The following is a 50,693-nucleotide window of genomic DNA, read 5'->3' as shown; positions in this document are numbered from 1 at the left end:
GGTATGGAGGTAGTTCGTCAAATGGGATGATGATATCAGCGCCTAATTTTTTTTGAGCAAGAACTGATGATTCAGGCGTTAAAGTGATTAAATCTCCATTGCGATACGAGCGGAATACAACGCCATCTTCATTGATTTTTATAACGGCATTTCCAGTATTTTTCTGACCCTTGCTTTTAAGTTCACTTGCCACGCCACCATATGCAAGGCTAAATACTTGAAAGCCACCAGAATCGGTGATAATTGGCTTGGAGCGACCAATAAATTTGTGCAGACCACCAGCAGCAGCAACTACATCAGGACCCGGATGAAGCAACATGTGATACGTGTTACAAAACATTAATTGTTGATTTAATGTTTCAAGAACATGATTGTCGAGTGATTTTAAAGTTCCATTTGTTCCAACGGCAACAAAGCTTGGAGTTTCAATAATTCCATGAGGAGTATGAATTCTTCCGACCCGAGCTCGTGACTTGTTTGATTGGTAGATGATTTCGAAAAAAAAGTAAGATTTCATGAAATTTTTTGCTTTAAAAGGGGATTATTTTCTGATAGTATACCAAAATCTTTTACATTCGAATATCTACAAATTTATACACAAGGGGTGACTATGGATTATCGATTCTATTTATATAAAGCTAATTTTTTCATTGTTATATCGTTACTTGCGTTTGATTGTTTTTTATACAGCGCACAAAATGACATCTTGCCATTAAGGCGCCAGCGATCAGAAGAATCATTTTCAGAAGGATCGATCTCAGAAGGATCGACAGCTTTTTCAGAGGGTTCATTATCTCCTCTTGGATCGGAGTATCGAGATAATTCTCCGGGTCCTGTTAACGCTAAAAACTTTGATGATGTTTATAGCATGATTGGCAATAAAAGTTTTGTATCATCTAAGAATTATCATGTTCGAGAACTTTACGATCAACTTTTACAAGAACAGTCTGAACGAATTTTGTCAGATTTTTGTCAAATAGCTGGAATAACGGTAGGTGATTTATCTGCAGATGTTCGTGATTTAAAAAATAATTTTCCTGGAAGTCAGACAGATCCAAAAGATATTACTTGTCCTATTAAAAAATTTTTTTCAGATCACGGATATGGTCACACGTTGATCACTCTTAAGCAAGATCATCGCTGGGATAGTGTTGCGTCTTTTACGTCTTGTAAAGGTGTGACAATTTTACCAATATTTTTTACATTAAGCTCAAGTAGTCAGCAAGCAATACTTCATAAAGAGCTGCAACATTTAATCCATAGTGATAGTTTTTATAAACACACTATGAGTCAAATTGTACTAAACCCTCGTAGATACCGCAGTTCTAAAACACAAATAGATTTGCAAAATATTTTAGAACAATATGAGCAATTTCTTGTTCGACGTGCTGATCTTAAAGCTGGTATTTCTGGTGGAGATGTAATTGTTGATAGTTTAGCGCATGAGTCATATCATGCATTAAATGCTCCTGTAAGTTATATGCAAGAGTTATCGAGCATGATTGAGCAAGAAAAAAAGGCTCCTGTTGTTCAAGCTTGGCTTGATGAGTGTGCAAAGTCCCGTTCAATTCGTCATGTGATACTTAAGTCTACTGTTTGCACTCAAGAATTTTCAGATTCTGATGATGATCAATGGACTGATGCGCAGGAATTTAACAATAGACTTCAATGTACAGGTGTTGATTTTTAAAATCCGAACTCAGCATTAAACTTGATTAATAAAAAGGTTTTACTTCTTCTATAAATATTTTTTAATATTGATTTTAGTTTTCCAATAAAAAAGGGAGAAAGTATGAAGCGTTTAGTATGTATAATTATTTCTTTGATGTTGGCTACGCCTGCGCATTCAGTTGTGTTTCAAGGGTTGGACGATTCAAGCATTAAAATAAATACATTTTCATGTCCTTCAGGCTCTACAGGTTCAACAGATTGCAGCGATGCTGATACAAACGCCAAAGGACTTGTTTTATCAGATCAAATGCCGTTGCAGCTTTTTAACAATCAATCGTATTGGTTAAGGCAGCAAGCTCAGGTAGAGCAACATGCTCAAACAGTTTTGAGACGTACTGGCTCAGATTTACAAACTTATATGCAAGATCAAGGATGGGTAGCAATGGGAAGTTATTGCATTTTAATTTCTACCAATCCTATTTTAACAGACGTTGTGATGCGAGATAAAAAAGCTTCTGGCGACCAAGTTAAAGTAGTTATTCAACTTTGGTACAATGGAGAAAACTTAATTCAGTTGTGGTCGCAAGATGCTGCTGTGATGTCAAAAACGCAAGGTTTTAATGTGGTAGTTTCGTCTGCTCAGGATGATCAAATTTCTAAGTTGCCAAAATTATCCGACGCAACAACATTTTTAGATAAAATAGGTTTGCAAATAAACAATCGAACAACTCAGTACGGAAAAGCAAAAAATTCGCCGAGATCGGTAAAAATAAAGGTCGCTTAAGAGTAAGCGACCAATTATTTATAAAGGATTATTTTTAAAGCCGATGAGTTGGCATTCTGGCTGCGGTTTAATCCCAAACTGTTCAAACACTTTTTGCTGCATAATTTGAGCAACTTTAATAATGTCAGAGCTCGTAGCGTTTGGTTTGGTTACAAGCATATTTGCATGTTGATATGAAACGGTAGCGCCCCCAACGGTGAGTTCACCTTTAACGCCGATTTTATCAAGATAGTACGCAACATAAATAAGTTTTTTTTCAGTGTTTTCTACTTCGTTTGGTAAAAAATTTCTAAAAAAGCTGCCACAAGTATTTGTCTGAGGGTAGCGACGCTCTCTATGTCGAATAATTTCTTCTCTACGGCCTCGTGCTCGGGCTACTTCAAGATCAGTAGCGAGTTTTAATTGAAACGTGGCAGAGACGAGATAATAATCTTTGTTTTGAAGATTAGATGCATCGTATCCAAATTTAAACCATGCAGGATCTACGGTGATTATTTTGCCAGTTTCTTTTGCAATGATCTGTGCGTTGACGATAAATTGTTCAAGCAAGAACTCATAGTAGTGCAGGTTAATATAAACAGATCCGCCAACAGTTCCAGGAATGCCACTAAATTCTTCTAGGTTTGTTAAATTTTTATTCAGGCAGTATTCGATCAAATCATGAAAGGTTGTGCCTGCGCCAGCTTTAACGAGTGCTGTGTGGCCGTCAACCTGTTGAGCTGACATATCGACAAGTCGAGGTCGGATTACCAGGCCATCAAATCCTTCATCGCTGATTAAAATATTGGCACCTTGTCCCAGTACAAAAATTTCAAGTTTGTTGTCACGAGCAAATCCCAGAGCTTGTGCAAACTGCTCTGGAGTAGTTGGTTCGTAGTAAAACTTTGCAAGCCCGCCAGTTTTAAACCAGTTTTTATCAGCAAGAGATACGTTTTGCTCAATTTTGATATGAGGGGTTATGGCGTAAGTATGGCTTTGAGGTATTTGATTAACCATGACATCATCCTTTACTCGTTATCTACTAAATTTTTTGAAGAGGAATTCTTTCAGGCGCTTTTTTTTCATGAAGCATCAATTTGCATCGCGCGCTACATGTTTTTTGAAATGAATCAATGCATGAAGCACATGAAATAAAATGTTTGTTGCATAAAGCATTCAAACAATTGAAGTATTCATCATTTGGAGTTTTGCAATGAAGACAAGATCCCAAGATGTCACTGTTTGCCGCAACGGTAATGCGTTGATCAAAGACGTAATTTTTACCTCTGAAAAATCCATCTGGATATTTTTCTATGTAGCGGTGTATGCCACCAGCGATTTGATACACTTTTTTAGCAACTTGTTTTTGGTTGAGGTAACCAGTTGCGCGCTCACAGCGTACGCCGCCTGTGCAGTGCATTAAAACTGTTTTATCTTTGAATTGATCGATGTTTTCGTCAATGTAGCCAGGCAATTGTCTAAAGTAGCGAATGTCTGGAGTGATAGAATCTGTAAAAGTCCCAACAGCTGATTCATAGTTGTTTCGAGTGTCCAAGATAACTAAGTCGTGTGGAGGATTTGTTAGAAGTTCATGAACTTGATCCGGTGTTAAATGGTTGCCACCATCTTTAACGGTTAGTTTTGATGGGTCGATACCAAGATTTACAATCTCATTTTTTACAAAGATTTTCATTTTTGGAAATGCGTGTGAGCCGCCGGGTGCTGTTTTGAAATCGATATCACCAAATAAAGGATGTTCGTTCATTGCTTGGACGTAAGCAGCAGTTGCTTCATCTGTTCCACCAACGGTTCCGTTAATTCCTTCATGAGCAAGGATAATGCGGCCGGTCAGTCCCAGTGTAGTACAAAGTTCTCTTTGCCATTTTTGGATAGCAACTGGATATTGAATGTTGACATATTTGTAGTACAGAAGGATTGTTCCCATTATCATTTATCCTGTTTGTTAAGAGTTATAACTTTATTTTACTTTATCACGAGATACAGGTAGCTGTCTAGGCGCTATGAAATTTGTACCCGTAAGCTGTTTGACTTGTTTAAGTTGCGCAATGCAAGCGCCTCAAGTACTTTTTGACGTCTGCTTTCTGGCAATGGATGCCAAGGGTCTTGATATAAAATAATTAAATTTTTTGTAAATTCTGAAAACTGTTGATCTTTGAGCATGCATTGCTCAATGCGAGTAAGCCAATGGGCGCCAGCTTGCAAAGACCGGTCATCGCCAAATTTGTTTACAAATTCATCAGCTTGCCGTTCTTGAAATTGAACATAGCTAGCAAGTGCCGTTAAAATAGCCAAGTTTCCAAGTAGAGCTTCAATAGAACATTTTACTTTGTTAAAGCTGGTAGAGTCTTTTTTGAATGCTTTTTTAAGAATGTAACCATTTAAAGCTGCAAACGCTGCGCAAGTTAAAGCAAGCGCTACGTAGCCTTTTTGGTTGTGATCTTTTAAAACATGAGCTGCTTCATGCAAAAGAATATATTCGTCTTGCTTGAACATGTTTTCTAGATCGTTTGAATTTTGAGTTTTCATGTATGCAGTATTGATTGCACGCAGTCGGCTTTCTGGCCAATAAATAGTATTTGTTCTGGAAAGATACTGGTCGGAAATACAAAATAAAACATTATCCAGCTGAGCAACTGGATATTTTTGAGTCATTTTTTCAAACCATGCTTGAGCGCCTACATAGTGATCTTTAACGAGTCGATCTTGCTCAGGTTGGCTGTGCAGGTTTAAAAAAGACGACAAAGCAAGGCAACTAATTGCCAAAGCTTTGAAGCGAAAAATGAACATTAAATTTTATTTTTCTTCTTTGTACATGACATGTCGTCTTACAACAGGGTCATATTTTTTGATTTCAAGACGTCCAGTTGTGTTAACTTTATTTTTGAAAGTTGAATAGAAATGTGGACTTGCTGAGCTTTTGATCTTGATGATTTGGCGATTGCCTTTTTTTGCCATGATTTAAAATCCTTTGTAAAATAAGACCTGTTTTTCTTTTATTATAAGGACAATCTTTGAATTAGTCTAGACTGTTTTAGGGGTCATTGAAATTATGAATATTTTTTAAAGTAAAAAAGGGCTGGAAACAAATCCAACCCTTTGATTTTTAGATAGAGATTTTTGAATCTTTTAATCACGAGAGTCGCGACGAGCAGCCCATAAAACAATGAGTAAGCCGATTAAAGCAAATAAAATTTCGATAATTCTTAGGTTTAATCCAAAAACAATTGGGCATGATGAGCTAGATAATATGTGTAAAATTAATCCACTGAACACGAAGGAAGCTGCTACTACAGGCATTGCAAAAATTGCTCCTAAAAAAAACAAAATTATTGCGAATGTGCTATAGGTCATCAGTCTAATAAATTGGTTTACACAAACTTTATGTTCATGAATAGTAAATGTTTCTGTTTTTTTCCAGTCAGTATTTCGCTCTTTCCATTGAGCTCTTTCTTCTTCTGCGCCATAAGCTTTATAACCTTTGAAAAAAGCTGCTTCAGCTGCATAGTACGTTTTAGAATCGATATTAGGAGAAATAGCTTTCAGTCCTAGCCATACCGTTGCAGGTATTAAAATAACCAGCGTAAATGCGATTAACCATTGTTGCCATGAGCTTTTTATATTTTTTTCCATTTTATTTTCCTTGCTCTTGGCGCTGTAATCGATACAACGCATATCCAACAATTATTAACATTCCAAATGCTAATACAAATCTTAAATTATCACCTAACTCTCTTAAGTAGGGAGCAGATCCCCATAAAACACAGCTAAGTCCAGCAAGCGCTAATCCAGCCCCTAAGCCTTTTTGAAATTTAAATAATCCGAGAACTAAAAGAATTGCTCCCACTCCACCCAAGAAAAAAAATAGAGGTAGGTTTTCCAGATGAGTAAGATCAGCAATGTTTGCCATCAAGGTGCTTATGAGCCATGCTATTGAAATAGCATATGCGATTTGCAATACTTTTTCAGATCTTTGCATTAACAAGTCTCCTTTTTAAATAATAATAATTTGAACTTACTTTGTTTTTATGGTGAATTTCAAGAGATGTTTCAAATTGGGTAGTGAGGTTGTTTTCATAGTTGTGAGAAATTTGTTTTGTTTTATACTGTTTTCATTGTTCTTTCCTCTTATAAAAAAGGCTTTTCATGAAAATATTACTTTCGTGGCTTTTAGATTATCTTGATTGCTGTCTTTCTGATATTAACGTTGATACTTTGGTGCATTTGTTTAACACACGAACTGCAGAAATTGAGTCATTTGAGCGCGTACAGTGCGATCCTTCAGCAATGTTTTTGTGTAAAATTGTTTCTGTAGACTTCCAAAAAGTTTCTGTACATTGCCAAGAATTAAATAATTCGTTTGAGCTTCCAGCTAGACCAGACGCGGTGATCGGTAAAATATATCTCATTTCTAAAGATGAAAACTCTTGGCGCTGGGTAAATCTGTCTGAATTTCACCGTGAAAAAGATGGGCATTTTCCAGCGGTATCAGTGTCTGAAAAGCAGTATGTTGACGGATCTTGGAGGGAAAAAATTGCTCCAGTTGATTATGTACTAGAAGTTGATAATAAATCGATTAATCATCGTCCTGATCTGTGGGGACATTACGGCGTAGCTCGTGAAATCGCAGCTTTTTTAAATCTTAAACTTAAACCTTTAAATGCAGTTTTAGCGCAGCGACCTGTTGCTCAGTCAAGTAAATCGTCATCTTTGCAATTATCTATTCAAGATGAACAAGGATGCACTCGATTTGCAGCGCTTGCATGCAACGACGTGCACAGCAAAGACTCTCAAATATGGATGGCGATACGATTACTTCGTGTCGATGCAAAACCAATCAATGGTGTTGTTGATATCACAAACTATGTGATGTTTGACATTGGGCACCCAATGCATGCATTTGATGCACGTAGTTTTGACAAAAAAGAGATGGTGATTAGCAAAGCAAAAGTTGGAGAGACTTTACAGCTGCTTGACGGTCAAACTATAAAATTAACAACGCAAGACACGGTAGTAAGTGATGGGACTCGTCCCGTTGCTCTAGTGGGAATTATGGGTGGCAAAGATTCTGGTTTTACGCAGGGCACCAAAAACATAATTCTTGAAGCTGCTGGACTTGATCCTGCAGTAATTCGTAAAACTGCTCAACATTTTAAATTACGAACTGAAGCTTCAATTCGATTTGAAAAGCATCTTGATCCTATGCAAAATGTTACCGCAATTCAGCGCTTTTTATATCTTGCTGAGCAAGAAGGCATTCTGTCTGACGGCCAGGAAGCGATAGTGTCTGTTGGTAAGACATTTGAGCCGATTGTTTGCGAAATAACGCATGAGTTTATTGAAAAACGTATTGGAATACCCTTTACGTCTGAATTTGTTGAAACAACGTTGAAAGCACTAGGCTTTCAGGTCGCATTTGATAAAACATCGGGTGTGTACCACGTAACGGTTCCAACAAGCCGAACAACTAAAGATATTGGCATTCAAGAAGATATTTTAGAAGAAATTATTCGATCGTATGGTTTTGAAAACGTTGCACAGCAACTGCCACTAAGGTCAATGGCGCCATTTAGCTTGCAAGTTGTAAACAATGTGGCTCGCATTAAAAATCATTTAGCTTTTGCGTTGTCTATGCATGAAGTCAGGGATTATTTGCTGTACGATGCGTCATTTACTGATCGACTGACTTTAAACCTTGATAGTGCAGTTAAAGTGAGAAATCCTTTATCGCAAAATTGGACGACGCTTGTTACTTCCTTGATTCCTCATTTGCTCAAAGGTGTTGAGCTCAACGCTGCTGGTAAAGATAATATTCGTTTATTTGAGTGCAATCGCATCTGGTCAAAACAAGATACAGCTATTTCAGAGCTCAAATCAGTAGCTGGAATTATTTTTGATAAAAAAAGTGTTGATTTTTACGCTTGTAAAAATCAACTACAAAGCTTGTTCGATTTATTTAGCCTTGAAGTAATTTGGCAAAAGCCACTAGGTGCAGTTCCTGCGTGGTACGATGGGCACAAAGTGGCACAATTGTTTGTCGGCGACCAAGTCATTGGATGGGTTGGAATGATGTCGACGCAGTGGATGCATTCAATCGTTTCAGGATCAGCATTTATTTTTGAACTTGATGAAGAATTCTTGCAACTTCAGCAGCCGCAAAAGAAACTATTTAAGCCGTGGTCAAAATACCAAGATGTAACGTATGACATGAGTCTTTTGATTCCGTTAAGAGTTACGGTTGATGAACTTAAAAACGACATAGCTCGCGCTCATGAATTGATCTGCTCCGTTGAGTTGGTCGATTTCTTTGAGAAAGAAGAATGGGCGGGTCATCGCTCAGTAACGTTCCGGTATACGATAAGCAATGCTGAAAAAACTATGACTAAAAAAGAGCTAGAAGAAGTTACAGAGTCTGTGCAGAAAGTTGTAAAAAAACATGATGCTCAAATCCGTTAAAAAAGCGCACATTACATTGTTTTTGGCATGTTTTATCGTACCATTACTTCTTGATCGAATTACAAAATATTTGATCGTCAACGAAATATGGGAAACACAGACCATCACATCTTTTTTTAATATTTATTTCACCTACAATCGTGGAATTGCCTGGGGTATAGGCAGCGGGCTTGATCAGCAGTACGTCATGTTTACAACAATTGTTGTTGCCTCTGTCTTGTTTTATTTTGCATGGTACATGCGTCTGGTTGCAGACAATCATAAAATGCTGGGCTCTTGTTTGCTTATTTTATCAGGCGGCCTGTCAAACTTTTTTGATAGGTTATGGTTTGGCGGGGTTGTTGATTTTATTCAGCTCCATCTTTCGGGTTGGTATTTTCCAGTGTTTAACATTGCCGATATGAGCATTACCATTGGCGCACTGTTTTTAAGTTATTTTTTCTTGAGTGATGATAAATCGTGAACTTACTTCAACATCCTGCAGTTCACTTCGCAAAGTTGATGTACGATCTGATCGCATATGTGATCTGTCCGCCACTTTGTTATTCTTGTAGAGGGCACTGTCCTTTTCGTGTTATTTTGTGTAAGCAGTGCGAAGAGTTACTTGAGCCTATCGTTCCTAAAATGTTTCAACTTAATAATTCTTATATTTTAACGGTGTACGCAGTATCTCGGTACACTGAGCCACTTCGTCCTATGCTCTTTGCAAAATATCGCAGTGATCCTGCAGTCATTGAAAAGCTGGCAGAATTAATTTGGAAAAAATCTGTCGTGTCGCTGGTGCACGTTGATTGTTTTATTCCTATTCCACTGCATTGGACCAGGACTATGAAACGCGGATTTAATCAATCTGAATTGATAGCAGAGAGTCTTTCTTCGTACTCAAAGATCCCAGTAGTTCACGCGCTTGCGCGTGTTAAAAAAACTGAGTATCAAGTAAAGGTGGAACAAGTTGATAGACGGTGCAATGTCAAAGGGGCTTTTGAGCTTGCGCAGTTTGATTTTGATATTGCAGGCAAGCATATCATGCTTGTCGATGATTCGTGCACAACAGGTTCAACAGCAATTGAAGCAGCTAAAATTTTTATCAAATTAAAGCCTGCATCGATCAATATGGTTGTTGCCTGTAGGGCTTTGTAGGTCGGTTGAGTAGTAGTTTAAAAATACTCGCTATTTGTAAAAAAACGCTAATCTGATAGGCTTATTATAGGTTTAATAATTTTTAAATTAGGAAAAAATGCATGAAAAAACTATTTTTGTCTTTAGTGCTTTTTGGTGGTGCATATAAAAACATACAATGTTCTGAATTGTCAAAAGTGCAAATAGCTTGTATTGGTGGAAACGTAGCTATGGCTTGTCTTCATATGAAAGAGGCGATAAATACTAGTCAACGAATTGGTTCAGATCCTGATGCTGTTTTTTGTACAGCAGTTCACTTAGGTACTGCAATTGTTCAAGCAACTTCTGTGTCAATTAATTTGATTAATCCAGAAACATTTGATTTGAATAGTTCAATATGTATGACGGCTCTTAGCCTTGGTATGGTAAAACTGGGCAGAATAGCGCAAGAACAATCACTACATCGATCGTACATAGCGTTACAACAGTCACAACAACAGCGACAGCAAGCAATAAATGCATTGTTTTTGGCGGCGCAAGTGCAGCAGCAGCAGGTTAATTTACTTGCGGTGCAAGTGCAGCAGCCACAGATCAATCAGGTGTCAGCGGCGGCGCAAAGCTTATAAAATCGTAAGAGCAACTACAGGCAGTTAACACTACTTAGTCCAAAAAATTAACTAAAAATTTTATAAAAAAGCGCCATAAGAGTGGCGCTTTTTTATAATTTGATTAAAAAAGTTTAAGCTCAATTTTTAAATTATTCGACCACAATTCTAGGAACTGAATTATTAAGTCGTGCTAAAAATAAACGCACGTTTTTCTTAGCGCCAATTCGCCAGTCGTAAGCACTCAAGACATTATCCCCATCTTGGCCTAAAACCGTGACGATATCATGACGTTTGGTCTGCGGAATGTGAGTTACGTCAACGGTAAAATAGTTCATGTTTATTCTGCCAACGATTGGAGCAAACTGTCCGCGAATTAAAACTCTGCCGGTGTTTGCAAGGTCAGGATCAATTCCTTCGTAATATCCCATGCCTAAAATAGCAAGCGTGGCAGGCTTACTTGCCGTGTAGGTGCGACCGTAGCCAACAGTTTGGCCTGCAGGAATTGTTTTGAGTCCGATAACGCGAGTTTTTAAAGATAAAATTGGTTGAAGCTGTTGTTGCTTGATTGGATCAGCTTCAGGTAAATATCCATAGAGTCCAGCTCCAATGCGCGCAAAAGAGTATTTATATTTGCTCACAAGGCTACCATGAGAATTGATGGTGTGAATTTGAACATCTTCTTGCGTTAATGGACGAAGTAATTCTTCTTGCTCATGTACTGAATCTTGATTGCAAGCTTCAATTAAATGAGAGCAGATTCCTTGCAGAAAAACGTGACTAGATGATTTGATTAAGTTCATGTAGGTTTCAAATTCTTCTGGCATGATACCAAGTCGAGACAGGCCTGTATCAATTTTTAAATGAATGTTAATTTTTTTACTATTCTTTTCACCGAGCTTGTTTAAGGCTTTAATGGTTTGCACGTCTGAGACGACCATATCAAGGCTGTGCTCTGCAATATCTTGCAGTGATGTGTTGATAAAACCAAGAACTAAAATTGGTTTAGTGACTCCATGTTGTCGTAGCTCCACGCCTTCCTGCGTGTTTGCAACGCACAGTCTAGTAACGTGTGAACTTTGTTCATGAATCAGACTTACTTCTTTCAGTCCATGTCCGTAGGCGTTTGCCTTGACCACAGGAGCGATCCCAGTTTGCTTAGGAAGCCAAAGGCGATATTGATTAATATTGTGCTCAAGAGCAGATTTTTTAATTTCTATCCAAGTCGTATGATTCATGGTTTTTATTTAGCCTTAAATAGATGTTGAAACAGTTACAATTCATTGTAGTAAAACAAAAAAGACGCAATCATACAATCTAAATCTAGAAAAAAAGGGGTTGGTTTGGTAACCTATCTATATCGTTATGTATTGTTTGGGGAAAAAGTCCTATGAAAAAAAATAAATCTGGAAAATCTACTGAAAGATCTACAGAAAAATATTCTGATTATGTTTACGGAGTGCATGCTGCTCTTGAGGTTTTACAGGCAAAACGTCGTAAAGTAAGCATGGTTTATACGACCAAAATTCAAGTTAAATCATGGGGACTCATCGAATCACTTCTTCCAAAACATATTCAAATTCAATACGTAGCGCGTGAAGTTCTTGATAACATGTCGGGAACGACTGAGCATCAAGGTATTGTACTCTTTGTTTCGCCTTTTCCTTTTGAAAAGTCTATGTTTGAAGCTAAAAAGTATCCGTTCATTGTGGTGCTTGATGGTGTTCAAGACGTTAGAAATTTAGGCGCAATTATGAGATCGGCTTATTGCACAGGCGTTGACGGAATTGTTCTTTGTAGTAAAAACAGCGCTCCTTTGACAGCTGCGGCAATTAAATCTTCAGCTGGTTTGTCAGAGCATGCAAGAATTTTTGTTGCTCCATCAATGGGATTTGTAATGCAAGAGCTGAAAAATCGTGGTTATGAGATTTATTTAGCAACGCTTGGTGTAGGCGAAAATGCTGCAACACTTGAATATAAGCAACCAGCAGCACTTGTTATTGGCAGTGAAGAATCTGGGATTTCTAAAGAAGTTTTAAAAAGCGGAACTCGTATTCTTTTGCCTCAGCGTCGAGCAGACATTTCATATAATGCTTCTGTTGCTGCAGGAATTTTAATGTTTTTAATGGGAAATCAATTTCATAAAATTTCATAACCCCTTGCCCGGCGTAGCTTTTGGTTATTTTTTGTATGGAGAAAATATGAAAAAAAGATCTTGGATAATTTTATTTTTTATAAGTTTTTCGTTGACTTGTATTTTTGGTTTATTGACTTGGAAATTTTTTTGGCGGGTGCCACAAGAAATTGTAGAGCTGCAACCAAAGCAGGTTGAAACTAAAGCTGAAGAAGTTCCTGGTGAGCAACCAACACCAATGAGTACATATGAAATGATAGACTTGGATATGCCAGTTGAAATTTTTTTAGCTCGAGGTACTAGTTCTTCTCAGATTTCAATGGTGCGAAGATTGCTTTTAAAGCAGTGGATATCTTCAAATCAGAAAGATTTGCTCAAGCTTGTGGTGTATGGACAAGGTGCAACTTCATTTAATGAACTCAAGAAATTATTAGAAATGGCCGTTGAAAAAGAAGGCGGATGCAATAATGCATGCTCTGTGATTCAAGGGGCTATTAAAATTATTCATGAAAATGAAGATCTCATGCAGCACGTGGACAAATCGCTTCAAGAAGGAATGAGTTCTGATGTTCATATGCTTAGAGGTCAAATGATGAACATTGATCAAGGAAGTAAAGAATATAAAACGATGAAGGCTCAGTATCGCAAAGCTTTAGAAACATGGATGGATAAGAAGCATGGAGCTTTCATTGATAAAGTTATTACCAAAGTTTAATTGTTAAATATTTGAATATGTAAAGGCTCTTACGCTTACGGTGCGTGAGAGCCTTTCTTTTTTAGTTTTATTCTTGACTTTGAAAGTTTAAAAGAGGTACACAGGGAGTAATCAATAAAAGCTATACACGGTTATTTAGGGTTAAGGGGAAGTGATGAAGTGGATGGTTTACATTTTAGTAGCAATCCTATGTGTGATTGGATTTTTTTTAGTTAAAAAAAGAACTCCAGGCATACAACAAATCTTGCCAGAACAGTGTGTGTTTTTAATGGATGAAGGATTGTCGAAATCATTTCAAACCAATATATCGTCAACGATTACTGCAGCGTATGGAGCATCAAAAGATCCACAAGCTGTCATTGCAAAAGTTAGTCAGCAATATCCAGAAATTAGTTCTATGAAAGTTCATTTGTGTAAAACAGATAAAATTTGTTTTTTGCTTGATGGCCAAAAGCCAATGTTTTTACTCAATGGGCAGTCTGTGGTTTGCGACAATGATGCCGTCATCGAAAAAGATCATTTTAGCAGTGACATTGTTGATGGGTTGACCAGGGTAACAGCTGACGGCGAGCAAAACATACCAGGCATGGTTCGATTTTTTGAAAAACTTCCAGCAGCAATTAAAGCAAATTTTGAAACTAACTGGCTGAGCGACAGCGAAATTGTTTTGCATGAAAAAAATAAACAAGGGGAAAGTTTTTTAGTTGCCGTTACTCAAGTCCCGCAGGAAAAAGATATTGAGCTATGCAGATCGATTCAAGATCCTGTTGCTTCTAAAAATAAAAAAAAGAGTATTACGTATGATTTAAGATTTAATAATCAAATTATTGTCAGGTAGGGGAAATATTATGGCAAAAGTTTTTCATTCTTTAATTACTTCAATAGATGTGGGAACAACTAAAATTTCTGTTCTTATTGCGCAAAAAACAAGTGATGACACTGTTGAGATACTCGGCATTGGCAAATCGCCATCCGACGGTCTTGATAAAGGTGTTGTTGTTGACGTTGCTCGAACTGTTCAATCCATTAAGCGCGCTGTAAAAGAAGCTGAGCTTATGGCTGGCTGCTCAATTTCAGAAGCTTACGTAGGAATTTCTGGTAGCCATATTCATTCTTTTAACACTCATGGCGCTGTGCCTATTAAACGTTCACAAGTACTTCCTTCAGATATTCAAGCTGTTTTGACCGTTGCGCAGGCGGTACCTATTGAAGAGGGGCAAAAAATACTTCATGCATTACCGCAATATTTTATGGTTGATGGAAAAGATCGTGTGGTTAATCCGCTTGGTCTTCATGGAGTCAGGCTGGAAGCTGTGGTTCATGTTATTACTGGAGCTGTTTTTTCCATTCAAAACTTAATGAAGTGTTGCGAGCTTGCAGGTGTTACTGTTAAGGATATTGTTTTAGAACAACTAGCATCAGCGGAAGGCGTTTTAAGTCCTGATGAACGATCTTTGGGTGTCGGCGTTCTTGACATTGGTGGTGGAACATCTGATTTTGCAATTTATCAACAAAGCAGCATTCGATACACCAAAGTATTTCCACTTGCGGGAAATTATTTCACCAAAGATTTAGCAGTTGGACTGAGAGCAACGCTGCATGACGCTGAACGCTTTAAACGTGAACATGGATTTGTGGGTTATATGCTTCAAGAGCACGATGAAGAACTTGAAATTGAATCGGTGCAAGGTAACTCGGTTCATAAAGTGAGCAAACAACAAGCAGGATATATTTTGCATGCACGAGCTTTAGAGCTGTTCATGCTGCTACAAGATGACATAAAACGATCATCTCTTGCATCTATGATGACAGCTGGTTTAGTTATTACTGGAGGTGGCTCACTTTTGGTAGGAATTGATGAGCTTGCAAAAAAAATGTTGGGAATGCCTGTACGAATTGGAAGACCAAGAGTTGATTGTGGTTTTTCAGAAATTTTAAATAATCCGACACATGCGACAGGTTATGGTCTTTTAAAATATGCCTTACGAAAAGATAAACAAGTGGGCGTAAACCAGATGGAAGGACCTATGGCGCAACGTGTTTTTACAAAAATGAGATCTTGGGTAGATAAGTTTTTTTAAACCTTTTTAAGGAGTGGTAATGATAAAGTTCGATACGCTACATGATAATGAGCATGATGACTCTTTTGTAAAAATTAAAATCTTAGGAATTGGTGGTGCCGGAGGCAACACAATTAACAGCATGAAAGATTTTGGTTTAGAAGGAGTTAGTGGTTATGTTGCAGCTAACTCAGACATGCAAGCGTTGCGTCAATCAAAAGCAGACTGTAAAATTCAGCTAGGTGTTAAAGCAACTAAAGGACTTGGTTGTGGAGCAAATCCAGAAGTTGGTCGTCGTGCTACAGAAGAAGATCTCGAACAGATCATGGAGCAGCTCGGTGATGCTGATATCGTTTTTATCGTTGCAGGTATGGGTGGCGGAACTGGATCAGGAGGAGCTCCTGTTGTAGCAAAAGCTCTTAAAGATCGTGGCATTTTAACTATTGCTGTAGTTACAAAGCCCTTTGTTTTTGAAGGACGACGTCGCATGAATATTGCTCAAGAAGCTCTTGAGACGTTAAAAAAAGAAGTTGATACTTTGATCGTAGTTCCTAATGAAAAATTATTGAATCTTGTTGATCGTTCAACTTCGATGATTGAATCTTTTGAAATGATTAATCAATTATTGATGCAATCAGTAAAAAGCGTTTCTTCAATTATTTCTCGCTCTGGTCATATCAATGTAGACTTTGCAGATTTGCGTGCGATCATGAAAGGCATGGGACTTGCAATGATGGGAACTGGTAGCGCCTCAGGTGAAAATCGAGCAGTTGAAGCTGCAAAAAAAGCGATCTCTTCTCAGTTGCTTGAAAACATGGATATCAAAAGTGCACGCGGTGTACTTCTTAATATTTGTGGTGGTCCAAATTTGTCACTGCATGAAATTAATGATGCTGCAAATGTGATTTATGATGAATCAAACAAAGATGCACATATTATTTTAGGTTCAGTAATCGATCCTACTATGGGCGATGAAGTGGTTGTCTCTGTTATTGCTACAGGTTTTTCCCCGGCAGGAATTCAAGCACAAGCTGAAAAGGTTGTCGCTTCTGTTGCTCAACTGCCGCAAGAAGAAAAACGTTTGTTTACAGAGCCACAACTTGCTAGAATTATGGCAGAAGACAGTAATAAATCTCAGGATGATTCTTTTGAGGTTCCTGCTTATTTAAGACAACAGCAGGGCATTGACTCAAAATAAGGCATTAACTTTATAAGGCACTACTTTTTACATGGAAAAAATAAATCGTGATTCTTTGTTCATGTTTTTTGGCGACAAGCAGCATGAACTTTCTATCAAAGAAATCAAAGAATCACGATTTTCTTTACCTTTAAAAACACTTGTTAATGGTTTTGGCATTAATAACTTCATTGTTTTAGATCAGACACACTCAGCTCAAGGAATAATGGTTGAAGATATTACTATGCAAAAATCTGAAAGCTGGTTTGAGTATCAAGGTGATTTTTTATTAACGCAGAAAAAAGATTGCGCTCTTGTTGTTTTAACAGCTGATTGTGTACCAATAATTTTGCATGATCCCATAACTCAAACAATTGGTGTAGTTCATGCAGGATGGAGAGGTTCTGCTGCTGGCGTGGTGCAAAACGCTCTTGCGGCAATGCAAGAAAGATACGGAGCAAGGCTACCTGACATCCAATGTTTTTTTGGACCGAGCGCACAAGCTTGTTGTTATAATATTACAGAAGAATTTTTGCAGCATTTTAAAAAACTTGATTATGGACAGAAAGCTTTTATAAAAAAACAGAATACTTTTTATTTCGATAATGGTTTACTGCTGCGAGAAGGATTGAAAAAATTTGGCATACGTCCTGAGAACGTATACACTGATGCTGGGCTATGCAGTATATGCAATGTTCGGTTCTGCTCATTTAGACGAGATAGAGAGCTTGCCGGGCGTCAAGTAACAGTTGTAGCATTACGATAATATGAAACTGATTTTTAAGGGTACTTTATGATTACAAATTTTCTGGCTAAAATTTTTGGAAGCGCAAATCAACGAGCTGTCCAAAAATTACAAGTGATAGTTGATCAAATTAACGCTTTAGAGTCATCAATTGTAAATTTATCTGATGACGAGATAAAAGCTAAATCAAATGAATTTCGTAAGAGAATTTCGCAAGGCACACATTTAGATGAAATTTTACCAGAAGCTTTTGCTGTTGCTCGGGAAGCATCAAAGCGTACGCTTGGCATGAGACCGTTTGATGTACAGCTGATGGGTGCGATAGCATTGCATCAGGGCAAAGTAGCAGAAATGAAAACAGGTGAAGGAAAAACGTTAACAGCGACTCTGGCATTATATCTTAATGCGCTTGCTGGCAAGGGTGCACATTTAGTAACCGTGAACGATTACTTGGCACAACGTGACTCTGAGTGGAACAGACCTATGTATGAATTTTTAGGATTGACCGTTGGTGTCATTACCAATGACATGCATGATCATGAAAGAAAAGTTCAATATGATTGTGATGTGTTGTACGTGACGAACAATGAACTTGGTTTTGATTATTTGCGAGACAACATGAAATTCCGCCAAGAAGATTATGTGCAGCGCGAATTATACTATGCAATTATTGATGAGTGTGACTCGATTTTAATTGACGAAGCTCGAACACCGCTTATTATTTCTGGTGCGGCAGAAAGGTCTTCAAACTTATATGAAGTTGCGCAAAAAGTTGTTCATAATTTAATTCGTGGAACCGATTTTGAAGTTGATGAAAAAGCTCGCAACATTCAATTGACTGAAGAAGGTCATGACAAAGTTGAAGCTCGGCTGAATATAAGTAATTTATATGCAGTTGAAAACATTAACATTCTTCATCACATTATTCAGGCGCTAAAAGCTAATATTTTATTTAGACTTGATGTTGAATATGTGGTCAGGGATGGAGAAGTTTTAATCGTTGACGAATTTACTGGTCGAATTCTTTCTGGTCGTCGTTACAGTGATGGTTTGCATCAAGCAATTGAAGCAAAAGAAGGCGTTAAAATTGAAAAAGAAACACAAACGCTTGCATCTATTACATTACAAAACTTTTTTAGAATCTATAAAAAATTATCAGGTATGACCGGAACAGCAATGACTGAAGCTGAAGAGCTGTCTAAAATTTATAAGCTTGAAGTCGTTGCGATTCCAACCAATAGAGTTATGGTTCGTGATGATAAAAACGATCTGATTTTTTTAACAGAACAAGCAAAATTTGCAGCTATCGTGCAAGATGTTAAAGAGCGTCATGAAAAAGGACAGCCAGTTTTGGTTGGTACTATTGCAGTTGAAAAATCAGAAAGATTAAGTGATGTTTTAAGAAAAGAAGGCATTCCTCATGATGTTTTGAACGCAAAACAACATGCTCGAGAAGCTGAAATTATTGTGAGTGCTGGACAGCCAGGTCATGTGACCATTGCAACAAACATGGCTGGTCGTGGTACCGATATTAAACTACATCCAGATTCTTTACTTGCAGGTGGACTGTATGTGCTTGGGACTGAGCGACACGAAAGTCGTCGTATCGATAATCAGTTGCGTGGACGTTCTGGTCGACAAGGTGATGCTGGTGAATCTAGATTTTATATATCTTTAGAAGATGAGCTGATCAGGATTTTTGCTGGTGATTCTATGAAACATTACATGCAAAAATTTGGTATGAAAGAAGATGAGCAAATTGAATCGAAAACCGTTTCAAAATTAATTGAAAACTCTCAAGAGAAAGTTGAAAAACATAACTTTGAGACTCGCAAACATTTAATTGAATATGATGACGTATTAAACCAACACAGAAACGTTATCTATTCATTGCGCCAAGATGTGCTTAAAGATTCTGATAATATTTATGAAGTTGTTCGAGATTTTATCAATGCAACAATCAGCGATCTTATTGCTGTGCATTGCCCAGCTAGATCAATAACTCAATCTCAAGCAGACTATATTCTTGAGCAGTTATCACTTAGTATCGGACTTCCTTTAGACATGCTTAAAAAAGAAAAGTTTTCAATGACAAATACTGATGACTTTGAGCGTGATCTTGTTAACTTTGTACTTTTAAAATATGACGAATTCCGTCACCAAATTGGCGCAGAAGATATTCAAGATGCCGAAAAATGGATCATGCTTGAAACTATAGATCAAGCTTGGAAGCAGCATATGATTAACATTGATCATCTCAAAGAAGGCATTGGTCTTCGTGGAAACGCTCAAAAAAATCCATTGATTGAATATAAAAAAGAAGCATTCAGCATGTTTGAAGAAATGATGCGCGATGTTCAAGCTGATATTGTACGCCATATATTCCATATCAAACCGGAAATGTTTGATAAGCGTAAATTGATTGAACGCCGAGAAAGAGAGCTGGATGAAATGAAAATGATTTCTGGCGATAATGAAAAATCTGATAAACAACAAGAAGTTGCTAAGCGTGATGAGGATAAGGTTGGCAGAAATGAACCTTGCTCATGTGGCTCTGGCAAAAAGTTTAAAAAATGTTGCGGGCTATAAAGCCTTCGCTTGTAAAGCCTTCGCTTGTAAATCTTGCATAGAAAGTAAAAAAAATAGCATGATGAAAAAAAATTCATCATGCTATTTTTTTATAACACTTAATAAAAAAGGAACTTTTATGAAATTATTAATCTGTATTTTTGCCATGCTTACTGTGTTTAATGTTGAAGCGTATAATCCTTATCAAATTAAAGTGTTGAAACAGCAAATAGCTCAAGGAGTTAAAAAAATTAATGTTTCAGGCGCTGACTTTCGAGGATCTGGCGGGTTTGACGCAAGTAATGCACATCTTTCATTAAAAGGAATTAATCTAAGCAATGCGCAACTTTCTGGAGCTGCTTTTAACACTCCCACGAAACCTGCAAGCAGTCCTTTTTTAACTCATACAATTGGACAACAGACTGATTTGACTAAAGCTAATTTTTCAAACGCGCTGTTAGTTTCTACTAATTTTGCAGGAGCTATTTTGCAAGGTGCTAATTTTGCAGGAACCGATATCATGTTTGCTAATTTTGCAGGAGCAGATCTTACAGGGGCAAATTTAAAGGGCGTTAAAAATATGGCTACAGCTGTTTTTTGTGGAGCTACAATGCCTGATGGCACAATATGTTCAGGAGCTTCTTGTGGCTGTCCTGCTAAAAAATAATGGCGTAATCGGTGAAAAATGATTTTTGCAACTTTGGGTAATCTTGTTATAATCCTTTATTAAGAAGTAGTATTTTCATCTTAATATCCTAAAGGATCTAATTCATGAAGTTTCAAAATAAACATCTCGCAATTTCTGCATTCATCGTCGTAGCAGCACTGACTATTCCTGGTTGTGCATGGTGGCCTTTTGGCTCAGCAAATAAAGAAGTATCATCATTTTCAAGCAGTGATGCACTACTTACTATCGACGGTGTTCCAGCTTTAACAGTACAAGAATATGAAGAACAATTAGATATGGCTCGAAAAGCAAATCAACAAATTGATATGTTGCTCCAGATGATGCCAAACGCTGAAAAAGATTTTGTATTCCGTGGTATGGCAACAGCTAAGCTTATGAAAGCTTGGGCGCAAAAACAAGGCATCGACAAAACTGAAGATTTCAAAAAACAAAGAAATCAGTTGCATGAAGCTATGGACTTGCAACTTTATATGAAACACTTTGATGAAGCACATCCAATCAATATTAGCGATTCTGATCTTGCAAGATTCTACGAAGATAAAAAAGATTCTATTCCTGCATTAACGCTTTCAGCTGGTGGCGTTGAAACATCATTCGTACGTTTTGAATCAAAAGATAAAGCTGAAAAGTTTTTTGAAAAAGTAAAAGGCTTCAAAAAAGCTAGTGCTTTTAAAACTTCGGCAGAAGAAAGCAAACAAAAAGCTGGTGATTCTGTAATCAACGAAAAAAGTTCTTTTAGCCCGTCAATTAAAAGCGCTGTTTTAAGCTTTAAAAAGTTCCCATCAGTTCATATGTTAAAAGCTGAAGACGATTCATACTGGGTACTATTTGCAGCTGGAAAATCTGAAGCGAAGTATCGCGATCTTAAAACTCCAGAAATACAACATGGTTTGAGAAAAATGCTTACTGACGAGCGCAAAGAAAAACAACTTGAAGAGTTAGTAGATAAATTGAAAACAGAAATGAATGTTGTTGAAAATAACAAATATTTCGAAGAAAAAGAAAATAGAAAACGTGCTGCGTTAGAGCAATCAGAACCAGCAGCTGGTCAGTCAGAGTTTGATGAGTCAGATGATGAAGAAATGGTTCATGGAGCAATGCCGGTAAAAGTATGAAAATAACAAAACTTACTCTCATAAGTTTATTTGTAGTTCTGCCTGATTTAGTTCAGGCAGAACTCATTTTGCTTGATCAAATAGAATGTGTTGTTTGTGGCCCAGAGCGCAATACGCCATTGGTTGATACAGATGCATCTTGGAAACGCGATCTTAATGGAAAATTCATTGATATACAGCGACAAATCCAACAAGACATTGTGAACCAACAAGTAATTGCTGAAAAAATGCCTATGGAGCCTGCAGCTGCACAAAAATATATTGACGGCTTAAAGACTCAAAATAATTTAAGTGATGCTGATCTAACAACAATGTTTGCAGAAGTTGGAAGAACGACACCTGAAGGCTTATCTTTATTGCATGATCAATATGTTCAAGAATTCTTTACGCATTACAAATTCAAGTCTCAGCTTGTTGCAACCGATGATGAAATTAGTGAGTACTATAACGAGTTTCCTGAATTCATAGAAGGTTGGGTTGATATTACAATTGCTCATATTCCATATGAACAGGCGTCTCGAGAAACTGTGAAAAGTCAGATAGAATCATTTGTTTCAACTGGTAAGGCTGATAATCTTACTGTACCTTGGAGTTCTGCAATTCGCATAGCTACCGATGACATAGCAAAAGACAAAGAATTTGTTTTAGGTATGGACGCAAATCAAACTTTAATCCGTGAAATAGATGGAGAGTTTGAGTTGTACAAACTTACAGAAAAAGAACCTACCAAATTAAAACCTTTGACCGAATGTCGCGCTTCAATTATCGATCGTCTAAATCGTAAAAAATTAGAAAAAATGTTGAGTGCGCACAATCAAACGGTCCGTGAATTTATTGATATTATTCCGCTTGGAAATAAAGAAATAAAATTAAACGTTTGATATATCATTTAGATTTCTTCGTGAGAAGCACCATCGCAAGCTTCTTGTAGCTCATCAAGCCGCAGAGCTTTTTCTGTTAAAATTGTTGCTCGTTTTTTTAATGAATCTTGAGACTCAAAATACGTTTGTAAAAGAGTTTCAAGATTCATTTCGTTTCTTAAAAGATCTCGATGTGCTCGAGTTTGAATTGAGCGAATGGGAATAATTCCAACAATGTGCATCGCATCAAAGCAATATTTTTGAATTTTTTTCACATCAACCATATCGGTTAATGTTGTCGGAATTTCGTAGGTAATTTTTAAAATAGCATCGGAAATAGAATATTTTTCCAGAGCTTTTAGAATTTGCTCAGTTTGATCATCCTGCTCGTTTAAAGATACATCAACTTGAATAAATGGTCGCGTTTCAATCGGAACGAAAGTAAAAGTTGTGTTGTATTTTTCTTGAATGGTAACGTCGCAAAATCCTTTGCCTTCTTTTCTTTCCCCGAAATCAATTCGGTCAATTGATCCAGAATACACAACAGGAATAGGATCGCCTTCGTTAACGCATTGAAAACGATGCAAGTGTCCGAGCGCGACATAATCAAAAGGTTTGATTGCAAGCTGTGATGGAAGTAAAATTGGATCATGTCCATAAACGGCACGCTTTTCCGATCCTGAAAAAATTCCTGAGCTGACCGTTAAATGACCAACTAAAATTGCAGGGATATCGGAGTTTAAATCTTGAGCAAGCTTTGTAATGATTGTTGCAAGGCTGTCTGATATGTGCTTGGTCAGTTCTGTGGCACTTTGTGCAAAATGAGCAAAATTAATAGAAACGTTGTGCCGGTTTGGCCACGGAATTCCCACGATTTGAACAGGGCCAGATTTTGTTTGAATGGTCATGCTTTCCGGCTTAGCAAATACATAAAAACCATCAACGGGAAGATGAGCAAAGATATCAAGCGCGTTAGCTTTACCATAACTTAAAGGATTGTCGTGATTTCCCACCACGATGACGACAGGGATGCGAGCTCGGTAGAGTTTCATAAAAGATTGCATGAGAAGTTTTTGTTGCGTAGGGCTAGGATTTGCTGTTTTGTAGGCATCACCAGCAAAAACAAAAAGATCTACGCTTTGCTCGATAGCATAATCGACGCATGTATCAAATGATTGTTTAAAATCGAGCAAGCGGGAATGAATACCCGTTTGTGGATCGATTCTACCATAATTTTCCATTCCAAAATGGATGTCTGCTGTGTGAATAAATCGGATCATAAAATTTTTAAAAATCCTGTTGTTGAGTTGCTTGTACTGTTTTTCGAGCGCCGGTAAACGTTGATTCTGTCTTTTCTTGGGTAATCTGGCTATCAATTAAGGAAAACGATTGCAAGATTGTTTGTTTTGTTATCGTTGATCTCGTGATGATCATGTGAGACGGAATCGAGCATTGCTCTTCTATGATACTATCTTCAATGTGGCTGTAAGCACCGATGGTTGTTCCAGATTTAATGGTAGTTTTTCCAAGAAGTAAAGCCCCAGATCCAATATAACATCCTGGTTCAATATGAACAGTTTCATCGATCAAAACATTTAAAGTATTTGCAAATCGTACACCACGATCCATCCAATGAAGCATTAGTTGAGAGCGTTTGATGTGCTCAATAGCCCAAAGATCTGCAAGCGTATCAACGCTTCGAACAATATCAAAAGAGACGGGTGTTGTAATAACCTTGCATTGATGATCACTTGCGATTTTAATTAATTCCGGTAAATAAAATTCGCCAGTTGTTTCATTTTTGGAAAGTTTATCAATGTGTTGATTTAAAAAAGATCGTTTTGCAATATAAATTCCTGCGCTGATACAGCATTGATCAGAATCATCACTTTCAATATTGTCAGGACCTTCTGTCACTTGAATTTTATTATTGTCAAAAGAAACGCGAGAATATTTTGTGGAATCAAGTCCCATGCTATGAGCAGTTATAAAACTAATATCTGCATCAGCTTTGATGTGCTGGCGATATAATTTGTTAATGATGTCTGGAGTGATTAAGGGGATATCTGCGTTCATTAAAAGAATGTGATCTTGTGACCAAATGTTTTTAGTAAGTTGTGTTGCATGACCAGTTCCAAGAGGCTCTTGCTGTAGCACAAATGTTATTTTGTCGTTATGCTGCTGAACTATTTTTTTAATGCGATCATGCTGAAAACCAACAACGATTATTGTGGGGATTTCTAGGGATTTGAGAAGATTGACCGGATATAAAATCATTTCCGTGCCACAAATTTTTTCAATTAATTTTGTTTTTCCTGTTTGAAATCGTTCTGATATTCCACCAGCAAGGATAATTGCTTGCAAATTTTCTAACATGAGATCTCCTTTGTGTACCTTTATAATCTTTATGTAAGTTTTGTCATCGAAACTGTTTTCATCGAGAAATATATTAAATTGTAGTATAAGTTTAAATATAGAATCATGACAATCTATTTTTTAATTTATAAAAACAATATTCTTTTTGGTTTTTCAACAAAAAGAGTTTTGAAAAAGCTCAAAATGATTTAAAATAGAAGTAACAATTTTCTGTTTCAAAAAATGTTTTGTATCTAAGGATAAAAAGTGATCGTAGCAACAAGTTTTCGGCGTTTTTTTAAAATCAAATTTCTTTTGGTTTTAACTATATATCAAAGTAATTATTCTATGGTCTGGGATAATAGGTACTTCCCATGGTTCGATCAATTATATACTGGTTCTGACAGTCGACATTCAAATCTAGATGTTCAAGGTTTTTTTGTAACAGGCGGTGACGCGTTTCGTCATCAGTCTCGTGCATCTAAAGACGAGCAAATTATTTCATATCCAGAATTATGGGGTCAGCTGCAGCTAGCAGAAGTTGGTAATTCGATGGTTGCCGTCGGTTTAACAAACCCAATTCCTGCAGATTGGCTATGGCTTGCTGATTTTGATGTTAATATGCCTTCATCGCTTGAAGGTCAAGGTATCGCTCTTTCTGGTTATGCATCTTTAACAGATCATATTGGAATTGGTGCATCAGCATTTGTGATGAATTTGAATTCAATGGTTTCTCTTGTTCCTACCGATGAAACGATTACAAAATTAAACTTAAAGACTCCTGGTAACCAGGCTTTATTTACGCAAACGATTCAACAAATGTATCAAGAGCTAGGAATTACGAGTACGACTTTCAATGAAGTTGGTGTTGGCGATGTTGTAGTATATTTAAATATTTATGATGTACATGAATATCGATTTAAATTTAGAAAAATAGATTGGGGTATGTATCTTGGGCTTATTATTCCAAGTGGAACTCAAGAAAATACAGCCAACATAGCATCGATTCCTTTCGGTGGTCCGTACGGATCATCATGGGGTTGGTTCTTTGCTCCACGTGCTGAATTTGAATTGAGAGAAGATTTAAAGTTTGGAATTCAAGGTCGATTCACACAGCGATTAAATAAATGCTTTATTGGAAGAATTCCTGTTGGAAATGAACAACCTTTATTTGCGCCTGTGATTGGTTCTATCGGTGTTAATTTCGATCCAACACTCAGCATATCTGCTTATTTTGTTTTTGAAGATTTGCGTGCAGGATTTGGCGCGCAAGCAAAATATACATTATCTTTCCATGATCATGATACCTTTAAAGCCCAATTCAAAAATTCAACATTAACACCAAAGTTGAAAAGTATGAATTACTATTCAGGTTGGACTCAAGAATACGCAACTATTCGATTATTTTATGACATAGGGCACGATAAGACGTGGGAGTATCGTCCAATTGTGTATTTTACATGGGATATTCCAATGAATCATTTGGGAGGAAGGGGTTTTGCTAAGACAAATAGAGTGTCCATTGGCTGTAACTTTAATTTTTAATAACTTTAATTTTAAATAAGAGACTTAGATGATCAAAACAATGTTCAAAAACTTTTTGCCTGCGCGTAAATGGGTAAGTTTGTTTTCAAATGATATCGCAATTGATTTAGGAACAGCAAATACGCTTGTGTATGTTCGCAATAAAGGAATCGTTCTTGATGAACCGTCTGTCGTAGCTATTAAAAATAGTACGAAAAAAGTTCTTGCTGCGGGAAAAGCTGCAAAAGAAATGCTTGGAAAAACTCCAGAAAGCATAACCGCATGTCGTCCGATACGTGATGGAGTTATTGCTGATTTTGAATTAACCGAAGCAATGCTTCGTTATTTTATTCGAAAAGTTCACAATAATCGTCGCACGCTTGTAGCACCCCGTATGATTATTGCAGTACCATCTGGAATTACCCAAGTTGAACGTCGTGCAGTTATTGACTCGGCAAAACAAGCTGGGGCACGCGATAAACCTATGACAATTATTGAACCAATGGCAGCAGCAATCGGAGCAGGTCTTCAGATTCATGAGCCGTTTTGCAGCATGGTTGTTGATATTGGTGGAGGAACTACAGAAGTTGCAGTTATCACTTTGAGTGGTGCTGTATTTTGTAGATCAATTCGTGTTGGCGGGGACGCAATGGACCGCGCGATTGTTGCCTATATCAAAAGAAAATACAATTTGCTCATCGGTGAACGCACTGGTGAAGTTATTAAAATGGAAATTGGCACAGTAATGCTTGGTAGCGAATCAAAAACGCTTTCTGTTAAAGGTCGTGACTTAGTAACTGGCGTACCAAAAACAATTACGCTCACTGACGGTGAAGTAAATGAAGCATTACTTGAAACAATTTCAAACATTGTTGACGTTGTTCGTATTGCACTTGAAAACACACCACCAGAATTATCTTCAGATTTGGTTGATCGTGGTATTGTAATGGCTGGAGGAGGTTCGCTTCTTCGTGGTTTGGATAAATTGCTTGCAAAAGAAACAGGAATTCCTGTGCGCATAGCAAAAAATCCATTACTGTGTGTGGTTGAAGGTGCTGGAAAAGTACTTGAGCAGCTTGAATTTTTCAAAGATGCGTTAATCGATTAATACTATGAATTACAATAAACCACGCCTCCAAGGTATTGAATTAAAGAAGAGATATGGCCAGCATTTTTTAGTAGATCGAACGTATGTCGATCGAATGATTTCTGCTGTGCATTTGGATAATACTATTTCTGTTATGGAAATTGGATGCGGAGAAGGAATTTTGACGGGAGCAATCCTTGAAGGTCCGTGCAAACAATTGAAAGTTTTTGAAATTGATGGGCAATGGGCTGAGCATGTACAAAATAAGTACGGTTCAGATATCCGGCTGCATGTGATTGAAAATAACATTTTAGATGTTTCATGGGACATGCTCTTGCCTGAAGCACCTTGGGTTCTTTTAGCAAATCTTCCGTATCAAATAACGTTTCCAATTTTGTATTTACTACAAAAAAATAGAGAAATGTTTTTGGAAGGTGTGATTATGATTCAAGAAGAAGTTGCGCAAAAAATTGTGAAAACTTCTGGACGCGGTCATGGCTATTCTTCTTTGTATTTTCAACATTATTTTGATTGGAAGTTAATGGATAAAATTGCTCCTGACGCTTTTTATCCAGCGCCCAACGTTTTTTCTCGATTATTGTATTTTAAACCCAAAAAAGTTGTTCAAGTTATTGAACGCGAAGAAGAATTTTGGAAGTTTATTAAATTGTGTTTTGTGCAACCGCGTAGAACATTTCGCAATAATCTAGCTCAATCACATTTTGATATAGAAAAATTGGATGAGCAAACATTGAAAAAACGATCTGAGCAACTTTCAATGGAAGAGTTTTTACAAATTTGGCAGCTATTGATTGCTTAACTAATTTAATTTTTTATAGGCTCGAGTTCAGTAATTGAATTCGGGCCTATTTTTTTATGAAAAAGATAATTTTTTAAAGGAGAAGTTCAGTGAAGAAAATATTATTAAGTTTTGTGGCTATTTTTAACTGTCTTTCAGTTGAAGCAATTAACATTAAATTGTTGAAAGGTACACATACTATTGTGCCAGCAGATTATAGTCCGGTAATGGGATTGTCATTTTTGGAATGGGGTATTGCAGAGCAGTGGTACAAGCTGAGTGCAAGAATGCAAACAGCAGAATTGAAAGAAGTTTTAGATAAAAATCCTGAAGCAGTATCTGATAATCCTGAATTAGCAAAGTTTGCGCAAGAAATGGGAAAAAATAGTGCAACAGAAAATTTAATTATGTCGATGTTTCATATAGCTGGTGGAACATTTAACGTGACCAATGCTGATGGTAACCCAGTAAAATACGTCGAGCCAGAGCATATTGGAAAAATTTTACAAGTTGTACAGAAATGGAAAGAAGCCTCTGCAGATCCAGAAAAAATGGCTGCATTAAAGCAGGAAGCATCTTTAAAAAAAACTGATCATGAAGCAAAGAAAAGTATGTTGGACAAAGAGATTCAAGTGTTGAACTCTCAAATCACAAAGGCAAAAACAGCAGCAAAAGCTGCCAAAGGTGCAGATGTTCAGGTAGTAAAAAGTAACCTGCAAGAATTACAGTCTGAGTTAAAACTAAAAGATGCAGAATTGGAACGACATAAAACTTTGTCGAAAAAATTAGTAGATCCTGCATTAAGAGATTTTGCAGGCAGTAGTTTGCAGCAGGAATTAAATGATGTATGCATGAGTTTTAAATTAAAAAATGGATCAAGCCAGCAGTTGTTTCAGGAAAAAGATTGGAAGCCATTTGTTAGTTCTTTGGCGGGATCAATTCAAGAAACTATGGGAGCTCATCGATTGTATGCAGAAAATACTCCAGAAGGGATTTTGCTCGGCTTTATGCTTAAAAAATCAAATACTCGACAAGATTTGCTGGATTATTTTAAGGGATTTTTGAGAGATGAAAAGTTTTTAGAAAGAAAAGATGAAATGGCTGCTTTACTTCAAAAGCCAGAATATAGTACTGAAGAGATATCTCAGATTCTTGCAGCAAAAACTAATGCTTCAGATTTTGATCAGTTGGCAGATTTATTATCAGTTTATACGTACCATGAAAATTATGGATCTGCTTTTCCTAAAGTAACACAAAATAAAGGCGTTGATTATAAGGGTATATCATTTCAAGATTGTATGGATACTACGATCCGTATGCTGGCAAATATAGTAACGTATAAACCTTCTGAGGGTAAGGTTGGAGTGTCGCCAGAAGGACTTAGTTTAAATCCAAGTTTTAAAGAATTTTACGGGTCAGAAAATGGACTTTGCGGGCAGTCTTCAGAAGTTGGTAATAGTAAAGTACATCAAGCATGGACTCAAGTTATAGAAAATGTTCCTGGATGTAGTTATAACCGCATTGGCGATGGACAAGGAAATAATTTTTCCTCAGAAGTAAGAAACTTTTGTGATGGAGTAATACCTGTTGATGTAGCTCCTGAGGGTCTACCAACACATGAGCTTGAGATTGACGGTAAAAAATATCAATTGCCAATTCAAAAGGTAGGCGATCGAACTTACTGGTTAGTGCCAAAAAATTCAGGCCTTGTTTGTGCAGAGATGATGCCAAATGCATCAAACGTACTCGTAACCATGAATCATATTTTTGACTTAAAATTATTTGATAATCAGACGGATATTTTTGATCCAAAATTTGCATCAACCTATTTTAAACAAATGTGTGAAAAATTAGGATGGGAGCCGCAAGTAAGTCTTGAAGCATTAGACGGTAAACAATCAATTGAAATTCCAATAAAAACAAAGGCAGGAATTTTTACAATACATTTGCATGATAAAGCTCATGGATATGTTTCAATAAAAGATGCAGCAAAATTGAATATTAATCTTGAAGTACCTGAAGCGACAAGTCAGGCAACTGTTGCAGCAATAGTTGGAACAAGACTAAAAAAAATGGACCAATTGTCACAAGAGTTACGAGCAGCGTGTTTATACAAAGACGTATCAGTTTTAAACATTGATCGGCGATATGATGCTTTTAGCACGATACTTGGATCTCAAACAATTTTAACGGATGCAGAAGAAAGTTATGTTCGGTCTTTGATCAGGAGTTTTTGTTTTGTTGAGGATCAAACATACTTAGAACGCTTAGTTATAATTTTTGGATCTAATTTAAAAGAAGCGGGTTTAGGTGATTTTATTGTAGGAGCTTTACAACTACATGATGCTAAATATAAAGGTAAAGTTCTTCTAATGTCATTGGTGAAATTGATTGAACATAAATTAATAACAGTAGAGCAAGGATTGTCTTTGATTGAAAAAGAGATGAGTGATCCAAGTGATGGTGTTCGATCTAAAGCTATGCTAGTAATTAAGAGTTTAATAGATAATAACTTAATAACAGTAGAGAAAGGATTGCCTTTGGTTAAAAAAGGGATGAGTGATTCAAGTGATCATGTTCGATCTACTGTTATGGCAGTAATTAAGAGTTTAATAGATAATAAATTAATAACAGTAGAGCAAGGATTGCCTTTGATTGAAAAAGGGATGAGTGATTTAAATCAATCTGTTCGATCTGATGCTATGTCAGCAATTAAGAGTTTAATATATAACAAATTAATAGCAGTGGATCAAGTAGCACAGCTGCTGCCATTGATTGAAAAAGGAATGAGTGATTCAGGTCAATATGATCTATCTAATGCTATGTCAGTAATTACAAATTTAATAAATAACAATTTAATAAAGTCAGATAAAGTATCGCAGCTGCTGCCATTGCTTAAAAAAGTGATGAATGATTTAAATCAATATGTTCGATCTGATGTCATGTCTGCAATTAATAATTTAATATATAACAAATTAATAACAGTGGGCCAAGTACCACAGCTACTGCCATTGCTTGAAAAAGCGATGATCGATTCAGATGTTCGTATTCGGTCTAATGCTATGTCAGTAATTAAAAGTCTAATTGATAAAAATTTAATAATATCGGACCAAGTATCACAGCTACTGCCATTGATTAAAAAAGGCATGGTGGATCCTGATATTGATGTTCGAAAGGATGCTGTGTTAGTAATTATAAATTTAATAAATAAAGATTTAATAACATTGGACCAGGTGCCACAGCTACTGTCATTGATTGAAAAACGCATGGTGGATTCTGATAGCAATGTTCGAAATTATGCTGCGGCAGCAATTGAAAGTTTAGTTGATAAAAAAATGATAACTCAATCAGAAGTTGACCGTCTAACGAATTTGGCAACAGATGATTCTGATAAGCAAAGATTAGAAGAGTTAAAATTATATGCGCCAGTTTCAATTGCTGGAAAAGAAGTAGAAGCAAAAATAAAAACTAAGGTGAAATTATCGAAAAATCAAAGACGGGAAATAACTGAAAGAATGAAACAACAACGTCAGAAAGAAGTGCAGCAGGAGCAATTGCGCCAAAAAGAACAATTAGCGCGTCAAGCAGAAGAACAAAGGCAAAATACAATGCAAGAGCATGATTTTACTTCGTCCGCAGGTCCTCGTTTATAAATTTTTGATTTCTTTAATTTTATTAAAAAAGAGGCATTTTCAATTAGAAATGCCTCTTTTTTTTGAATGACTACTTATGAAATATTAGCGTCTATGAAAAAACAGTGTTAAAAAAAATAAGAAACCATTCACGGTTGCAATCGATCCTGCAATTGAAACATTAAACATATGCGCAACGATGCAACCAACCACTGCAGCGATAAGTCCAAGCAGGCAAGCGGTGATCAACATGTGCGATAATCGCTTGGTAAGAAGGTATGCTGTTGCTGGCGGAATGATCATAAAGGCAACAACTAAGATTGCTCCAGCGCATTCAAAGGCGCCTACAATGGTAATGCATGTAATCATCATGAGTCCGTAATGAATCAAGTGCGTAGGGTACCCGAGCAGAGTTGCATAATCTTTATCAAAGGTTGCGATCTTTAAAGCTGGATAAAGTGCTGCAATCGTGATGATATTAACAGCTAAAATAATAGACATAGTCCAGATTGAATAAGGTCCAACGTCATGGCCCCAGAGCGTTAAGCTGTGAAATGGAGCAAATGAAAGTTCGCCGAGCAGTACAGCATCAATGTCGATATGAATCGTGCTTGCATATAAATTAATTAAGATAATGGCGACAGAAAATAACAGTGGAAAAATAATTCCAATGACAGCATCAGGCTTGAGTCGTTTACTGTAAATGAGCAGTTCTATAAAAGCTACCATGACAATTCCTGTAATCGTTGCCCCTAGAAAAATGAAAGGGGAATGCAGGTTGCCTACTATAAAAAATGAAAGAACAATGCCGAGTAAAATAGCATGACCAAGTGCATCACTCATCAAACTTGTGCCGCGTAAAATTAAAAAAGTGCCAGGCAGGGCGCAGGATGCGGCAACGAGTAGCGCAGTTACAAGCAGTTGCAGATAAATAATATTTATCATGATGCGTGCCCCTTATGATGCTTTATTGCCCATGCAAAACCTTTGGGCGTAAGTCGCCAGAAGTTTTTTTGAGTTGATTCGATCAAGCCTTGCTTTTCAAGGTAAAGCAGTGTTGCCTTTGCAGCTTGTTTACCAATGACTTGAAGGGCTTTGACATCGTGCGGATGGTACGGATCTGTTTTGCTTTCATTAAATAGCATAAAATGTGAAAGCATTTTTAATGCATGAATTTTTTTAACTTGTGATTTTTTTGTAAGCCACTCTGTAAGTACTCCGCGTGGAGCGATCAAAATTGATAGAAAAGTAACTAGTGTTGCAATGACTACAATGGTTGGACCTGTTGGCAAGTGAACTACTGCGCTACTTAAAAGGGTTCCAGTTATTGTGGAAAAAATTGCAAAACATGAGCTTAAAAAAATCATTGTTGAAAAACTTTCCGTCCATTGACGAGCTGCTGCAGCAGGTGCTATTAAAAGTGCGCTAATGAGTATGACGCCGACAGTTTGCAGTCCGACAACAATAGTCAGCATGGTTGTCATGGTTAAAAGTAGAGATATTTTTTGCGTGGGAACGCCTATAGCTTTGCCGTACTCTGGGTTGAATAAAAAAATCTTATACTCGCTGAAAAATAGTTTTAAGCATATGAGATTTACTGCCATGACGGCTACAATCATATAAAAGTCACTGTATAAAATCGTTGAGGCATTACCGAGTAAATATTTTGCGATGCCGGCTTGATGAGCTGTTGGGTATGTTTGAATTTTGCTGAGTAGCGCGGTGCCGAGTCCAAACGAAGTTGCAAGCACGATGCCAAGCGCTGTATCTTTTTTGAGTGTTGAGTTTTGGATAATATAATTGATTGCCAGAGCTCCAATGCCGGCAGAAATAATGCCTCCGAGCATAAGCATCAAAGGGAGCTTGCTACTTGTAAGTAAAAAAATTCCAGCAATGCCTGGCAGCGTTGCGTGAGCAATCGTGTCACCAAATAAACTTTTTCTTTGAAGTAGTACAAAGCAACCCATAATTCCAGAACTGATCGCAAGAAGTCCGGTTCCGCAAAGAATTAAAAGTAGTGTTTGATCAAATTGAATCATTGACGTCATCATTAAAAAGATTAGGTGCTTGAAAAGTGAGCGCAATGTTTTCAGGCGTTAAAACTGTTTCTGTTGGTCCTAAAGCAATATGCTTTATGTTCATCAAAAACGTCCAGTCAAAATATTTTTTTACCGTAGTTATATCATGATGCACAACGATAATTGTTTTGCCTTGGTCGCGTAGTTGTTGTAAAAGTTTTAAAATAATTTGTTCTGTAACGATATCGATTCCAGCAAAAGGTTCATCTAAAATAAAGATATCAGCTTGCTGCGCGAGTGCTCGAGCAAGAAAAACGCGTTGCTGTTGCCCGCCAGAAAGTTGACTTATGTGTCGAGTGGCAAACTGCTCCATATTAACCATTTTTAAAGCTTGGTCAGCAATTTCGCGATCTTTTTGTGTAGGGCGTCTGAAGAGTGAAAGATGTCCATAGCGACCCATGAGCACTACGTCAAACACATCGGTTGGAAAAGACCAATCAACAGAACTTTTCTGAGGAACGTAAGCGATGCTGTGCGTAGCGTGATTGTACGGCTGACCAAAAATTTTTATAGAACCGGTTGTCGGTTGTATAATTCCAAGAATAGATTTAAGAAGTGTTGTTTTTCCGCTGCCATTAGGCCCGATAATGCCTAGTAATGTTCCTGTTGGAACAAAAAAATCAAGATCCCATATAACCGGTTTTTCATGGTAGGCAACCGTGAGATCTTTTACAGCAATGGCGCACTCGTCGTACTCCCGGCCTTCGCCGATAGCTTCGGCGGGCGCGGCGGGCTTGCTTGTCCGTTCCGTAGTTTTAACGGAGGCGGAATCCCGGGTATCCAGCATTAAATTGGCATTATTTTTTAAGTCGATCATGTGAAAAAACTGATTTTAAGCGAGAATAACAAACAACAATTGTAAGTATATCATGAAATATTTGAATCGGGAAATTGGCTTTGTTTTCCTACATAAGACTTACTTTTTTAGAAAAATAAGTCACTCCGTTTTTCTACGCCTAAACATTTCTGGACACTTTCTTTTGAGCCTTTCTATTAATTCTTGTTGCTGCAGAATCGTATCTTATTGCTGTAATTGTTTGAAAGCTTTTTCTTGTCTGACAGTTTCTTTTTCTTGCTGTCTGACAATTTCTTCTTCTTCTTGTCTACTAATGGCTTCTTGTCTAGCAGTTGACCGTTGTTTTATAGTTTCTAAAGTTCTAGTTAGATTTAATCTTTCCTGCTCTATTTCAGCTTTTTCTTTTCTAGTATATTCTAATAATAGCTCAGGATCGAGTGGTGTTGGTTTTTTCCACAGTAACTTTGCTTCTGAAGTTTCTATGCTTGATGATGTAAAAATAATTGAAGCATGCGTTATGCATAAACAAATTAAAAACTTTTGTATTTTTTTCATCATTGTAGCAGTCCTTTTACGATTGCGTTAACGTTTGATTGTAGCATGCCCAGATAGGTACCCTGTGGGCTATCAACAGGTCCAAGCGCATCTGAATAAAGTTCGTCGCCAATATGTACATCAAAACCAAGAGCACTGACTCCTTGCTGTAATGCTTGAATATTGCGAGATGGAACAGAAGTTTCTACAAAAATAGTTGGAATTGCATGAAGGTAAATAAACTGAATAAGATGTTGAACGTCCTTGGTGCCAGCTTCGCTTGCTGTGCTAATCCCTTGCAAGCTAATTACTTCACAATCATATGCTTTCGCAAAGTATGAGAATGCATCATGACCTGTAATTAAAATTCGTCTTTCTTGGGGAATTTTTGCAATAGCCGCTCGCGTTGAAAGGTAGATCGTATTAAGTTTTTCTAAAAAGTCTTTTTTATTTTGTTCATAAAAATCATGATGCTCTGGATTATTTTCTTGCAGTACGCATGTGATTGTTTCAACGGCGCAACTCCATAACCGAGGATCAAACCAAACATGGGGGTCTGTAAACTCTGCATGCTCTGTGGATTTAATTAAAAGATGTTGTGGCATATCTTGGCAGACGGCAACTGTTTTTTTAATGGTAGCCATTTTGGCAAAAAGGTCGCCCATGCGAGCTTCCAGGTGCAGTCCATTGTAAAAAATAATATGAGCTTGAGAAATTTTATACACATCTTGCTCAATTGGTTTATACAAATGAGGATCAACACCTGGTCCCATTAAAACTTCAAGATCTACTGTGTCGCCTGCTATCTGTTTGATTGCATCACCAATGATGGTTGTCGTGCATACAACAAGAGGCTTGGACGAATTTTTCGGAGCTTTGTCAGTGACGAAAATCCAAAACAAAGCCACAGTAAAAATGAATATAAGCGAGAGTGTTACAGCGAGATGTTTAAATTGCATTATTATTAATTAAATCGATTTTTAAAATATTCGATGATGTCATCGCTTTCCAGCATTGTTACTGATCGTTGTTCATCGTGCAGAAAAGGAACTTGGCTGCCGCCACTTAATTTTACAAGTTCATCATACTTTTCATTTGCATCAACTATAATTACGTCATCATAGTGTTTTATTTTTTTTAAAAACTTAATCACTTTGTGACAGTAACCACAATTTTTAGTGGTGTATAGTTTAATAGATTTTTTTGATGGCGCAGCTTTTAGTTCAAGAGTTGATGCTAAAAATAGACCACAGATAAGTGTTGCAAAAAATAATGTTTTCTTCATAAAACTCCTTGTTTTGGTGATTGGTTATTACTGCTGTTTACCGTACCACGGCAATTTTTAGAGGTCAAGCAGCGGCAGGAAGGTGCCCTTTGTAAGCACAATCATGTATGTTCATATTAAAAGAAGCGGGCAATTGTAGTTTCTTTTTTTGTTCAAGCATGAACAATCGTCTAATTTCTTTCCATTCATATTCAGCAATGTTTATAGCTCCATACACCTTTTGATTGTAGATATTAATGTTGTAATCATCAGGAACAAACTTTGAAGCATGGTGCGTCATATGTTTTAATAATGCTGTATCTATAAAAGGAAACTTTGCTCTAAAATGTTTTTTGTAGGTGTGGTATGGCATTAATTCAATCGTATTGAATTGGGGTTTGATATGAGCAACGAGATCGTGTGGCGTATCTGGGTTTATTTGAATATATTTTAAGAAAATAGGTAAAAACGTTAAAACTGGCAGTGGTTGAAGTGGAAATGTTGTTCGATATGTTAAAATAGTCCAACCCATAAACCATAATTCAAAATGTCCTGGATCGTAATTAAGCTCTTTGAAACACTTTTTGAGAACTTTTGGATCTTGCGGCAAAGTATCAAAAATATCTTTATTTGACTTCGGTTCATATTCAGTAATTTTAATCCTGACCTGGGTTAGTTTTTCAGGCAACGTAAAATTACGGCGCCTTGAAAATTTTTTTCGTGAAAAAAATCTTTTAAACGAAAAGAAATCAAGCGTTTGAACGTGATCTGCTCGAGAATAAAAATTATAAACCTTTTTGAAAATTGAACTGTTGATTAAGTAATCAGTTTCAACTTGGATAGGTGTTCCAATTAATAATAACTCGTCAATGCTAAATTGTTTCGATATTGGTTTGGTTGTATGTAGTGCGCCAAGCTGAAGCGCAAGGTTACCACCATGGCTATAACCGATGAGTCTTATTTTTGGTTGATGACCTTCGTTTCTAAGTTTTTTAATTAATGCTTCAAGGTCTTGATGTAAAAACGCTGATTCAAGATATCGAAGTTTGTTACTGACTAGTCCGCTCCAACCAAACGTATAATATTGATTAGAAGGCTGGTTTCCTGCCTGCTTTGAAACTTCTTCAAATGAGGCAGCAAGGATAGGAGCTGCGGCATTGTTGTGCGGATGATCAATGTCAATTCTATGCAAGCCGAGTCCAGCTATTGCTTGGTTTTTGTAAAAGAATGGATCCCGACGATTAATTTCAGTCGATCGATAGTACACTGACTCTTCGATTGAATCAGTAAGCATTTTTATAATGTTTCGTAGGTTAAGATGCGGGCGTAGTGAAAATGATCCATGAATAAATACGGTGACCCAAAGATCTTTGCTGTCAGTTGCCTTTTCACCTTCTGATGTGTTGATGCTGTGCTGGCTAGCTAGTAATAATAAAATAAACAATTTTGCATTATTCATATTATACCTGTTTTTAGAAGGGTCTTTACGATAATTATTTTTACTAAACATACCTTAACCATACTTGGCTATCGCTTAAAATTTAAAGAGATAGTTGTTTTTTTGTCCAAACGATAACGTACGCACAGATATAACCACCTAAAGAGAGAGCTAACGGAATAACATCTTTCATGATCAAACTCATTGGATAATATTGCACTCCAATAAGTCCTGCAACTCCAAATAGTACAGAGGTCCAAGCCGCTTGCTTGTACAATGATGTTGCAAAATATGCGATCACAGTTGGCACAAAAAGACAGATAACAGAAACTCGATAACTATTTTCTAAGATATATAAAATATCTCCACTCGTATAAAAAGACGCTGTGAGGGCACTGATTCCAATTAAAAACGAAATAAATCTGGTTGTTGTTAATTTGTGATTTTCAAGCGGTAAAAAGTTGCCAAAGTCCTGCACAACGTTGGAGCTGATGGCACACAAAAGAGAGCTTGCTGTTGAAGTGATTGCTGCCATGATACCACACATTGCAAGCATGAAAACGGTTTTACTTGATATGAAAAAAAGGGCGGCAACAAGAGGGCTTCCACCTTCTGGAATTATGACATGTTTTATTTTAGCCAGTATTCCAAAAAATATTGGAATGATGGAAAAAACTATTAAAAATATACCGGCAAGAAAAGCAGAGATGGTTGCTGTAGCACGTGTTTTAGCAGCAAATAATTTTTGAGCCAAATCTTGTTCGATTAAAGCAAAAAGAGTTGGGATAAAAAGTATTGGCAAAAAGCTCCATAAGTCAGGCTTAACGTCATAGAAATAATCTTGAATGAGAGCAAGCCTTGGCAGATTTGTCATAGTTGATGCTGCAGAGCCTAAAGATAAAAATGAAAATGAAAAAACACCTGAAATGAAAAGTACTTGTGCGACATCAACAATCACAATTGAATGCAGACCACCAAGCATGCTGTAAAAAATAAGAAACATCCAGCAGCTGATCAATACATAAGGGTCTGTAATTTTAAGTCCGAGGAATAATGATTTTGATGCCACAATTTGGGCTAACAAAATACCCCATAAACTTACGACAGAAAGCGCTGAAGCAATCAATTTTAAATAGTATGAGCCATAAATAGTTTCAAAAATTTCGGCAGTCGTGTTGACATTTAAAGCTCGCATGCGCGAAGCCAGACCAAGTCCTAAAATAATAAAACCAAGGCTCATGCCTATGGAATAGAGCAGTCCCCAAAAACCAACGTGATATGCTCGGTACGCAGTTCCCAGGATCATGCCGCTGCCAAGCTGGCTTGCGATGAGAGCAAAAGTTAACTTGATAACGCCAAGGTTTCTATCAGCTAAAAAATAGTTTTGAAGAGTTCTAACGCCACGCGCAGACCATATGCCTAAAGCAAGATAAAAAAGAGCTAGGCCAATCAGGATAGAAAAAAATAAATTTTGATCAATAATCATATTCATTACTTTTGGTTAATAGGTTTTAATAATTAAATTTTTTAGAGCTTAAGCAACGCTTCAATGTCTAAATCATCATACATTTCAATAATGTGATCTGCATGAGCAATCGCATTGCGATCGAGACCAGTATTGATGCCAATGCAAAACATACCAGCAGCTTTTGCCGCAGTAATTCCATGAGCTGAATCTTCGATAGCAAGGCAATCTTTTGGATCTATGTTGAGCTGTGCTGCTGCATGAAGATAAATATCAGGAAATGGTTTGTACATTCTATTGACGATGTCGATTGAATAAATATGATGCTTAAAAAATTGATCGAGAGGTACATGTTTTAAAATTCTATCAACAGATCGTTGATTAGCATTTGTTGCAATTGCTGTTTTGAGACCTAAAGTTTGCAATTTATTATGAAAGCGATCAAAGCCTTCGATAAGCTGTGCTTCTTTTGAAAATCTTCCAAATGCGAGACGTTCTTTTTCAGCTATAAGTTCTTCGATTGATTCTTTAGTGTTAAAGGTTTCTTTGATGAAAGCGCATGTCGCATACAAAGAAGCTCCTTTCATCATGGGCATAACAATTTGGCATTCTTTGTCGCTTAAATTCCCTTTGGCTTTCAGTAGTTGCTTCGTTGTTTCTTCCCACACACTTTCTGTGGTTATAATGGTGCCATCCATATCAAAAATCATTGCTTTATATTTCACTTCTAATCCTTTCTTGTTACGTCTAAGTCTTGCTCAGATATTTCGCATCAAATTGGTAATTTGTGTTACTGTACAATGGGTATAGATCATAGTACAATTATGATAAGAAATAGATTATCATAAAAATAAGTAAAGCTTTATGAAAAAAAATCTAAAAATTTTTCCAGTCTTTTTTTTAACTCTTTGTGCTCGACTTGTACCATTTAATTGGATTATCGGATCAGTTCACGCAACCTTTTCTTTGTCCTCCATGGTTGCTCCGGTTATCGCTCAACATTATGGTCTAAGTTGGGTATCTTTATTTTTTCTATCGACAAGTATATTTTCAACAGCATCACTTTTATTGTTTTTAGTTCATAGAACACCACTTTTTTTTGCAAGCAGAGCCTTTCAAAAGCGTGAGGTTATAACGTCAATAGTTGTGCCAGCGATAAGCATGATTCTGTTTGTAGGTCATGACGTTGGACGAGTTGCATGGTGTTACAGCTTGTACTGGCTAATTCCCATGGCTCTTTATTTTTTGAAAGACTCGAAATACAGTCGTGCTTTGAGCGCATCATTTGTTGCTCATGGCGTTGGTTCGGTTGTTTGGTTGTACACCCATGCCATACCTGCACCGATTTGGATTGGTTTAATACCGGTTGTTTTGTGTGAACGATTGCTGATTGCAGGCGGAATCGTTACTTTTGACAGCGCTGTGACTTGCTTTAAACAATTTAATTTTAAAAATTGGTTTACGATTTCTCGATTGCAGGGTGAAGTATGATTTCTCATCTTGGTTTGATTATGGATGGAAATCGTCGCTGGGCAAAAAAACAAGGGATGTTTCCTTGGTTAGGGCATAGACAGGGTGCAAAAACTATTGAAATGGTTATCAACTACTGTATTGAGCAAAAAATTTCTTATCTTTCTTTGTACACTTTTTCTCTTGAAAATTTTAAACGGTCGCAAACTGAAATTTCATATCTTTTTGCTTTGATTGACGAGTCGCAATCACGCATTGAAGAATTTGTAAAATTGGGAGTTAGGGTTAGGTTTGTTGGAGATATTTCCTCTTTGCCTGATCAAACGAAAAACGTTTGTTTAAAAATAGAAGCTGCAACACAAGCATGCACAGTCCTGCAATGTAATTTTTTGATGTGTTATGGCGGACAGCAAGAGATTTTAGCTGCTGTGCAACGGTTGATACAAGACAAGGTAGAAACTGTAACGATTGATAATTTTAAAAAATATTTATGGCTTGGTGATATTCCAGATCCTGAAGTTATTATTCGGACTGGCGGAGTGCGTCGCTTAAGTAACTTTTTATCGTTTCAGTCAGCATATGCAGAAATTAATTTTTTAGATTGTTTATGGCCAGATTTGACCAAGGAACTATTGCATCAAACTCTTGAGCAAGCGGTTCAAGCAAAGAAAAACTTCGGATCTTAATTTACTTCTAATTGAATAATTGCATTTTCTTGCAAGCTCATGATAGAGCCAGCTAGTGGCTTTTGAGAAACAATAATTAAATCTTGTTTGTATGGCGATGATAGTTTTTGATTTTTATGAAAAACTTGAACGTTTAAATTGTGATTTTTCAAAAATTCTACAACCTGCAGCAGATCTTTTGAAACCAAGTCAGGCATAATATATTTATTGGTCTTGTCTTGAGCGGTATAAGCAATAATTTTTTTATCAACAATTGGCTGGCCTGATTGTGGAATTTGTCCAATGCAGCTTCCCTTTGGAGCGTTGCATTGTAGCCCATACGTCTTAAGCTTTACATTAGTTTCTTTTTTTATGAGCTCTATTGTTTCTTGCGATTTTCCTAAAAACTCGGGAGCAAGTGCTGATTGGGGTAATTTTGTAATCACTACAAAAATTGATTGGTGCGATTTTATTAAGCGACCAGGGGATGGCTTTTGACTAATAATTGTCCCCGGGGTTGCTCCTGGACAATCTTTTTCAGCGATAAGCTGAATAGTAATGTGATACGGAGACGTTTGCTCAACAGCTTGGTGAAGTGATAATCCAATGAGCTGGGGAGTGTTGTATGTTTTATTGCCAATGAGCAGGTTGCATAACACGTAGCCTAGAAAAAAGCATATGAACGGAGCGAGAGGCAGGAGATATTTTTGAAATTGACTGAAATGCTGTAAAAATTTCATCTAACGATCTTTTCTTAAAGAGAGTGATATAAAAAAACATGGCAGACAATAAGCCGGATTCTGTGCTGCAAATTGCTTTGCAGTGGCAACCATTTATCTATGCGACATACCCGTAAGTACGGTATCAAGCGACCTGCTTACATACTTTGTCTTGCTCCTGGTGGGGTTTGCCTATACTAATGCATTACTACATTAATCCGTGTGCTCTTACCACACATTTTCACCCTTACTCTCAATCTTTCAATTGAAAGCGGTTATTTTCTGTGGCACTTTCCGTAAATTATTTCTAACTTCCCTTAGTTAAACTTGGGGGTTTTTCAACCCTTTGGGTCTCCTAAGGCACCATGCTTGAAGGGAGTCCGGACTTTCCTCTCGTAAGTAAACTTACAAGCGATTGCCTAGTCTGCCAATTCTTTTATATTTTTGAGTTATTAGTAGTGTAGCACAAGAGATGTCGAAATCAAAGGGGTTACCTATCTGTTAAAGTCAAAAATATCGATTCAATAAATCGTTTGCTAAGGGGCTGTTTTTTTATACTTTGTCTGTTTTCTTGACAAAGGGGTCCTCTTTGATAATATGGCTACGATCAAGACCCAGAGAGTAAATTCAAAGAAATTTCTAATAGTTTTTTAAAAGGAAACACATGAAAAAATTAGTACTTTTAGTTTCACTTGTAGCAATGAGCTCAGCAGTTTTGCCTTCTGAAGCGAAACCATCAAGATTTGCATTGCCTTCTTGCCCAGCTTTCATCAAAAATGCACCATCTAGCTTAGACGCAGTAATCAGAAACAATCCATACTACGCTATGGTTTTTGCAGCAGTTGCTGCTGTTGTTGCAACTAAAGCAGTAGATGCTTACATTGCAAACCAAGAATTAGACGAAGAATACGATTTCTAAATCATATTGAAAAATTGAATTAAAAAAGCCGTAAGAAATTACGGCTTTTTTGTTTTATAAGGACAAAAACTTTTTTCATGCTGGATCCCCGATCAAGTCGGGGATGACGAGTGGTAATTGAGGCTTTTTTGTTGGCTTGCCTCGGCGAAGCTGGAAGCGAAGCCTGGGTCTTTAATCGTGAAATGGCTGATTTGCAATGCGCCATATAGCGACAAATATGCAGCAATTTACGATCGTTGCCCAAAGTAGGGCAAGTGGATGCAGTGGGTATTTTAAAAATATAAAAAATATAACCATGTAAAAAAGTTCATATGAAAAAATAAGAAAGCATGGGCCAGCGACTTTATTGTACAAATCTTTTTTTGTTTTAAGCAGGAACCATGACAAAGGAATTAAAAAAATGAAGGTTAATCCTGCCATGCCCGTGTACATAAAAGTTAGGCAGTCAAGGAAAAACAACAAAGCAGCAAGGGTTACTATGGAAGCATTGGTAAACAATATGTATGCGTAAGCGATAAGCAGTGGTTGCACGATAGGGCTGTGCTCAAAGCGCAAAAGACACAATTGCAGACAAAAAAGGGTAATGAGTGCGAGTGATTTAATAAAAATTTTAAAATAAAGTTTCATTTAATAAAATCTTTTCTAGCAGCCATAATTTCGAAATCAAATAAATATATGTTATAGTAAAACATATTTATCTTAAATTTAAAAATATTGCTATTCATGCGTACTTTTCTTTCAAAAATAATTTTCACATTATTCTTTTTAGCTGTTTTCTTTTTGGGATTCGGCTGTTTTTTTCTCCATAATCATACGGTTGATTTTTCTGCGTTGCAACAAGATATGCGGGGTAAACCTTCTATTCTTTTGGATGAGCAGGGACATGAGTGGGGACGGTTTCAATCTGATAAGCGGAAATATGTTTTACTCGAAACAATGCCTGAGCATTTGATACAAGCTTTCTTGGTTACTGAAGATAGAGACTTTTTCCAACATCCTGGAATTTCATTTCGCGGAATTTTACGTTCAATTCTTGTAAATTTATATCGAGGAAAAAAAGTACAGGGTGCAAGCACCATTACCCAGCAGCTCGTAAAGTTGCTTTTTTTTCACTCAGATAAGACTTTTAGCAGAAAAATTAAAGAACAACTTTATGCTATTTTGGTTGAACGTCAATGGAGCAAAGAACAGATTTTAGAAGCGTATTTAAATAATGTTTATTTTGGTTATGGAATTTATGGAGTGCAGGCAGCAGCACAACGATTTTGGGATAAAAATATTGCCGATGTAACGATAGAGCAAGCTGCAACACTTGCAAGTATCATGCGTTCGCCACGGTTTTATTCACCAATACATGCACCAACTGCAGTAACCAAACGCCGCAATATGATTTTGCGCATGATGCAAGATTTTAAAATGATCAATGCGGGCCAATACCAACAATCGATTGCTCAAGATTTAAACGTAAAAGATCCAGAAAGCAATGTCATTGCTCCGCATTTAAAAGAAACTATACGAATATTTCTTGAAGATTTAGTTGGTAAAGAAATGCTTTATAGTGGTGGGCTCACTATTGCAACAACGCTCAATATCGAAATGCAGAAATCGTGTCAAAAAGCATTTACTAACCACATACAATTTTTAAAGCAGACTCTGCATAAAGATGTTGATGGAGGACTTGTTTCAATTGACTCTGCAACAGGAGAAATACGAACAATGATCGGTGGTTTTGACTTTCAACAATCGAAATTTAATCGTGCAATGCAGGCACATCGACAAATGGGGTCTGTGTTCAAAGTGTTTGTGTACGGGGCAGCGCTTGAAAAAGGGTTACATTTTTCTGATGTTGAGATTGATGAACCGATTGAGTTGATGCAGGCAGCGACACTTTGGCGTCCTCAAAATCATGACAAAAAATTTCGTGGTTCTATGACCAGGGCCTATGCATTATCTCATTCCAACAATACGGTAACAGTTAAAACGTTGCTGCAGACTGGCGTCTCAAACGTTATTGATCTTGCAAAAAGGTGTCATATTACTGCTCCTATGCCACCGTATCCGTCGCTAGCTTTAGGGTGTGTTGATGTAACGGTCATGGAAGTGGTTGGATCTTTTAACGTGATGGTCAATCATGGAAAATATGTGCAGCCACATTTTTTACGTTGGGTGAAAAACAGTATGGGCAAAAAAATATATAAAAGCTCAGTGGTAAAACAGCAAGTTTTGGATCCTAAGGTTGCGTCTCAGGTTGCTCGAGTATTGACGTTTGGTATCGAGCGGTTAAAAAAAGTCATGGGGGTAAAGTGGTTTGGCGGACAAGCTCTGGGTAAATCTGGAACGATCAATGATTCACGAACCTGTTGGTTTTGTGGAGCAACGCCAGAATTAACAACGGCAATTTATACTGGCTGTGATGATAACCAATCGCTGGGACAAAATATATACGGTTCGAAAACAGCTTTTCCTATTTGGTTCCGATTCCATGATGGGGTTGAGGCAAGCAGAGATGAACAAAAGAAAATTGAAAAAAAGAAAACAGAATTCTATTATGATCCTGGACTTCATGAAGTTGCAATCGATTGGAAAACTGGACAATGGACTACCGATAAAAACAATCCTGACGTAGTTTTGTTGTTAGAGTAGACTTGAATTAGGAAATTCTTAATGATTTATAAAATCCTCACCCCGTCGTTCGTCCCGAGTGATTTCGAAGAAATTGTATCGAGGGATAAGGTAAAAGAGAATTGAAGCAAGAAAAAATTTTGATTTTCATATATCCCTCGATACATTTTGCTAAGGCAAAACACTCGGGACGAACGACGGTGGGATGAAAGCTTCTGTAGGTTTGGTTAGGACAAGCAGATTTGTTTTCAATTTATTTTCTGATTGAGCTAGAGTAAAAATTAAAAAAAGGAAAAGTATGTATAATAAGCGATCTCTTGTCTTCTCTCTCTGTTTTATACCATGTATGCTGCGCGCTGAAAGCTTTGTAGATACGTTTAAGGGTATTGGAAGTGCCATAGAAAACTTTCCTCTGTTTAAGGCTTCTATGTGGGAAGGAATGGGTAAAGCTTTTGGAGCGCCACCAACGGGTTATGTGTATAGTTTTTCGGTGTACAATGATTCACCATTGCCTGTGTACATCGGCATGCAAAGACTGGTTTCAATCATGGGTGGTACTTTTCCTAGAGCGCAAGGATGGAGTTGGGTTCCAAGCAAAGAGGGCATTGCTCCATTTGGTATCTATAAAACGCCTGCACCTGTAGATTATTATTTCGAACTTTTTATTAAATCTTCTAATTCTGAACCTTCAAATCATATGCCCTATCAGATGTCTTCTGATGTTTTGTACTTGCAAGACGCAATTCAATTACAAGAAAAAAATTCAACCACCATGAATTATTTCCGTACGTACATGGGTAAAGAGTTACAGGGTGGGAAATATGTTCATGCGTTGAAAGCAGAATATTTGGGTGGATATACTCCACAAGCTGCAGGATCTAAAACTGATCCAGGAGTGAAATTAAGCTCAAATCTTTCATCGTTAACGCTACGAAATAGTACCGATCAAGATTATTATGTTGGTTACATCAATCAAGCCAATGCAACAACCATGACTTCTACGACGTGTCAATTTTTTGCTCTTGTTGCAAAAGACTCATTTGCTCTTTACAATGCGGCTCCTGAGTCGTCACTTATCCCTGGAACCATAGGACTTTTTGACGTTACAACAAAGCAATTATTAAAAACGTATAATTTGCCCGTACAGATCTTTGATGGAAAGACCTATGTCTTAGAAATGTATCAAGATGCTGGTGGACCACTCAGTATGGATATGCAGGGAATAATGCCCGGAAATTATGATGTAGCAATGGGGCGAGTTTGTGACATTACGCCAATATCGTGCGTATTTTGGTTTCAATCTATAACGCAAATGTTAAAGCAGCAAAAAGGTCTTACAGCATCAAACTACCTAGACCTGCCGGGAAAAGTATGGATAGTTTCACTTCTTACGCCTTCGACAACAAATACCGATCAAAATATTTTAGGTAACGTTGCAGTTGGTTCTGCAGGGCAATTTATCATTACTCGTCCAGAAGTAGAAAAAAAACTACAGCTTTATTTTATTTACGTAGATGAAACAGATGACGTAAAAGCTCAAGCATTTGTTCAGAGTTTTTTAAATGGTATCATTGGCTCAGATATGACTGCCGCGTATCAACAGCAATCAGTAAAACAAATGCAGTATGCAAATCAAGCAGTTCAAGCAGCTACAAAAGGATCGACGGCAAAAACTCCTCAAGCTTCCAATCTTCTGCTACAGCAAGCTACCGCAGGAGCTTTAAAGCTAAATCAAGGTCAGATTAAAGATCCAGTGTCAGGCGTAACAGGATATTTACTAGGTGGCGATGTCTTTTTACCGCAGGGAGTTGGATCAACAGCGAATTACTATCAGCTTAATCCATCACTTCAAAATGCAGAAAATCTTCCAAACGTTGCAGTTTCAAATTTGTATGCATCTACGCTGAGTGGTACTGCTCCTGTTGGTATGCCAGCACCAATTGCAGCATTGACAACGAACACAACGTCAGTTGTTGCACCTGCATCAACTACTGCGATACCTGCAGCAAGTGCTTCGAAAAAAACATCGAATGGGTTTAAGAAGAAAGCGAGCAAGTAAAATCAAAAAAGTTTTTTCAGTTGTTCGCACAAAACTTCAGGCGTAAAATCAGCTTGTTTGATAATTTTAAACTGTTCTGGATTCTCTATCTGAAGCTCTAAGACGTTTTTAATCTGATGATTTGTGTTAGCAGTTTCATGAGGTACAGTGATGCAGTTTTTTCCAAAAAATTTAATTTCAAAGAGCGTTCCAGCTCCTGCTCGTGAAATAATTAAATCGGCAAGATTATAAAAATCCTGTAATTTTTCATGGTACCCAAACACTTGGCTAGGTATTTTATGCTCACGGTACAATGCAGCGTAATCAAACGGATCGCTCTGACCAGTTTGATGAATGATCTGAACTTTACCGGCAAGTTCTGGATATTTTTGAATAGTTTCTTTCATGACATCGTTGAGGAGTATCGAACCTTGCGAACCACCCAAAATTAAAATAGTTTTGCGGTCTGGTGAAAAGCTGTACTGTTCAAGTAATGCGAGGCGGTCAAAAACTTTATCGTTCGCTGTGAAGCGAATTGGATAGTCAAAATGAATGCAGGTATTTTTGGGAAAATATTTTTTGGTTGAGTCAAAGCAGGTGTACACGCTTTGTGTAAACTTGGCTAAAAATACTGTTGCTTTTCCCGGCTCAACGTTGAGTTCATATATTTCAAACGGTATACCTAAACATTTTGCAGCCATGCATACGGGGATGGAAATGAATCCTCCAAAGCTAATAACTTTTTGTGGTTTTAGTTTTGCTAGTTTGTAAAAACTTTTGCAGAAGTACCAACCAGTTTTTATAGCAAAGAATGGAAGCAACCAAGGTTGCTGGTAGGGTGGATTGTCCAGCGTTGTTGGAATGTAATGTTGCAAATTTTTATGTTTGTCGATGATTGTTTTATCCAGGTCGCCACCAGATGAAAAAATATACAGTTGAGCCGTTGGATGCTCAGCTTTTATCTGTGCGGCTTTGGTGATGCATGGTAAAAGATGTCCGCCTGATTTTCCAGCAACAAAGCAAATAGTCATGGCGGCATTTAAGAGAATCGGTGACATGTTTGTAAAAACCCCTGTAAAGCCTGAGATAGTTCTGGATCTTTTATACAGCATAAAGCTTGTTGTTCTTTGGCTGTAAGTATTTTTTGTTTATGTTGCAATGGCGCTACAGGTTCTTTTTTTTGCGAGCCTGCTGCGTGCTGTGAAACATATTTAAATCGAATAAGCTCTATGCGCGGTGTGTCTAAAGTTTTATTAATTTTATCTTTAATGAGTTCGGATAAAAGATTCAATTCTTGCATCCAACATGAATCTGTTACGCCAAGAGTGATTGAATTATTGTAAATTTTGCAAATCGAAACTTTGCTGGCCAGCGAACCCATGATGGTGTTCCATTGGCTCATGATCTGCAGCTTCCACTGCTTTTCATGGTTAAGCGCTTGCATAAATTTTGGTAAAAAACTCTTTATATGATTCATTTTTTTCTCGAACCTCGGCATAGCTGAAAGCGAATCCGGGTACATTTTTCTTACTTTTTAAATCGAACTTATTTTTGTTTAGTATATGAAGTTTTAGAAAAATATTCATGGTTTTTTATAAAAATAGAAAATTAGCTGAATTTGAAGCGTTTATATTAGCGATATCGAGTGCAAACATTATTTAGAATTCTACTTGTCTGCTTGTATCTAAAGATTTGGTCGAAGAAATTAATAAAAAATCCTTCTGGTATTGCTTTTTGAGGATTCGAATTAGTATACTCATGGGTAAATGGAGGGGTTTTCAATGGAAAAGAAAAATTTTCTTAAGACGCTGGTTATAGTTTCAAGTTTTTTATTATCATCAACTGGTCTGCTTTCAGAGCTAGATCACGTTTGTGCATACAGCAATGAGTCTGTAGTTAAATTCAGAGATAAGGCTGATAAATTCTGCGAGATTGATAATTTTACGGGTAAGTCAAAAGTTCTTTTTGATTGGCCGGTGGATTTATGTGAGTTTTGGGTTAGTTCTTTGTTTGGACCACGTAAGCATAAGGGTGTCGTAAAGAATCACGGCGGAGTTGATTTGGCATCGGTTAAAGGTACGCAGGTTAAAGCTTCTGCTCGTGGAATTGTTAAGCGGGTAGAAGAAAATGTTCCTGGATATGGTAATGTTATAGAAGTTCAGCATAAGGGTGGATTTCTAACTCGATATGCTCATTTGCATAAAATGCATGCTTGCTATGGTGACACTGTTCGCAAGGGTGAGGTTATCGGGTTGGTTGGTTCAACGGGAAACGTTCGCGGTAAAGATCCTTCGCATCTTCATTTTGAAATCGTTAAAGACGGAAAACGTCTTGATCCTTTGATCTATTTATACTGTTCTGAGATTGAATTTCAAAAATAACGAATGTTTGGTAAACTAAGGTTATAAAGTATATTTCTCAGTTTACCAATTAGGGTCAGATGAAAAAAGTTTGGATAGCTCCTGGCTGTATCACATGTGGACGATGTGAATTTATAGCTCCTGAAGTCTTTGAAGTGCTTGATGTTGCCTATGTCAAAAAGGGTGCTGATTTGAGTAAGAATGAAAAAGATATTCAAGAGGCAGTCCGTACTT

General features: G+C 37.1%; 49 protein-coding genes and 1 other RNA gene. 26 read left to right on the top strand and 24 right to left on the bottom strand.

The genetic code is table 11. The features are described 5' to 3' along the window. On the bottom strand, positions 1 to 517 hold a 517-nt coding region (locus tag WC747_02840), incomplete at its 3' end, for a tRNA-guanine transglycosylase (GenBank protein MFA5998927.1). A gap of 93 nt (positions 518 to 610) precedes the next feature. Here WC747_02840 and WC747_02835 point away from each other — a divergent pair. Beyond that, positions 611 to 1,690 (top strand): hypothetical protein, encoded by a 1,080-nt coding sequence (locus WC747_02835; protein MFA5998926.1) that lies wholly within the window; start codon positions 611 to 613, stop codon positions 1,688 to 1,690. Positions 1,691 to 1,792: 102 nt separating this feature from the next. After that, positions 1,793 to 2,455 carry a hypothetical protein gene (locus tag WC747_02830; protein ID MFA5998925.1) on the top strand — a complete coding sequence of 221 codons (663 nt, stop codon included), beginning with the start codon at positions 1,793 to 1,795 and terminating at the stop codon, positions 2,453 to 2,455. Between the two features lie 18 nt (positions 2,456 to 2,473). On the opposite strand, the gene murB is transcribed toward WC747_02830, so the two are convergent. From murB to WC747_02800, 6 genes are all read right to left on the bottom strand, one after another. After that, complete coding sequence (murB, locus tag WC747_02825) at positions 2,474 to 3,451, bottom strand: UDP-N-acetylmuramate dehydrogenase (GenBank protein ID MFA5998924.1); 978 nt, start codon at positions 3,449 to 3,451, stop codon at positions 2,474 to 2,476. A 25-nt stretch (positions 3,452 to 3,476) separates the two neighbouring features. Then, positions 3,477 to 4,379 carry a rhodanese-related sulfurtransferase gene (locus WC747_02820; GenBank protein ID MFA5998923.1) on the bottom strand — a complete coding sequence of 301 codons (903 nt, stop codon included), beginning with the start codon at positions 4,377 to 4,379 and terminating at the stop codon, positions 3,477 to 3,479. A gap of 74 nt (positions 4,380 to 4,453) precedes the next feature. Beyond that, positions 4,454 to 5,242 carry a hypothetical protein gene (locus WC747_02815; GenBank protein MFA5998922.1) on the bottom strand — a complete coding sequence of 263 codons (789 nt, stop codon included), beginning with the start codon at positions 5,240 to 5,242 and terminating at the stop codon, positions 4,454 to 4,456. A 6-nt stretch (positions 5,243 to 5,248) separates the two neighbouring features. After that, a complete protein-coding gene (gene rpmG, locus WC747_02810) occupies positions 5,249 to 5,410 on the bottom strand; it encodes a 50S ribosomal protein L33 (GenBank protein ID MFA5998921.1) in 162 nt (53 codons plus the stop codon). A 171-nt stretch (positions 5,411 to 5,581) separates the two neighbouring features. Beyond that, the gene (locus WC747_02805; GenBank protein ID MFA5998920.1) at positions 5,582 to 6,085 is read right to left on the bottom strand and encodes a hypothetical protein; all 504 of its coding nucleotides are present in this window, start codon (positions 6,083 to 6,085) and stop codon (positions 5,582 to 5,584) included. A gap of 1 nt (position 6,086) precedes the next feature. Beyond that, positions 6,087 to 6,431, bottom strand: a complete 345-nt coding sequence (locus WC747_02800) for a hypothetical protein (protein MFA5998919.1) — start codon at positions 6,429 to 6,431, stop codon at positions 6,087 to 6,089. Positions 6,432 to 6,598: 167 nt separating this feature from the next. Here WC747_02800 and pheT point away from each other — a divergent pair, with 167 nt between their 5' ends. The 4 genes from pheT to WC747_02780 all read left to right on the top strand — a co-directional run bounded on the left by pheT (position 6,599) and on the right by WC747_02780 (position 10,653). Next, entirely contained in the window at positions 6,599 to 8,908 is a 2,310-nt protein-coding gene (gene pheT, locus WC747_02795; protein ID MFA5998918.1) for a phenylalanine--tRNA ligase subunit beta, read from the top strand. Beyond that, positions 8,889 to 9,371 (top strand): signal peptidase II, encoded by a 483-nt coding sequence (lspA, locus tag WC747_02790; protein MFA5998917.1) that lies wholly within the window; start codon positions 8,889 to 8,891, stop codon positions 9,369 to 9,371. Before pheT ends, lspA begins: the two co-directional genes overlap by 20 nt. Next, a complete protein-coding gene (locus WC747_02785; protein ID MFA5998916.1) occupies positions 9,368 to 10,048 on the top strand; it encodes a hypothetical protein in 681 nt (226 codons plus the stop codon). The genes lspA and WC747_02785 overlap by 4 nt, the downstream gene beginning before the upstream one ends. A gap of 101 nt (positions 10,049 to 10,149) precedes the next feature. Beyond that, positions 10,150 to 10,653, top strand: coding sequence for a hypothetical protein (locus WC747_02780; GenBank protein ID MFA5998915.1), 504 nt, complete (start codon positions 10,150 to 10,152; stop codon positions 10,651 to 10,653). A 131-nt stretch (positions 10,654 to 10,784) separates the two neighbouring features. On the opposite strand, the gene alr is transcribed toward WC747_02780, so the two are convergent. Then, positions 10,785 to 11,870 (bottom strand): alanine racemase, encoded by a 1,086-nt coding sequence (gene alr, locus WC747_02775; GenBank protein ID MFA5998914.1) that lies wholly within the window; start codon positions 11,868 to 11,870, stop codon positions 10,785 to 10,787. 152 nt (positions 11,871 to 12,022) lie between these two features. On the opposite strand from alr, the gene rlmB reads away from it, so the two are divergent. From rlmB to WC747_02725, 10 genes are all read left to right on the top strand, one after another. After that, entirely contained in the window at positions 12,023 to 12,787 is a 765-nt protein-coding gene (gene rlmB, locus WC747_02770; GenBank protein MFA5998913.1) for a 23S rRNA (guanosine(2251)-2'-O)-methyltransferase RlmB, read from the top strand. Positions 12,788 to 12,833: 46 nt separating this feature from the next. Beyond that, positions 12,834 to 13,481: a hypothetical protein gene (locus WC747_02765; protein MFA5998912.1), complete on the top strand. Its 648-nt coding sequence runs from the start codon at positions 12,834 to 12,836 to the stop codon at positions 13,479 to 13,481. Between the two features lie 154 nt (positions 13,482 to 13,635). Beyond that, positions 13,636 to 14,319 (top strand): hypothetical protein, encoded by a 684-nt coding sequence (locus WC747_02760; GenBank protein MFA5998911.1) that lies wholly within the window; start codon positions 13,636 to 13,638, stop codon positions 14,317 to 14,319. 10 nt (positions 14,320 to 14,329) lie between these two features. After that, entirely contained in the window at positions 14,330 to 15,562 is a 1,233-nt protein-coding gene (gene ftsA / locus WC747_02755) for a cell division protein FtsA (protein MFA5998910.1), read from the top strand. A gap of 19 nt (positions 15,563 to 15,581) precedes the next feature. Next, positions 15,582 to 16,739: a cell division protein FtsZ gene (ftsZ, locus tag WC747_02750; GenBank protein MFA5998909.1), complete on the top strand. Its 1,158-nt coding sequence runs from the start codon at positions 15,582 to 15,584 to the stop codon at positions 16,737 to 16,739. A gap of 31 nt (positions 16,740 to 16,770) precedes the next feature. Beyond that, positions 16,771 to 17,484: a polyphenol oxidase family protein gene (locus WC747_02745; protein ID MFA5998908.1), complete on the top strand. Its 714-nt coding sequence runs from the start codon at positions 16,771 to 16,773 to the stop codon at positions 17,482 to 17,484. Between the two features lie 27 nt (positions 17,485 to 17,511). Further along, on the top strand, positions 17,512 to 20,052 hold the full coding sequence (gene secA / locus WC747_02740) for a preprotein translocase subunit SecA (GenBank protein MFA5998907.1): 2,541 nt from the start codon (positions 17,512 to 17,514) through the stop codon (positions 20,050 to 20,052). A 118-nt stretch (positions 20,053 to 20,170) separates the two neighbouring features. Beyond that, the gene (locus tag WC747_02735) at positions 20,171 to 20,698 is read left to right on the top strand and encodes a pentapeptide repeat-containing protein (protein MFA5998906.1); all 528 of its coding nucleotides are present in this window, start codon (positions 20,171 to 20,173) and stop codon (positions 20,696 to 20,698) included. A 104-nt stretch (positions 20,699 to 20,802) separates the two neighbouring features. Then, positions 20,803 to 21,834 (top strand): hypothetical protein, encoded by a 1,032-nt coding sequence (locus WC747_02730; protein MFA5998905.1) that lies wholly within the window; start codon positions 20,803 to 20,805, stop codon positions 21,832 to 21,834. After that, positions 21,831 to 22,715, top strand: a complete 885-nt coding sequence (locus WC747_02725) for a hypothetical protein (GenBank protein MFA5998904.1) — start codon at positions 21,831 to 21,833, stop codon at positions 22,713 to 22,715. Before WC747_02730 ends, WC747_02725 begins: the two co-directional genes overlap by 4 nt. An 8-nt stretch (positions 22,716 to 22,723) precedes the next feature. Here the strand turns inward: WC747_02725 and WC747_02720 are convergent, their stop codons facing one another. Both WC747_02720 and WC747_02715 read right to left on the bottom strand, forming a co-directional pair. After that, positions 22,724 to 23,974, bottom strand: a complete 1,251-nt coding sequence (locus WC747_02720; protein ID MFA5998903.1) for an exonuclease SbcCD subunit D — start codon at positions 23,972 to 23,974, stop codon at positions 22,724 to 22,726. A gap of 7 nt (positions 23,975 to 23,981) precedes the next feature. Next, positions 23,982 to 25,070, bottom strand: a complete 1,089-nt coding sequence (locus tag WC747_02715) for an NTP transferase domain-containing protein (protein MFA5998902.1) — start codon at positions 25,068 to 25,070, stop codon at positions 23,982 to 23,984. A gap of 327 nt (positions 25,071 to 25,397) precedes the next feature. Here WC747_02715 and WC747_02710 point away from each other — a divergent pair, with 327 nt between their 5' ends. The 4 genes from WC747_02710 to WC747_02695 all read left to right on the top strand — a co-directional run bounded on the left by WC747_02710 (position 25,398) and on the right by WC747_02695 (position 32,112). Beyond that, on the top strand, positions 25,398 to 26,594 hold the full coding sequence (locus tag WC747_02710) for a hypothetical protein (GenBank protein MFA5998901.1): 1,197 nt from the start codon (positions 25,398 to 25,400) through the stop codon (positions 26,592 to 26,594). Positions 26,595 to 26,622: 28 nt separating this feature from the next. Further along, complete coding sequence (locus WC747_02705; protein ID MFA5998900.1) at positions 26,623 to 27,681, top strand: rod shape-determining protein; 1,059 nt, start codon at positions 26,623 to 26,625, stop codon at positions 27,679 to 27,681. A 4-nt stretch (positions 27,682 to 27,685) separates the two neighbouring features. After that, on the top strand, positions 27,686 to 28,480 hold the full coding sequence (gene rsmA / locus WC747_02700) for a 16S rRNA (adenine(1518)-N(6)/adenine(1519)-N(6))-dimethyltransferase RsmA (protein MFA5998899.1): 795 nt from the start codon (positions 27,686 to 27,688) through the stop codon (positions 28,478 to 28,480). An 89-nt stretch (positions 28,481 to 28,569) separates the two neighbouring features. Then, positions 28,570 to 32,112: a hypothetical protein gene (locus tag WC747_02695; GenBank protein ID MFA5998898.1), complete on the top strand. Its 3,543-nt coding sequence runs from the start codon at positions 28,570 to 28,572 to the stop codon at positions 32,110 to 32,112. A gap of 84 nt (positions 32,113 to 32,196) precedes the next feature. On the opposite strand, the gene WC747_02690 is transcribed toward WC747_02695, so the two are convergent. The 9 genes from WC747_02690 to WC747_02650 form a co-directional block, all read right to left on the bottom strand. Continuing rightward, a complete protein-coding gene (locus WC747_02690) occupies positions 32,197 to 33,036 on the bottom strand; it encodes a metal ABC transporter permease (protein ID MFA5998897.1) in 840 nt (279 codons plus the stop codon). Then, a complete protein-coding gene (locus WC747_02685; protein MFA5998896.1) occupies positions 33,033 to 34,130 on the bottom strand; it encodes an iron chelate uptake ABC transporter family permease subunit in 1,098 nt (365 codons plus the stop codon). Before WC747_02685 ends, WC747_02690 begins: the two co-directional genes overlap by 4 nt. Continuing rightward, a complete protein-coding gene (locus WC747_02680) occupies positions 34,117 to 34,986 on the bottom strand; it encodes a metal ABC transporter ATP-binding protein (GenBank protein ID MFA5998895.1) in 870 nt (289 codons plus the stop codon). The genes WC747_02685 and WC747_02680 overlap by 14 nt, the downstream gene beginning before the upstream one ends. 204 nt (positions 34,987 to 35,190) lie before the next feature. Continuing rightward, positions 35,191 to 35,523, bottom strand: coding sequence for a hypothetical protein (locus WC747_02675; GenBank protein MFA5998894.1), 333 nt, complete (start codon positions 35,521 to 35,523; stop codon positions 35,191 to 35,193). Further along, complete coding sequence (locus WC747_02670) at positions 35,520 to 36,458, bottom strand: zinc ABC transporter substrate-binding protein (protein MFA5998893.1); 939 nt, start codon at positions 36,456 to 36,458, stop codon at positions 35,520 to 35,522. Before WC747_02670 ends, WC747_02675 begins: the two co-directional genes overlap by 4 nt. Positions 36,459 to 36,463: 5 nt before the next feature. Beyond that, positions 36,464 to 36,784, bottom strand: coding sequence for a glutaredoxin (locus tag WC747_02665; protein MFA5998892.1), 321 nt, complete (start codon positions 36,782 to 36,784; stop codon positions 36,464 to 36,466). A 64-nt stretch (positions 36,785 to 36,848) separates the two neighbouring features. Then, a complete protein-coding gene (locus WC747_02660; protein MFA5998891.1) occupies positions 36,849 to 38,222 on the bottom strand; it encodes a hypothetical protein in 1,374 nt (457 codons plus the stop codon). A gap of 82 nt (positions 38,223 to 38,304) precedes the next feature. Further along, positions 38,305 to 39,687, bottom strand: a complete 1,383-nt coding sequence (locus WC747_02655) for a hypothetical protein (GenBank protein MFA5998890.1) — start codon at positions 39,685 to 39,687, stop codon at positions 38,305 to 38,307. Positions 39,688 to 39,728: 41 nt separating this feature from the next. After that, the gene (locus WC747_02650; protein ID MFA5998889.1) at positions 39,729 to 40,391 is read right to left on the bottom strand and encodes an HAD family phosphatase; all 663 of its coding nucleotides are present in this window, start codon (positions 40,389 to 40,391) and stop codon (positions 39,729 to 39,731) included. Positions 40,392 to 40,530: 139 nt separating this feature from the next. On the opposite strand from WC747_02650, the gene WC747_02645 reads away from it, so the two are divergent. Further along, the gene (locus WC747_02645) at positions 40,531 to 41,157 is read left to right on the top strand and encodes a hypothetical protein (GenBank protein ID MFA5998888.1); all 627 of its coding nucleotides are present in this window, start codon (positions 40,531 to 40,533) and stop codon (positions 41,155 to 41,157) included. Continuing rightward, positions 41,154 to 41,822, top strand: coding sequence for a polyprenyl diphosphate synthase (gene uppS / locus WC747_02640; protein ID MFA5998887.1), 669 nt, complete (start codon positions 41,154 to 41,156; stop codon positions 41,820 to 41,822). Before WC747_02645 ends, uppS begins: the two co-directional genes overlap by 4 nt. Here uppS and WC747_02635 read toward each other — a convergent pair. Next, positions 41,819 to 42,541 (bottom strand): PASTA domain-containing protein, encoded by a 723-nt coding sequence (locus tag WC747_02635; GenBank protein ID MFA5998886.1) that lies wholly within the window; start codon positions 42,539 to 42,541, stop codon positions 41,819 to 41,821. The two genes, uppS and WC747_02635, sit on opposite strands and share 4 nt — an antisense overlap. Positions 42,542 to 42,575: 34 nt before the next feature. Next, positions 42,576 to 42,951, bottom strand: an RNA gene (rnpB, locus tag WC747_02630) — RNase P RNA component class A. A 233-nt stretch (positions 42,952 to 43,184) separates the two neighbouring features. Here rnpB and WC747_02625 point away from each other — a divergent pair. Further along, entirely contained in the window at positions 43,185 to 43,439 is a 255-nt protein-coding gene (locus WC747_02625) for a hypothetical protein (GenBank protein ID MFA5998885.1), read from the top strand. A gap of 171 nt (positions 43,440 to 43,610) precedes the next feature. Here WC747_02625 and WC747_02620 read toward each other — a convergent pair whose 3' ends face one another. Beyond that, positions 43,611 to 44,066, bottom strand: a complete 456-nt coding sequence (locus WC747_02620; protein ID MFA5998884.1) for a hypothetical protein — start codon at positions 44,064 to 44,066, stop codon at positions 43,611 to 43,613. A gap of 96 nt (positions 44,067 to 44,162) precedes the next feature. Between WC747_02620 and WC747_02615 the strand changes: the two genes are divergently transcribed. Together WC747_02615 and WC747_02610 are read left to right on the top strand one after the other, a co-directional pair. Next, positions 44,163 to 46,082 carry a PBP1A family penicillin-binding protein gene (locus WC747_02615; protein ID MFA5998883.1) on the top strand — a complete coding sequence of 640 codons (1,920 nt, stop codon included), beginning with the start codon at positions 44,163 to 44,165 and terminating at the stop codon, positions 46,080 to 46,082. Between the two features lie 277 nt (positions 46,083 to 46,359). Next, positions 46,360 to 48,120, top strand: coding sequence for a hypothetical protein (locus WC747_02610; GenBank protein MFA5998882.1), 1,761 nt, complete (start codon positions 46,360 to 46,362; stop codon positions 48,118 to 48,120). 2 nt (positions 48,121 to 48,122) lie between these two features. Here WC747_02610 and WC747_02605 read toward each other — a convergent pair whose 3' ends face one another. Beyond that, positions 48,123 to 49,157 (bottom strand): UDP-N-acetylglucosamine--N-acetylmuramyl-(pentapeptide) pyrophosphoryl-undecaprenol N-acetylglucosamine transferase, encoded by a 1,035-nt coding sequence (locus WC747_02605; protein ID MFA5998881.1) that lies wholly within the window; start codon positions 49,155 to 49,157, stop codon positions 48,123 to 48,125. Beyond that, the gene (locus tag WC747_02600; protein ID MFA5998880.1) at positions 49,139 to 49,576 is read right to left on the bottom strand and encodes a DciA family protein; all 438 of its coding nucleotides are present in this window, start codon (positions 49,574 to 49,576) and stop codon (positions 49,139 to 49,141) included. The genes WC747_02605 and WC747_02600 overlap by 19 nt, the downstream gene beginning before the upstream one ends. A 304-nt stretch (positions 49,577 to 49,880) precedes the next feature. Here WC747_02600 and WC747_02595 point away from each other — a divergent pair, with 304 nt between their 5' ends. Further along, entirely contained in the window at positions 49,881 to 50,480 is a 600-nt protein-coding gene (locus WC747_02595) for a M23 family metallopeptidase (GenBank protein MFA5998879.1), read from the top strand. The last annotated feature ends 213 nt before the right edge of the window (positions 50,481 to 50,693 follow it).

This window comes from Candidatus Babeliales bacterium (genome assembly GCA_041660205.1).
Lineage (GTDB): Bacteria > Babelota > Babeliae > Babelales > Chromulinivoraceae > JACPFN01.
This window is presented reverse-complemented; position numbering and strand designations above follow the sequence as displayed.

Excerpts from the sequence above, each read along its gene's own strand:
- rsmA (MFA5998899.1), top strand. The coding sequence starts at position 27,686 with ATGAATTACAATAAACCACGCCTCCAAGGTATTGAATTAAAGAAGAGA.
- WC747_02665 (MFA5998892.1), bottom strand. The coding sequence starts at position 36,784 with ATGAAGAAAACATTATTTTTTGCAACACTTATCTGTGGTCTATTTTTA.
- alr (MFA5998914.1), bottom strand. The coding sequence starts at position 11,870 with ATGAATCATACGACTTGGATAGAAATTAAAAAATCTGCTCTTGAGCAC.
- WC747_02625 (MFA5998885.1), top strand. The coding sequence starts at position 43,185 with ATGAAAAAATTAGTACTTTTAGTTTCACTTGTAGCAATGAGCTCAGCA.
- WC747_02680 (MFA5998895.1), bottom strand. The coding sequence starts at position 34,986 with ATGATCGACTTAAAAAATAATGCCAATTTAATGCTGGATACCCGGGAT.
- WC747_02765 (MFA5998912.1), top strand. The coding sequence starts at position 12,834 with ATGAAAAAAAGATCTTGGATAATTTTATTTTTTATAAGTTTTTCGTTG.
- WC747_02745 (MFA5998908.1), top strand. The coding sequence starts at position 16,771 with ATGGAAAAAATAAATCGTGATTCTTTGTTCATGTTTTTTGGCGACAAG.
- rpmG (MFA5998921.1), bottom strand. The coding sequence starts at position 5,410 with ATGGCAAAAAAAGGCAATCGCCAAATCATCAAGATCAAAAGCTCAGCA.
- WC747_02645 (MFA5998888.1), top strand. The coding sequence starts at position 40,531 with ATGAAAAAAAATCTAAAAATTTTTCCAGTCTTTTTTTTAACTCTTTGT.
- WC747_02820 (MFA5998923.1), bottom strand. The coding sequence starts at position 4,379 with ATGGGAACAATCCTTCTGTACTACAAATATGTCAACATTCAATATCCA.
- WC747_02735 (MFA5998906.1), top strand. The coding sequence starts at position 20,171 with ATGAAATTATTAATCTGTATTTTTGCCATGCTTACTGTGTTTAATGTT.
- rlmB (MFA5998913.1), top strand. The coding sequence starts at position 12,023 with ATGAAAAAAAATAAATCTGGAAAATCTACTGAAAGATCTACAGAAAAA.
- WC747_02670 (MFA5998893.1), bottom strand. The coding sequence starts at position 36,458 with ATGCAATTTAAACATCTCGCTGTAACACTCTCGCTTATATTCATTTTT.
- WC747_02815 (MFA5998922.1), bottom strand. The coding sequence starts at position 5,242 with ATGTTCATTTTTCGCTTCAAAGCTTTGGCAATTAGTTGCCTTGCTTTG.
- WC747_02615 (MFA5998883.1), top strand. The coding sequence starts at position 44,163 with ATGCGTACTTTTCTTTCAAAAATAATTTTCACATTATTCTTTTTAGCT.
- uppS (MFA5998887.1), top strand. The coding sequence starts at position 41,154 with ATGATTTCTCATCTTGGTTTGATTATGGATGGAAATCGTCGCTGGGCA.
- WC747_02760 (MFA5998911.1), top strand. The coding sequence starts at position 13,636 with ATGAAGTGGATGGTTTACATTTTAGTAGCAATCCTATGTGTGATTGGA.
- WC747_02690 (MFA5998897.1), bottom strand. The coding sequence starts at position 33,036 with ATGATAAATATTATTTATCTGCAACTGCTTGTAACTGCGCTACTCGTT.
- WC747_02830 (MFA5998925.1), top strand. The coding sequence starts at position 1,793 with ATGAAGCGTTTAGTATGTATAATTATTTCTTTGATGTTGGCTACGCCT.
- WC747_02800 (MFA5998919.1), bottom strand. The coding sequence starts at position 6,431 with ATGCAAAGATCTGAAAAAGTATTGCAAATCGCATATGCTATTTCAATA.
- WC747_02725 (MFA5998904.1), top strand. The coding sequence starts at position 21,831 with ATGAAAATAACAAAACTTACTCTCATAAGTTTATTTGTAGTTCTGCCT.
- WC747_02620 (MFA5998884.1), bottom strand. The coding sequence starts at position 44,066 with ATGAAACTTTATTTTAAAATTTTTATTAAATCACTCGCACTCATTACC.
- ftsZ (MFA5998909.1), top strand. The coding sequence starts at position 15,582 with ATGATAAAGTTCGATACGCTACATGATAATGAGCATGATGACTCTTTT.
- lspA (MFA5998917.1), top strand. The coding sequence starts at position 8,889 with ATGATGCTCAAATCCGTTAAAAAAGCGCACATTACATTGTTTTTGGCA.
- WC747_02835 (MFA5998926.1), top strand. The coding sequence starts at position 611 with ATGGATTATCGATTCTATTTATATAAAGCTAATTTTTTCATTGTTATA.
- WC747_02610 (MFA5998882.1), top strand. The coding sequence starts at position 46,360 with ATGTATAATAAGCGATCTCTTGTCTTCTCTCTCTGTTTTATACCATGT.
- WC747_02660 (MFA5998891.1), bottom strand. The coding sequence starts at position 38,222 with ATGAATAATGCAAAATTGTTTATTTTATTATTACTAGCTAGCCAGCAC.
- WC747_02780 (MFA5998915.1), top strand. The coding sequence starts at position 10,150 with ATGAAAAAACTATTTTTGTCTTTAGTGCTTTTTGGTGGTGCATATAAA.
- secA (MFA5998907.1), top strand. The coding sequence starts at position 17,512 with ATGATTACAAATTTTCTGGCTAAAATTTTTGGAAGCGCAAATCAACGA.
- ftsA (MFA5998910.1), top strand. The coding sequence starts at position 14,330 with ATGGCAAAAGTTTTTCATTCTTTAATTACTTCAATAGATGTGGGAACA.
- WC747_02805 (MFA5998920.1), bottom strand. The coding sequence starts at position 6,085 with ATGGAAAAAAATATAAAAAGCTCATGGCAACAATGGTTAATCGCATTT.
- WC747_02685 (MFA5998896.1), bottom strand. The coding sequence starts at position 34,130 with ATGATTCAATTTGATCAAACACTACTTTTAATTCTTTGCGGAACCGGA.
- WC747_02715 (MFA5998902.1), bottom strand. The coding sequence starts at position 25,070 with ATGTTAGAAAATTTGCAAGCAATTATCCTTGCTGGTGGAATATCAGAA.
- WC747_02705 (MFA5998900.1), top strand. The coding sequence starts at position 26,623 with ATGATCAAAACAATGTTCAAAAACTTTTTGCCTGCGCGTAAATGGGTA.
- murB (MFA5998924.1), bottom strand. The coding sequence starts at position 3,451 with ATGGTTAATCAAATACCTCAAAGCCATACTTACGCCATAACCCCTCAT.
- pheT (MFA5998918.1), top strand. The coding sequence starts at position 6,599 with ATGAAAATATTACTTTCGTGGCTTTTAGATTATCTTGATTGCTGTCTT.
- WC747_02605 (MFA5998881.1), bottom strand. The coding sequence starts at position 49,157 with ATGTCACCGATTCTCTTAAATGCCGCCATGACTATTTGCTTTGTTGCT.
- WC747_02595 (MFA5998879.1), top strand. The coding sequence starts at position 49,881 with ATGGAAAAGAAAAATTTTCTTAAGACGCTGGTTATAGTTTCAAGTTTT.
- WC747_02675 (MFA5998894.1), bottom strand. The coding sequence starts at position 35,523 with ATGATGAAAAAAATACAAAAGTTTTTAATTTGTTTATGCATAACGCAT.
- WC747_02730 (MFA5998905.1), top strand. The coding sequence starts at position 20,803 with ATGAAGTTTCAAAATAAACATCTCGCAATTTCTGCATTCATCGTCGTA.
- WC747_02635 (MFA5998886.1), bottom strand. The coding sequence starts at position 42,541 with ATGAAATTTTTACAGCATTTCAGTCAATTTCAAAAATATCTCCTGCCT.
- WC747_02600 (MFA5998880.1), bottom strand. The coding sequence starts at position 49,576 with ATGAATCATATAAAGAGTTTTTTACCAAAATTTATGCAAGCGCTTAAC.
- WC747_02710 (MFA5998901.1), top strand. The coding sequence starts at position 25,398 with ATGGTCTGGGATAATAGGTACTTCCCATGGTTCGATCAATTATATACT.
- WC747_02720 (MFA5998903.1), bottom strand. The coding sequence starts at position 23,974 with ATGATCCGATTTATTCACACAGCAGACATCCATTTTGGAATGGAAAAT.
- WC747_02655 (MFA5998890.1), bottom strand. The coding sequence starts at position 39,687 with ATGATTATTGATCAAAATTTATTTTTTTCTATCCTGATTGGCCTAGCT.